Consider the following 53,671-nt stretch of genomic DNA (forward strand, 5'->3'; position numbering starts at 1 on the left):
MTTTTATAGTAAAACATAGGTCATTTGTTTTACTATAAAAGCTATTTAAGGTTGTTGATTGTTGTGGTCTTTAGTATGTTACCAATGCGATACAATTTTATTAATAACTAACGGTGTTATTTTGCCAAAACGACCTTCTTTTTCACTATCTTTTTTAGTGCCATTTTTTTTATGTTCACTCTACTTACTATTAGTGAGTGGAGAGTTTTATTATGAAAAAGAAGAATTACGTTCTGAATTAGCTGAAAATGAGTCTAAACAGATCCAAAAAGATTTATTTAGAATGATTCATGTCGTTGAATCAGCGTTAGCAATTCAAGATATCACCAGAATAGAGCAAGAAGTTTCCCTCATTTCTACAGATAGCAATATGATGGTTTACGTCATATTGGATGCCTCAAGCAGAATAAAGTTTGCAAACCATGTCATTTGGCGTGAGAGTAATGCTAAGAATGTGATTGAAGGCTATTCTGATGAACGTCATCAAGACGTTGTAGCAGAGGAACAAGCCTATTTTAATATCAACTATGATCGACTCTCAATTCAAGCCTATTACCCTGTAAATACCGCTGCCAAATATAGCTATTCCAGTGCTGTAGATGTAATTTACCTCGAGTATGATATTTCTTCTTTAATTGCAGACGCTTCTGACCAACTCCAAAAAAGATTTATTTATATCTGGGGGATTGGAGGTTTGTTAGTTCTCTTCTTTTGCTGGGCTTTATATTGGTTGCTGATTAGGCCGATTAAGCAACTTACTGCTAGAGCGAATAACGTGCTTTTGTCCAAACCTGATAAGACCATCATTAACTGTTTAGTTGAGGAAGTGTATAACTTAGGCGACTCACTGCTAAAAGTGGAAAGGTTACTATTAGAGAATAATCAAAAAGTCACTAACTCAGAGCAACGTTGGCTATATTCTATCAGTGCAAACAACAATGGTATTTGGGATTGGAATACAGAAACCAATGCAGTATTCATGTCTGATAATTGGAAAGAAATCTTAGGTTATAGGCCAGAAGAAATAGAAAACTGTTATGAATCCTGGGAGACACGCTTACACCCAGATGAGAAAAACACGATTCTTCGAACGATTGATGATTGTTTAGACGGTAAAACGGGTCACTACGAAAGTGTGCATCAATTGATGAATAAAGCTGGCGATTTTATTTGGGTGTTGGATAGAGGGCAAGTGATTCAATGGGACGAGAATGGTAAACCCATTAGAATGATAGGCTCCATTACTGATGTTACTTTAGAACTCAAAAATCAAAAAATCACTGTCGAACGTCAAAGTCATGTGGGTGTTTCTGACATTGTGGACAGAGAAGCGCTAGCCAATGAACTGTTTGACTTGCAAGCGTATGCGCGTAAATCCAATCAGTATTGTACTATGTTGCTGATTAATCTAAGTAACATAAAATTAGTAAACGAAGCCGTTGGAGAGCAATTAGGTGATCGGCTGTTAATGCAAATATCAGCTAGGTTAGCCGGTACTTTTTCAGGCAGTTGTTTACTGAGCCGTTTAGGAGATGACGAATTCGTTATCTCGGCTAAGAACCTAGGTTGTAGTCTTGAACACGCTAATAAGCGAGCTTTATCACTAGCAAGTGAAGTACGGCAAGTTATAGGCAGAAGTTTTACATTGTCAGGACAAAGTGTTTCGGTATTCACTAAAGTGGGAATGGTGGTATTTGATGGTAAAGAATCATTAGAGCCAAGCCAGTTACTTTCTCGAGCGGATACTGCCCTAGGTAAGGCAATAGAAAGTCAAACGAATACGTGTGTATTACATAGCTTGCAGTTAGATGGCAGTCATCATGAGCCGCAAAAGCTGCAACAAGAATTAAAAAAAGCTATCAAGCTGCAACAAATGTCTTTGGTATACCAACCGGTAGTCGATATCGATGGTAATACAGAGAGCGTAGAAGTTTTGATGCGTTGGTACCATCCTGAGTTTGGCTTTATTAGCCCTAAACAGTTTATACCTGTTGCGGAGCTCTCTAATTCTATTTTTGAATTAGAGCTCTGGATGCTTGATGAAGTGTGCTTATTCATTGAGAGCTTACAAAAAACTGAAATAACATGCCCTTGTTTCTCTATTAATATTTCTTCAAGACACTTTCATCAAGATATGTTTGTACAAGTGATTCAAGAGAGAATTAAACAACATAAGATCAGCCCAGAACTGTTACAGTTAGAGTTATCTGAAGATATATTCTCAATTAATGCAGCCACGGCTAAAGATAAGATTTTATGCTTGCAACGCTCAGGGATCCGAATAGCTTTAGATGATTTTGGCTCTGGCTTATGTCCTTTACACCGACTTCATGGAATTCACTTTTCACAAGTTAAGTTTGCGGCAAACTACATACAGGACATTGCCATATCTGAAGAGTCACGAAATATTTTCACTTCGCTAATTCAGCTGACCAATCAGCTGAAATATCCTGCTGTGGTAAAGCAGGTTGAAGATCGTCAGCAGCTAACCACATTAACTCAATTAAAAAGTAATTTATTCCAAGGTTATGTAATTAGCCGGCCGTTAACGCAGCAGGATATCAAGCACCTGTTAGAGTCAGAGTTGACTCTAAGCGTGGTATGGAAGGTGCCTTTTAGTTAAAGCTGAATAGTTACTAAAACTTTATTGCTTAATGTTGCTCTAGAAACGTTATTAGCGTGCGTAAGGCATGATTACGGGCTTCATCTGCTTCAATAAACACTTCATGCTGACAGTTGTTAATTCTACGGATTTGACAACGTTCATTCTCAGCTCTGTTTTGCGCTGCATTATCAACAATAGCATCATCCATAGCCTGTAAAACCATGATGGGTTTGATACTTAAAGCTGCAGCCTTTATTGCTCTGTCTGCTGCATCCATGGCTTCAATTAACCAATGATTGGTCGGTGAGCCTAATTGAATATGTGGGTTCTGTTGAAATACATCTAATATTTGTTGGTATCTTGCCTTACTACTCGTCAGGTGATTTTTGGTGAACTCGACTGGCTCATAATCAGTGCCGCCCAATACGTAGTTAGGCTGTTTATTCGGTTGTTTGTCAGTACAAGTATCAAGCAGCGAGGCAAGAGATCGAATAAAGGTTTTTTTGAATGGCAGTTTTATACCGTACATAGGTGCTGAGAAGACTGCAGCATTGAAGGTGGCAGGGAATTGCTCCATGTAAAGCGTGCCGATCGTTCCCCCCATTGAATGCCCTACTAGGTATAAATCCTTATGTGATTTTGGCTTAACAACTTTCTCGATGAAGTCATTTAAATCATCAATGTAGGTTTGAAAATTATCAATATGCCCTTGATGAGGGTTGTCAGTCATTCTAGAAGATAAGCCTTGTCCGCGATGGTCAATAATATAGAGGCTATATCCATGCTGATATAGATCAAACATCAATTCTTTATATTTAAGATAACTTTCGACCCGTCCGCTACTAATGACAATTGCTTTGCTATTGTCGGCGTGCTTTATGTAAGCGTAGGCAAGAGAAACATTATCTTTTTCTAGTGTTGATTGAGTGACTGATTGCCAGAATCCTTGCTGTTCATCGTTGTTCAATTGATCTTCTGACGAAAAAAGCACAATGCTCACCTTTAGTTAGTAATGGTTTATATGAAATTATTAATTCAGAGTGGAGCAGTGTAGCAAACAAATTTATCTTGTTTTAGATAAAGTACTGGATGGGGTGGTTTGATTGAGGAATGTTGGCTGAAAATATTTTCAGCCAACATTGTTAATCCTAAAATTTAAGATTGAGCAGCTTTTTGCTCTTCAATAAACTCATCAACTTTTTGCTCTAGAATTTCCATAGTCACTGAACCATTTTGCAGTAAAGCATCATGGAACAGTCTAATATCGAAATCTTCACCTAGTTCTGTTTCTGCTTTATCACGTAGTCGTTTGATGGTGAGCTCGCCTATCTTGTATGACAGTGCTTGCCCTGGCCAGGAAATATAACGATCGATTTCGGTGGTCACGTTATGCATTGATAAGGCGGTATTACTTGCCATAAAGTCGATTGCTTCATCACGACTCCAACCCTTAGTGTGCATGCCTGTATCGACCACGAGTCTTGCCGCTCGCCACATTTCATAGGTCAAACGGCCAAAGTTGCTATAAGGATCTTGATAAAAGCCAGCTTCAAGTCCTAAGTACTCTGAATATAAACCCCAACCTTCGCCGAAAGCTGAGATATAGCTATAACGTCTAAAGTTAGGTAAGTCAGTTAGCTCTTTGTTGAGTGATATTTGTAAATGATGACCAGGGACTGCCTCATGTAAAGTCAGCGCTTCCATTTCATAAAGTGGGCGCTTATCTAATGCATAAGTGTTCACCCAGTAATAACCCGCTTCATCATCACGGTTTGAGCCTGAATAACGACCCGTGGTGTACTTTGGTGCGATTTCAGCTGGTACAGGTTTAATCCCATAAGGGGTTCGCGGTAATGTTGCAAAGTATTTAGGCAATATAGCATCTGCTTTTTTGGCTATATATGCCGCTTCTTTTAGTAGTTCCTCTGCTGTTTTTGGATAAAATTGAGGATCAGTTCTTAAAAAATGTAGGAATTCAGCAAATGAGCCTTCAAATTTAACGTCTGCAATCACTTGCTCCATTTCGGCTCTAATTCTGTCGACTTCTTTTAATCCCAGTTGATGAACTTCGTCAGCCGTCATGTTTACAGTGGTGTAATACTCAACTCTATTTTGATAGAAAGCTCCACCATTAGGCATATCTTTAGCAGCGATAGAAGTGCGGGCGCTAGGAATATAGTCTTGAGTCATAAAGTCATAGAACTGCTGATAAAGCGGTAGCACTTTTTCAGTGACAACCTTTTTACCTTCAGCAGTTAATTTAGTTTTTTGTTGCTCTGAAAAGTGATCAGGAAAATCAGTGAAAGGTTTGTAATAGCCGCTGTCTTCTACTTCAACAATATAGGCACTAATACTATCCTCAAAACCAGCTAAAGTGATTTTAGCTGGGGTTATGCCATTAATAGAGCCCTGTTTTAGCCAAAAAGTTTGCTGTGCAAAATATGCCGGTAATGCATTTAGCTTATCTAAGTAATGTTGATAGTCTTCTGCTGTGTTGAGTGGGGTATTGGCTATAGACGCGATGTAAGCATGAAAGCCACTTTCTGCAGTTATGGGTAAATAATGATCTTTGTAGGTGTACAAATCAACGCTATTTTGCAATTGATATTGCAGTAGTTGGGCGTTGATTTTGTCGGTTTTTGATAGCTTACTTTTATCTAATTGCTTTAATGATGACAATAATGTTTTTTGGCGTAAGTTCTTTTCGGCTAAAGTTTCAGGTGATAAGTCAGCTAATAATGATGCTTTTGACTCATCTCCGAGTGAATAAGCCATTTGGGGTGAATAATCTAAGTTGATTTGCCATGCGCTATCTATAATTGTTTTTAGGCTCAGATCTTCAACAGCTGCATTTTGAGTTTCTTGTGGTTTATTCGATGTCGCTTCAGTTTTTTGAGTATCACCGAGATAATATTGAGCTTTTGAGCCTGTGGTCATTTTACAGCCAGTCACAGCCAACATGATAATCGCTGGCAAGATGAGCTTACGCATGATGAATTCCTTTATCGACAGTAAATTACGAATTAATTATGAGTAACAAGATACCAATTCAGCCAGAAGCACGCTAGCAGTATCAATCGAAATAATTGTTACCGATTATGCTATTCAGGCGATAAAAACGTCACCTTTTTGTAGATGCATGTTAAACTTCGACCTGCTAGGTGTTCATTATATAAGAAACACATTTAGCTCAGAAAATTAATAGGGGTTAATAATGATCAATACATCCATTCCATTAGTTGATTTACACCGTCATTTAGATGGCAATGTTAGAGTCAATACCATCTGGGAACTCGGACATCAGCATGGAATTAAGCTACCAGCAGATACATTAGAGGCACTTGCACCTTTTGTTCAAATTCAGGGTAAAGAAAACAGCTTAGTCGCTTTTTTAAAAAAGCTTGATTGGATGGTCGCAGTATTAGCCGATTTAGATGCTGTAAAACGTGTGGCCTATGAAAATGTAGCAGATGCTGCAATTTCAGGATTAGATTATGCAGAGCTTCGTTTTAGCCCATATTACATGGCGATGAACCACAACTTGCCGATTGAAGGTGTAGTTGAAGCTGTTATCGATGGTGTCAAAGCTGGCATGAAAGAGCACGCTGTGAAGATTAACCTTATTGGTATTATGTCTCGCTCATTTGGCCAAGATAAGTGTCGATTAGAACTTGAAGGGCTACTTGCACATCGCTATGATTTGGTAGGAATGGATTTAGCTGGCGATGAGTTAGGTTTCCCTGGCGACTTGTTTAATGACCACTTTAAGCAAGTACGCGACGCTGGATTACAAATTACTGCTCATGCTGGTGAAGCTGCTGGCGCAGAAAGTATGTGGCAAGCCATTCAGGAATTAGGTGCAACACGTATTGGTCATGGTGTTAATGCTATTCACGACCCTAAAATGATGGAATATCTGGTTAAGCATTCAATTGGTATTGAGTCTTGTCCAACAAGTAACTTACACACATCAACGGTTGCTGATTATGCTTCGCATCCGTTTAATCAATTCCTCGATGCTGGCGTGTTAATCGGTTTAAACACTGATGATCCAGGTGTCAGTAATATTGATATTCAACATGAATATCGCATCGCAAAATCTGAGCTTAAATTATCGGATGATCAAATTAGCCAAGTGCAGCGTAACGGTGTTGAAATGGCATTTTTATCAGATAGTGAGCGCAAAGCTCTATACGCCTCAAAGCTTTAAATAATTAGGGCCTGTTGATCTTTCTAGGTTGTTTTTGCAGCGAATTGTTGGTCAGTTGTACAAGGCAGAGACTTTGTGGTGTAGTTATTCTACATAAAAAGTCGATAACGCAGTAAAAATGACCAACAAACGCTGCCCGAAGGGTTCGACTAAAAGCGTTTTACTCTTTGTTGAATGAACTTTGCTTAGATGACTAGGCATCAATTCATCCGCCTCGATTAAAACGCTTTTATTTCGAACAAAACTTAACCAGCAAAGATCAACAGGCCCTAATAACGTAATTTATAAGCATAAAAAAACCGCTGAATTTCAGCGGTTTTTTGTTGGAGCGAATCATTTATTAAATGATTCGTTCTGGCAATTAGATCACACGAGAGAACTGCTGTTGACGTGCTTTTTGACGGTAATAAACATCAAAACACATACAAATATTACGAATTAACAAACGGCCTGTTGGGCTAATAGTCAGTTTACGGTCTGTAATATCAACTAGTTTGTCGTCAATGAATGTTTGCAGCAGTTTTAAATCTTCAGCAAAGTATTCTTCAAAGTTAAGATCAAACTGTTGCTCAATCTTAGTGAGATCTAAATCAAAATGACAAATCATCTGCTTGATAACAACGCGACGAATTTCATCATCACGATTTAAGCTACAACCTTTCCATAAGGCATGACCTGTTTCATCAATTGACTCATAGTAAGGACGGATGTCTTTTTGGTTTTGCGCGTAACAATCACCAATTTGGCTAATTGAAGATACGCCTAAACCAAGTAAATCACACTCTTCTTGGGTCGTGTAACCTTGGAAATTACGATGTAGTTTACCTGCATTTTGTAACTTCGACAGTTCATCATCTGGCTTAGCAAAGTGATCCATACCAATGAATTGGTAACCTGCACCAGTAAGAGACTCGATGGTTTGATGCAGCATGTCTAATTTTTGCTGCGGTGAAGCCATATCTTCATCTTTAATTTTACGCTGAGCGGCAAAGCGCGATGGTAAATGAGCGTAGTTAAAGATTGATAAACGGTCTGGAGATAACTCAATAACGCGTTTAATCGTTTCAGCAAACGTTTCAGGTGTTTGATGCGGTAGACCGTAGATTAAATCAGCATTGGTTGAAACAAAGCCCATTTCTTTTGCTTTCGCCATTAAGTCGAAAATGAACTGTTCGTCTTGTTCGCGGTTAACAGCAACTTGAACTTTTTTGTTAAAGTCCTGAACACCAATAGAAATACGGTTAAATCCGGCTTCTTTTAGGGTATCAAGCATTGTTAGCTCGATTTCACGAGGGTCAACCTCAATCGAAAACTCACCTTCGTCAGCAAAGTTAAAGTGGCTTTTGATTAACTTAGATAAAGTTAAAATTTGCTCTGGGTTTAAGAAGGTTGGTGTACCGCCGCCCCAATGCATTTGTGTCACAGTGTAGTTTTTGAATAACGGAGCACGTTTTACAATTTCACTGGCAAGGTATTCAATGTACTGATCTGCTTTATGTGCATGACGAGTAATGACTTTATTACAGCCACAGTAATAACAAAGCTTGGCACAGAAAGGAATGTGAATATATAAAGACAGTTTGTCACTTTTACTGGTTTCAATCGCAGAAAGTAGGTTTTGCTCAGTGAAACTATCGTCAAACTCTAGCGCCGTTGGGTACGACGTATAGCGTGGACCACTGTAGTTATATTTTTCGATCATTGACTGATCCCAACTTATTTGTGTGGGCTGCTTCAAGGCACGTTCTCCGAGTAAATTAGCAATAGACGAAGTATGCAGTCATATTAGATAAAAAACCTTGAACTACGTTGTAAATTTGAAATTTGATGTTGCTAGAAAGGCGGTATTTAGTCTGAAAGCTGTGAAGTTTTGTGAAATTGTGGGATGGCTCACAGCCTAAGCTGAAAGCTTAAGGCAGCAACAGACCTTTATTAAGGTGTTAATAATAAAGGTCGTATCTAACGTAACCTGCTAAAACTTAATGAATGAAATGAAATTGCGTTATCTTTTGGGCGTCATCAATAAGGCCCTGTTCTAGCCTTGCTTCGGACTTCATTCGCGCTAAATCTAGCTTCATTCTCTGTTGTTTCTCAAGCGACTTACGCGCTTCTTTGATCGGATGAGCCTTGATGCAATCATAATGTTCGAAGATATGTGGGAACTCAGCAGTCATTTGTTCTGACATTGATAGCGCTTCAAAGAGCTTTGCTATGCGCATGACACCTTCAGAGGGCTCGCATCGTTCCTCAAGCATTGCTGCTGCAATATATTTTATATCATCTAGAATTTGCTGCTTTTTGGCTTTCCCTTCATCTAGACGCTGCTGATTGGCTTCAATAGCTTCTTGTTGCTGTTTCTTGACCTTTAATAAAAGGTAACCAGCATAACAAGCTAAAAGCACAATAACGATAACGGCGAGGGCAATAACAAGGCTAGACACAAATTATCCTTAATCAGAAGTTGGAACGTTGTAGATAGAAAAATGGCACGCCATCAGGCATGCCATTTATAAATGATTTAAGACTGGTAGTCTTTTAATACATCAGCGCCGGATTCAAAGCGTTCGTATAAATCATCATCTGAAGCAGGTTTTTTACTAGTACTTGCTGTTTGAGCAGGAAGATCTTCAGCATCAGAGATACCTAGCTTTTCCATTAATGCTTCCATCTTGGCCAGTTGACCATTCAACCATTTTTGGTCATCAGCAGACAGATCTTTACCTTCTTCTAATAAGTCTAATAAATTATTGAATCTAGGATCATCTTCTAGTTTTAATAATTTTTGCTCATCAGTCAGTTTAGGTTGCTTAACTTTAGCAACTGGTGCTGCAGTTTCTGCTGGTTTGATCATTAACGGCACAGGCTTTTTACTGCCATGACGAGGATCATTACTTTTGGTCGTTTTAACATGCGGTGATTGTTGTTCAATCAAGGCTTCGTTGTGACGACTGCCAGACTTATGACCGTTATCTTTCTTTCTGCTGCCAGTGACTTTACGATCAGCCTTTTTGACTCTTGGTGCTTGTGTAGGGCCGTTTTCGCCGCCCTTGCGCGATTTTTTACTACGAGCCATCAGTGATCTCATGTGGTTGTAAAAAGTTGGCTAGATAGATAATTATCCACCTTGCACTAAATCAGGATGCGCTTTATATCAGACTTTGATGTTTTTTGCATCAATACGAGCTCTTTTGCTGCAAATAATAGCTTAAATTCGCTGTTTTGTGCCAAATACTCAAAAGTTTGTTGCTGGTAAAAACTCACGTGAGTTGGGTTGTTCTTAAAATGCCATTTAGAAAAGTGAGTTAAGTCAGTGAGTAGTGAAGTGCTAATAGCCAGCCAGCCGCTATCTTTTAATAAACTGGATATAAGTGACCACTCTTTAAAAGGCTGTTGAAAATGCTCTAAGACACGGTAACAACAAATGAAGTCGTATTTTTGGTTAAAGACTTGCTGCTCTGTTTTGATAAAGGGGTCGTATTGATAAAGGCGGTGTCCTGCTGATTCAATTTTTTCCAAACTGGTTTGATCCAAAACTCTGCCAAAATTGAGACCGACTAATGGCCCATCTTGTTGAGAAGTGATTTGACTGAGTAAAGGTTGGATAAATTGGACTAGTTGTTTTTGTTTGGCTGCTTTATTCGCTCGACCATATCGCTGTCGTTGAGCCGCAGGCATCATGTGTGATTGAGGGTTTGCGAATACCAGTTGGCATTGAGGACAGCTGTAAAAGGCTCTTTTCTTATCTTGGATAAAAAACTCAGCAGCATGGCTGCACAAGGGGCATTTAATCATTGAGGTTAGATGTGATCCAAACAAAGATGAAGTTAATCAATCAATAACAGATTTTTTGAAAAGAAGAAATAAAAAAAGGTGGCAGTAAACTGCCACCTTACAAAATAGTGTTTATCACACCAAATTTTTATTCCAAGTATCCATACTTGCTATGTGACTATCCCGGTCAATATCCATCTTATTTTTAGAGCTTTCCATGCATTTTTATTGTTATTGGTCATCTATGACCTTTTTTTTAAATCCTGTTGCCGTCCTGACCACAGCTTCCGTAGATGGTCTTCAATGACTCATCAATATCCTAGTTGTCTTCAATGACATTAGTAAACAATCCATGTTTAAAAGTACCTTCCAGTGATAACAAGCCTCCGCAAGTGCATCCTAAGCAATTAGCTTCCTATGCCGCTACTTTAATCCTTAAAGTAGTTTCCTTATGGGGTTTTATCTCTGTTGCGTAAGGGAGTGCTATATCAGCGTGTCGACCAATCGGTCTGTTCCTTACAAATTCTATATGACCTGGATTTCAAGCTGAAATCACGACTCTTATTATTATTAGCGAGTGGTCTTATTTATATTATTGTTATTTATTAATTTTATTCTTATATCTTAAATGTAAACGTATCCGAAACCTGTAAGATGGAATTAATATTTTTGTTCTTACAGCTGGGTTCATCTCGGTACGGGGCTATTTAACCCTAAATCCGTGATCTCTGTCAAGCATGAATGTTATAAAGTTTACGTAAACGTCAACTTGTGGTTGTAAAAAAGGGTGAATAATCACCCTTTTAGCTTCATTTAAATATGAAGAAAAAATTACTTAAGACTTGAAATGTATTGAGATAATACTTCAATATCACTGTCAGATAACTTTTTAGAAACATCTTGCATCATGCCATTCAGGTCATTGTTACGATTTGTATCACGGAACTTAGTTAACTGAATTTTGATGTAATCAGCATGCTGGCCACCAATTGCTGGGAAGCCGGCAAGTTCGCCGCCTTTACCATCTGGTCCATGACATGCCATACATGATGTAATACCGCGAGCCATGTCGCCACCTTTATAAAGGGCTTCACCTTCAGCAGGTACATTGGCTACATCTGCAACGGTTTGTGTTTGACTTGCATAATATGCAGAAACATCTTTAATATCTTGTTCAGATAACGCTATTGCCATACCAGTCATGGTAGGATCATTACGACCTTCTTTGCCGCCGCTTTTAGCTGCCGCTTGGAAATCATGTAATTGTTTTTCTAGATAAGATGCGTGCTGTCCGGCCAATTTAGGCCAAATTGGAGCAATGCTGTTACCGTCAACACCGTGACAGGCAGAACACATAACTGATTTAGTTTTACCCGCTTCCACATCACCTTCAGCGATTGCAGGCGTTGATATAGCGGCAAATACAGACAGCGCAAGAGCTAACTTTTTCATGGCGTTCCAACTTCTTGTTTAATTTATTGTCCTGAGCTTACTAGGAAGACCCGCAAGCGTGGTAAAATCTACAAACTGTGATCAGGCTAATATTTTACACGAAAATGTGGAAAAGTAAGCAAATCTTACATAATTAAGGTATTACCCCAAATTTATTGGAGCAAATCGTGTCAGAAACGCGTATAGATTTTCGAAAAACCAAGTTTTTAATTAGTGCACCGGATATTGCACATCTTGATGAGTATTTACCTGGTGATACCGGAGTAGAAATTGCGTTTGCTGGCCGCTCTAATGCAGGTAAGTCAAGCGCACTAAACGCTTTGACTGAGCAAAAGGGCTTGGCAAGAACCAGTAAAACACCTGGGCGCACCCAGTTAATCAATGTGTTTGAGTTAGATGAAAACCGTCGATTAGTGGATTTACCTGGCTATGGTTTCGCCAAAGTGCCATTAGCATTAAAAAATAAATGGCAGAAAGCTTTAGGTGAATATTTGCAAGAACGAGCCTGTTTAAGCGGTGTTGTGGTATTGATGGATATTCGTCACCCATTAAAAGATTTAGACATGCAGATGATTGAATGGGCTGTATTGAGTGAGATTCCAGTATTAGCCTTGCTAACTAAATCAGATAAGCTGGCACAAAATGTCAAAATGAAAACGGTTAATGCTGTGCGTAAAGAGTTAGCCGAATTTGGCGATTGGGTTAAGGTTGAGCCTTTTTCTTCATTAAAGGGGACAGGTAAACCGAAAGTATTGGGTATTTTAAACGAGTGGTGTAACCCGAGTTGGTTAACTGAAGCAGAGCAAGAAGCTGAGCAGAATCCTGAATAAGACGATTATATAAAGGTCATTTTCAAATAGGCCTTTGTAATTAAAGCCGTTAAGTTTAAGTAATAAACTTAGCGGCTTTTTTATAAGTCACTTTCAATATCTAAGAGCTATGTAGCTCGAATCGTTGAATTTAAGCAAAAAAAAACCGACGACATATTGTCACCGGTTAAAAAAATTAGCTCTTTTGGGGAGAAGCTAAATTCAACAAGACTCAAGTGCCATCTACTCATCGACGACGCTCAATAAAACTATAATAATCGTTTTTTGAACAGATTTAAAGTATTTACTCTAAAATAAATTTTGGGCAAAAAAAAGCTCCAGCATATTAAGATGCTGGAGCGCCATAATTCGGCTTGTCACTATTTCTAGTGAAATAAAAAAGGTCTGAAAGATGGAACATCTTAACCTCTGTACCCTACGCAGATAATAATACGCCATTAGCCTTAAAATAAAAAACTGTTTTTTATAAAAATGAACAATAATGTGAAGTTTGCCACATTTGACGCTGCTTTTTTCACCTTGTTGCTATGTTTTAAGGCTAAAAACAACAATCCCGTAGTGGTAAAACTACGGGATTGTTTGTCAAAGTAGCTAAGCTTATCCAACTTAGCTGATTTGTAGCAGGTTCAAATAGAGGCTAATGGGCTTCATCCCAGTTGTCGCCAATACCAGCCTCTGCTAATAATGTGACATCTAAACTCGCGGCTTGCGCCATAAGTTCACATACTTTGGCTTTAAGTGTCTCAGCTTGGCTTTCCTCAACTTCAAAGACTAATTCATCGTGAACTTGCATCATCATCGTAATTTCGCCATTGGTGTCATGCTTAATCCATTGGTCAATACTGATCATTGCCTTCTTGATGATATCTGCCGCAGTTCCTTGCATTGGCGCATTAATCGCTGCGCGCTCAGCAGCTTGGCGGCGCATAGCATTTCTATCTTTAATGTCAGGAAGATATAAGCGTCTGCCATAAATTGTTTCAACATACCCGACTTCAGCTGCTAATGCTCGAGTGTCTTCCATATATTTAAGGACACCTGGATATCGAGCAAAATAAGTATCGATATAGGTTTGTGCTTCTTTACGAGGAATATCGAGTTGTTTAGCTAAGCCAAATGCAGACATACCGTAAATTAAGCCGAAGTTTACCGCTTTTGCACGACGACGTTGTTCTGTTGTGACTTCTTCAAAATGAACCCCAAAGACTTCTGCAGCAGTGGCTTTATGAATATCTTTATTCTCAGCAAAGGCGGTTAACAAGCCTTTGTCTTGAGATAAGTGCGCCATAATGCGCAGCTCGATTTGAGAGTAATCGGCTGCGAGCACTTTGCGACCTTCAGGTGCAATAAAGGCTTGCCTAATGCGGCGGCCTTCTTCTGTACGAATTGGTATATTCTGTAAGTTTGGCTCGCTTGATGATAAACGACCTGTTGCAGCATTAGCTTGATGATAACTAGTATGAACTCGCCCCGTTTCTGGATTTACCATTAACGGTAGCTTGTCAGTATAGGTACTCTTAAGCTTAGATAGACTTCTGTGCTGCAAAATGAGTTTAGGTAGTGGGTAGTCTAATGCAAGCTCGATGAGCACATCTTCAGCAGTTGAAGGGGCACCTTTTGGGGTTTTTTTGATGATCGGGTATCCGAGTTTTTCAAAAAACAGCGCTTGTAATTGCTTAGGAGAGCTTAAGTTAAACTTCTCGCCCGCTATGTCGTAGGCTTTGGTTTCAAGCTCATCAATTTTTTGCGCCAATTCATCGCTTTGCTGGCTTAGCAACATGCTATCAATTAACACACCTTGACGTTCAATGTCGGATAATACTTGAATAAGCGGTAGTTCAAGCTCATTGAATACCGACGCTAAAGAAGATTCTTTTTCGACTCTCGGCCATAGGTGTTCATGTAGCCGCAGCGTGATATCAGCATCTTCAGCCGCATAAGGACTTGCCGTGGCTAAATCGATTTGGTTAAAGGTGAGTTGTTTAGCACCTTTACCGGCAATTTCTTCAAAACTGATATTTTTATGCCCTAAATACTTAAGTGCTAAGCCGTCCATATCATGACGGGAAGCGACTGAATTAAAGACATAAGATTCAAGCATTGTATCAAAACGGACACCTTTTAGTGTAATACCTGCATTAGCAAAGATGCTGATGTCATACTTAAGGTTTTGACCAACCTTTTTAATGCTGTCACTTTCAAGAATAGGTCTTAGTTGCTCTAGCGCGTATTCAACAGGGAGTTGTTCTGGTGCATCAAGATAATCATGAGTTAATGGCAGGTAGGCCGCTTTACCTGCCTCTACTGCGAACGAAATGCCAACAAGCTTAGCTTCCATATAGTTAAGGCTGGTGGTCTCTGTATCTACTGCAATCAGCTCAGCTTTTGATAGTGTCGCAATCCATTTAGCTAAATCGGCTTCAGTCAGTATGGTCTCATATTCTGCTTCAATTGCAGGTGCTGGTGGCGTAATTTCTTCAGTATTTGAGTTTGCAGACGCAGCTGAAAAGTTGGATTTGTTATCTAATACTTCAGCTAACCAACGCTTAAATTCCATTTCTCCAAACAGTTTTATAAGCTCATCGCGGTCTTGAGGCTTAATTTCTAACGGCGTCCAATCATCGTCCCATTCAACATCCGTTTTGATGGTGGCGAGATCGTAAGATAACTGCAGCATCTCTTTATTATCTTCAATCTTCTTAGGCATGGTTTTTGAGCCGCGGAAGGTGACGTCAAGTACGCTTTCTGGGTTAGCGATGAGTTTATCAACTCCACCGACACCGGTAAGCATAGCTAAAGCTGTTTTTTCACCAACACCTGGTAAGCCAGGAATGTTATCGGCTTTATCACCCATCATCGCAAGTAGATCAATAATAAGCTCTGGGCCGACACCAAATTTTTCTGTGACCTCATCTGGCCCCATAATAGTGTCGGTCATAGTGTTAATTAAGGTGACATGTTCATCAACGAGCTGCGCCATATCTTTATCGCCAGTACTGATCAGCGTTGCTCGACCTTCTTTACTGGCTTTTAAAGCAATAGTACCAATGACATCGTCAGCCTCGACACCAGGAATGCAAATCAATGGTAAACCTAAAGCGTGAATGATGGCATGTAGTGGTGCGATTTGAGATCGCAAGTCATCTGGCATCGGCGGACGCTGAGCTTTATATTCGCTGTACATATCATTACGAAATGTCTTGCCCTTAGCATCAAATACCACCGCAATATGACTTGGATTGTATCGGCTCATAAGGCTACGAAGCATATTGACTACACCGTATACAGCACCGGTTGCTTCGCCTTTTGAATTAGTCAAATGTGGTGGTGCATAAAATGCTCGATAAAGATAAGAAGAACCATCCACAAGGACGAGTGGGTTATTGGGGATTGTTGGCATAGTCTGTTTTCATATTCAGTATTCTGAGATGGCCTTAGAATGCCACATACAAGGATTTTCAGCCACGGAAAATTATCCCTCAGCCTGTGGATAAGTCTGTGAGTGAATTAATATATCATCTAAGGGTGTTTTAATTACGACTGGGAATAAAACGTTTAAGCTTTTGAATTTACTTATTTTATAATAATTTTGTGAGTTAAATAGTAGTTTTAAAAAATAATCCGATTATGTGGACTTTTTTAATATTCTTATTGATTTACTCGATTATTTGGTACAGTTTTTAAACCATGAAATAAATTCGAGAAACTAAGTTAGCATGTTTTTTAATCAGATCAATAGATTTGTTTAAAAAAAGTTAAAATAATCTGTTTTTAAAGGAACTGAAATGAAAAATATTGCAGTGCTACTCAGTGGATGTGGCGTTTATGACGGAGCTGAAATCCATGAATCGGTGTTAACATTACTGGCATTATCAAAAGCTGGGGCCGATTATCAGTGTTTTGCTCCTGATATTGAGCAAATGCATGTGGTGAATCATCTCAACGGTGAAGTTAGTGCTGAGCAGACGCGCAATGTACTGCAAGAGTCGGCTCGTATTGCTCGTGGAGAAGTGCTTAATACAACTGAGCTAGATATCAGCCTGTTTGATGCCTTGATAGTACCTGGCGGTTTTGGTGCGGCTAAGAATTTATGTGATTTTGCAGTGGCTGGAAGTGGCTGCAAGCTGCATCCAGAAGTCGAACGCTTCATTCAAGAGTTTGTGTTAGCGAAAAAACCAATCGGTTTTATGTGTATCGCACCTGTAATGATGCCCGCACTTTATCCAAATGGAATTAAAGGGACAATCGGTAATGATAGCGGCACTGCGCAAGCTTATACAGAAATGGGCGGCGAGCATTGTGATGCAAGCGTTGAAGACATTGTGGTCGATATAGACAATCTTGTGGTATCCACACCTGCTTATATGTTGGCGAATTCGATTACTGAGGCGCAAGTCGGCATTGAAAAGCTGGTCAACCAAGTATTAAAAATGATCCGCTAGCTTTTTATATTCGCTTATCATTTAGTTTGGAGTCTGGATAAGGCTTTCTGATAGAAAGCCTTTTGAAAATAACTTAATAACTACTCTTCCGTTTACTATCAAATGCCCCTTGGGCTAACCCAACGAGTAATCCACCAATATGAGCACCGTTAGCTATCGGCATGCCAAGTAAATCGGTAAAGCCGAGTACTAACCAAATTAACATGAATGTCATGTAGCTATTAGGAATACCTATGCCAGACTCTGGAGCCCGTTGACCCATTATCCATGTGTAACCAACAACGGCATAAACCACTCCAGATAAGCCGCCAAAGTTAGGTCCTGTCATCATGTATTGCACTAGGCTGGGTAAACTACCTGCCACAAGTAATAGAATAATTAGTGGGCGGGTGCCAAGTTTGGTTTCAATTTTACCGCCTAGATACCACCACCAAAGTAGGTTAAACAGCAGATGCATTGCAGAGAAATGCATTAAACTGGGGGTGAATATTCGCCATATCTGGCTAAAGTCGCTGTTTGGTATAGCTCCAAAAAATGATAATTGGCTGAAAACTTGATTGGAAAAACCAAGGTTCATTGCAGCAAAAACGGCTACACACACAAAAAAGGTAACTAAAGTGAGTGGTCCTGCTCCAGTAATGAATTGTTGAATGAGCCCTAAGGAAGATGAACCATAATCTAGCTTAGTTTGAGTGGAGCCATTATCCCACGAGGCTTCTAAATACTTTTTCTGATATGGATTTTGTTTGAACTGTTCGAACTCGTATCTAGCTTGTTCTGCTTTAGCTTCATCATTTACGACCAATGACACACCATGCTCAGTTACCACAGGAACACACTCTATATCTAACCCTTTAAGGTAATCAATAAAGGCTTGTGCTGCGCGAGCATGAGGAAGTTGGCCGATTTCAATCATGAGTTTGCAGCGCTCCAAGCAGTAAAGCCACCATCAAGGCTATAAACGTCATCAAAACCCTGCTCAATCAAATATCCTGCAGCGCCTTGGCTGCTAATACCGTGGTAACAGACCACCACAAGTGGGTTATCCATGTCTGCTTCAGCTATTACATGAGCAATATTTTCATTAGTGAGATGAATAGCGCCTTCAATATGGCCTGCAGCATAACTTGCTGCATCACGAATATCGACGATTTGAACATCATCAGAATCTGCTGTCATATGGATAAGTTCATTGATCGAAAGGTGTTTGAAAGTGCTCATGCTGTACCGCTGCTAATTGAAATGAGAAAGAGTGATTAACTGAAGTATCTTATAAGGGGCTGCATAGATACAACCCCTTTATTTTTGCGGTAATTGATAAAAGGGATTAATCCCAGTTTAAAATTACCTTGCCAGATTGACCTGAACGCATTGCATCAAAGCCCTGCTGAAAGTCATCAATAGAGAAGTGGTGAGTGATAATCGGTGACAAATCTAGTCCAGACTGGATAAGACTGGCCATTTTGTACCAGGTTTCAAACATCTCGCGACCATAAATGCCTTTTAAGATAAGGCCTTTAAAGATCACTTTGCTCCAATCAATGGCCATATCACCGCCAGGAATACCTAACATAGCAATTTTACCGCCATGGTTCATGGTATCGAGCATTGAGTGAAATGCTGAAGGCACGCCTGACATTTCTAAACCGACATCAAAGCCTTCCGTCATACCAAGCTCATTCATGACATCTTTTAAGTCTTCTTTAGCAACATTTACTGCGCGAGTTGCGCCCATTTTACGCGCTAAATCGAGGCGGTACTCATTCACATCAGTAATGACCACGTGGCGTGCGCCAACATGTTTACAAACGGCAGCAGCCATGATGCCGATAGGACCAGCACCTGTGATTAATACATCTTCGCCTACCACATCAAATGACAATGCCGTATGAACGGCATTACCAAAGGGATCAAATACAGAGGCTAAGTCATCTGAGATATCATCTGGAATTTTAAAGGCGTTGAAAGCTGGAATAACTAGGTATTCTGCAAATGCGCCATCTCGGTTAACACCAACACCAGAGGTATTACGACATAAGTGAGTACGGCCGCCGCGACAGTTTCGGCAGTGACCACAAGTAATGTGGCCTTCGCCTGAAACACGGTCACCGACAGTAAAACCACGAACCTCTTGGCCCATATCAACCACTTCACCGACATACTCGTGACCTACAACCATAGGGACAGGAATCGTGTTTTGTGACCATTCATCCCAGTTGTAAATATGAACATCAGTGCCACAAATAGCGGTTTTGCGAATTTTAATCAGTAGATCGTTATGACCCATTTCTGGCTTGGGTGCATCAACCATCCAGATGCCTTCTTCAGGCTTTAACTTGCTTAATGCTTTCATTGTCCTGACCTTAAATTATGCCCATTTCTTTACCAATACGGGTAAAGGCTTCAATGGCTTTATCGATTTGTGGGCGAGTATGTGCAGCTGACATTTGGGTGCGAATTCGTGCTTGGCCTTTAGGGACGACAGGGAAAGAGAAGCCAACAACATAGATGTTTTCAGCTAATAAGCGATTTGAAAAGTCACCTGCTAATTTGGCATCACCAATCATCACTGGAATAATGGCATGATCAGCACCCGCTAACGTAAAGCCTGCTTTGGTCATTTCTTCACGGAAATAACGACTGTTTTCCCATACAGCTTCTCGCAAAGCGTGACCTGACTTAAGCATTTCCAGTACATGGATTGATGCACTTACAATTGAAGGTGCTAATGAATTCGAGAATAAATAAGGGCGAGATCGCTGACGTAACCAGTCGATGACTTCTTTTTTACCAGAAGTGAATCCGCCAGATGCACCGCCAAGTGCTTTGCCTAATGTACCGGTAATGATGTCTACACGATCCATCACTTGGCAAAACTCGTGTGTGCCACGGCCGTTTTCACCCACAAAACCAACAGCGTGCGAGTCATCAACCATGACTAATGCGCCGTATTTATCGGCTAAATCACAAACGCCTTGTAAGTTAGCAATGACGCCATCCATTGAGAATACGCCGTCGGTTGCGATTAAAATATCGCGTGCGCCAGCTTCTTTGGCGGCTTTTAGCTGTGTTTCAAGATCTGCCATATCATTATTGGCATAACGGAAACGTTTAGCTTTACATAAACGGACACCATCAATGATTGACGCATGGTTTAATGCATCAGATACGATAGCATCTTCAGGACCCAATAAGGTTTCAAAAAGACCTGCGTTGGCATCAAAACAAGAAGAATACAAAATCGTATCTTCCATGCCTAAAAATTCGCTCAGGCTATTTTCTAATTGCTTGTGAATATTTTGGGTACCACAGATAAAACGTACAGAAGCCATACCAAAACCGTGGCTGCTTAATCCGTTTTGAGCTGCATTAATTAATTCCGGGTGATTTGCTAGACCTAAATAGTTGTTAGCACAGAAGTTAATCACTTCTTCGCTATTAACGTTAATCGCAGTCTGTTGAGCAGAAGTGATGACGCGTTCACTCTTGTATAAGCCTTCAGCTTTAACATCGACAAGTTGTTGATTTATGCGGTCGTAAAATGAGGTAGTGGCCACCTGATTTCTCCTAAATATAGTTTTAATATGGAAATCGCTTGGCGGCATTCTAACCTTAATTTTACTGGCTCTACAGTGTTTTTTTTAACCTGAATAGCGACATAAAAATGATTAGGGCTAGGGATGTTTTCACATTAGATATACTAATCAATAACAAGCGAGAGTGAATTGCTGATTAATGAAAGGCTTACTATGTTAATAAAACCGTGGGCCGCCTTTTTATTGCTTTATTTTAGTCATAAAAAGGCGGTTTGTAAGTGTGGCGAGAGAACAAGTTTATGCCGCTGCATCGCGCTCTTGTGAAGCAACATCAAGGTAATGCTGTTCAAGACGGGTGAAAGTCGCTTCTGAACCAGGGGTTGAATAAGCTTTAAATATCATCAACACACGTAGTAAACCTTCATAAAGCGTAGCTTTGGTGATGGTTGAGGTGCTTGATTGGGTTAATTGGTAGCTTATCCAAAAACTCACCATCATTTTTATGGTGTCAGCTAAAGCGGTGACCTTACTATCTTCTATTTCAAGGAATCCATCACTAATAAGCTTACGTAATACATGACTCGAGCGGCTTAATACTTGTTCTTGCGCTGTAAGGTAGCGCGCTTTAAGCGCTTCATCACGGCTAAGGATATCGGCAAGGTTGGCATACATAAAACGGAACTGCCATAGGGTGTAAAACATGGCATCGAAATAGCCCATTAACAGTTCAATATCAACGGTTGTGTCTTCATACGGTTTGAAACCTGACTCTAGGTGACTTTCATATAAGGCAAAGATGGAATTGATAATGTCTTCTTTATTACGGAAGTGGTAATAAAGATTACCTGGGCTGATACCAAGGTGAGCTGCAATATGATTGGTGGTGATGTTACGTTCACCATGTTCGTTAAAGAGTTCAAGACTGGCAAAAACAATTTTATCGCGGGTTTTCATATCGGTTCCAATTATCAATTGCTAAATATAGGAGTCTTGAAGACTCAATATGCCGCTCAGCGCATATCCTTATGAATGTTATATCAAATGACGCCAATATCTGGTCAGTTCAGCCAGCACGTGATGATCGCACTGGTTAGTTCACATCTTGCTGACAAAAGAAAAGATATCTATGCAAGATGTTTATGGTGAATGATCACACATTTATGTCATTTAGGTTTATGTTAGCATTGTGTTTATCTGACAAGCAAAATTGATTAAGACTCTTTTAATGACTCGTGGCCTATATTCTTTATTACTATATGTTCTTTCGCCTTTAGTGGTGATGTATTTTGCTTTTCGTGGCATTAAAAGTCCTGCATATCGTCAGCGTTGGGGCGAGCGGTTTGGGTTAACCTCGTTATCGAGCTCTGATGTGTTAATCCATAGCGTATCAATGGGAGAAACCTTAGCTGCAATACCATTGATAAAGACATTAATGGCGCAGCATCCTCAGCTGACTTTCACCATTACAACCACTAGCCCTACTGGCTCTGATGAAGTGCTTAAAGCATTTAAAGCCGATCTCGGCGGTCGAGTTCAGCATTGTTATCTTCCGCTGGATTTTAGTCTTTGCGTTAAACGTTTTTTAGCGCAAGTTAACCCTAAGATATGCATCATGATGGAAACTGAACTTTGGCCAAATCTGATTCACTTTGCTAAAGCGCAGCAATGTAAGTTGATATTAGCCAATGCACGCTTATCTGAAAAGTCTGCTGCAAAATACCAAAAGCAAGCCAAGCTGAGTCAACCTATGCTGACTAAGTTAGATGCTATTGCGGTGCAAACCCAAGCAGAAGCACTAAGGTTTGAAGTGTTGGGAGTGAGCTCAGATACTTTAAAGGTTTGTGGCAGCCTGAAATTTGATTTAAATATTGATGAAAGCAAACAACTTCAAGCGCAAGCTCTGCGGCAACAGTGGGGGCGTGTTTCATCCCCTGTGTGGGTTGCTGGAAGTGTTCACCCTGGTGAGTTTGAAATCATGCTTCAAGTGCATCAGCAGCTTTTACAAGATTATCCAAACGCGCTGTTAATTATGGCACCAAGACATCCAGAGCAGTTTAATGTAGCGGCAGTAGCCACGACTCAGCAGGGGCTAACTTTAGCAAGACGCAGCATGAATGAAGCGGTTAACTCAAGTGTGAATGTTTTACTGGGCGACACTATGGGAGAGTTGTTAATGCTGTATGGCGCCGCGGATTTTGCATTTATTGGTGGCACCTTGATAGAAAATGGCGGCCATAACCCACTAGAGCCCGCCGCAATGGGTTTACCTGTTAGCGTTGGGCCAAATCATTGGGACTTTGCTGAAATCACCGCTTTATTACAACAAGCTGGTGGACTAGAAGTGGTGGAAGATAAAAATGAGCTAGTTGAGCATCTATTGGACTTATTTGCCGATAAAGTACAACACGACAATGCAGCTAAGGCTTGTTTAACAGTAGTTAGCCAAAACCGTGGGGCATTGGCCAAACAGCTACAGGTTATTGAGTCCTATTTACCGCCAGCACATAAATAAAACTCGATACAGTTATGAATTTGTAGAGTTAGAGGGTTGCAGAGTTAGGAGTGTTTGCTCATAAACTGGTTGTAACCTATTAAAAGTTGCTGCCAGTTCTCTTGCTCAAATTGTAATGCGGGTAGTTTGGCTTTTTCTTTATTAAACGAGCGTAACAAGCGGCTTAAGTTGGCTTGTTGCCATGTTGAGTTCGGCGTTTTAAGTTCACCCCGATCAAAATCAATTAGATAAAACTGCTCATCAGCGAATAAGATATTTTTGGCATTCAAATCTGCATGGTAAACGCCGCGAAGGTGAAATTGAGCAATGGTTTTCCCCAGTTGTTGCCATTGCTGCGCAGTTAATTCTGATTTTGTCAGCAATGCGACTAAATCATTCGCACCGTTAACTAATTCAATTAATAAATCTGCACGATACCAAATACCAAAGCGCTCAACATTAGCGGCAATAGGCCTTGGTACTGGGAAACCTTCTTGGTGAAGGGTGTTTAAAATCGTAAGTTCACCCATGGCGCGGGTGCGGTTAAAACCAGTAAACACATAGGCATCTTTACTGAGTTTTTCCATTAAGCCACCACGCCAATAATGCCTTAATACCCATTGCTGGGTTTTATGCTCAACAAACCACGTTGTATAGCGGCCTTTAGACTGGCCAATAACGGCGTTATTTTTATGCCAATACTCAGGAGTGAAGTTTGTTGGCGTAAGGTCTTTAGCGAGATCATCGCACCAAGCGATAACACCTTTGTTTGTTGTTTTTATTTGCATAAGTGAATTACAAAGCTTTGATTTGTCTGTGGCTATATCGCTTATTCTACATTAAGATCGAACTCTTGTACTTATCTGGTTAATGGCCCATGAAAGCTGACTTTGCATCAATGACATCCCTATGTTTACTTCGATTATCCGCAATTGGCGATGTTTGTCATGCTGTTGCAATGGTGCAGGCGATTCAGAAGCAATATCCACAGTTAAAGATCACCTGGGTGATTGGTAAAGTCGAATATCAACTACTCAAGCACCTTCCAGGGGTTGAGTTTGTTATTTTTGATAAGTCGCAAGGCTGGCGCAGTTATGCCAAATTACGTAAAGACTTAGCAGCTCAGAAATTTGATGTGTTATTGCATATGCAGGTCGCACTAAGAGCCACGATTGCTTCATTGATGATTAAAGCCAAAATTCGAATTGGTTTTGACAAAGCCCGCGCTAAAGAAGGTCAATGGTTAGTGACCAATCACGCAGTTGAACCATTAGCTACTCCTCATGTTTTAGAAGGCTTTATGGGCTTTGCAAAAGCCATTGGCGTTGAGGATCTCACTCCTCGTTGGTGTATCCCTGTTCCTGCTGCTGATACTCAATTTGCGAATGACTTGATTGGCAAGGATGAAAAAGTATTAGTGATTTGCCCAGCAGCCAGTAAAGCTGAGCGCAACTGGTTACCAGAAAGATATGCTGCAGTGGCAGATTACGCTGTATCACAAGGGTATCGTGTACTTATTTGTGGTGGGCCGAGTCAACTTGAAGTCGAACTAGCAAGTGCAATTACTGGTTTTGCTACTCAGCCAATTGAGAATATGGTGACTAAAACCTCTTTAACACAGCTATTATCAGTATTGAAAAATGCAGCAGTAGTCATTGCGCCCGATACAGGCCCTGCGCACATGGCTGTTACACAAGGGACGCCAGTCATTGGCTTATATGCGCATTCAAACCCAGGTAGAACCGGCCCTTACCTGTCACAGGAACATGTGGTTAGTGTTTATGACTCTGTGATTGTGCAGCAGTTTCCCAATCAAGATATTCCATGGGGAAAGCGAGCTAAAGGGAAGGAGTTAATGGCCTTGATTGAGGTTGAAGATGTTATCGCTGCATTTGATGACGTGATAAAAAAATAGCCCGCTATTGCGGGCTATTATTAATATTTGTGCTGTGGATGGAAGAGGCCAAATACGGCACTTAACAATGGAATAGGTAACTTAGTTTTACGTTGTTGCTTCAACATATACCAATGCCATGCTTGCTTTTTGTAGTCTAATATTTGAGCTTCCGACAGTTGGTCTTTAAAAATTTCACAATAATCAATAATGAACTTTAAATCGCGCATAGGGACTTTTTCTCTGTACCCTCGACCTGCATAATGAATAAAGCTTGCTGATTGATAATCTTCTAGTCCTAAAAGAGGCATGCGATTAAAGCGTTTATCTACGCTAACGCAATTAATTTTGTCTCTGCGAATAAGATAATTAATATAAGTTTGATCATAAAACTTCACTTCATTGCAAATTTTTTGCATCTCATCAGCGCTAGCATTATCGAACAGCCCTGTTTCTTTGGATAATAAAATCATCCCTGAATTGAAGTACACCATTTTGCCATTTTCTTCTGGCCAATGCGCTTCTCCGAGTACTTCATTAATGCGTTGAGCGTGAGGGGAGCGATCTTTGTATTTCCCCTCATTGAACATGTAAACAGTGTCTAGCTCAGGGCATTCTTCAAAAATATTTTCCGCAAATGGACTGACTAATATGTCTGCGTCTAAATAAAGAACACGGTCATAAGTTTTTAACAGTTCTGCTATATATAATTTTTCAGACCAAGCAGGGCTAGCGTCATACTTCTTGTTATTTACATGCAGATGATAATGAAGTTCTTTAGATACAATTACATCAGCACCAACTTTCTTACCATATTCTTCAAAGCTAGTAATCGCTGCCTTATACATTGGATTATCACCAATGGCTAAAGTAAATATTGCCCTTTTCATTTTTATAAAGCCTTTATTCTTGAATTAATTTTATGCATGCGAACTCATGTTCAAATACTTATTAAATACAGTGTCTACACTAATATCTGAAACATGCCCTTTGCCTTCGGTGGCGTACATAACATGAGATGTCGCGCTTTCAGGTGGTGCCCAATAAGGTTTTTTCTGACGCATCATGGCTAAAAGTGGGCGCTTAGCTGCAAATGCAAAGTGCAGTATTGCGGTATCGACTGTTATCACAAAATCAGATAATGCAATCAATGAAGGTAATTCAAAGAAATGCTTATCAACAGTAAACACTACCAGCTGGATATTATTCTCTTGGGAGAATATGTGAGCTGCAGTTTTCACTTCTTCGAAATTTTCTGGCGTCACATTGATGATATATCGATGACCATTGTCAGTTTGCTCGAGCGAACTTATCAAAGAGAATAGCTGAGTTAATTGCCAGTCTTTTTTAGTATTTGTTGATAGGTGGTTCAAAAAGAAAAGTTTACCATTTGTCGTTGGAAACTTGCCAGCTAGCCACTCTTTTGAGTCTGTTGTCGTTTGGTCAGGGACAACTAAATTTGGCATCATTTGCTCTTTTGAAAGTTGCAAATCAAAAATACTATTCATGACCTTCATAAAGCGATCTGTAATGTGGTGATTCGTCGGCAATGAGTCCGTATCGAGCTGATACACCTTATCGCTATTTCGAAATAGCACGAAGTTAAGTAATCCTCTATACGGAGCTTTGGAAACACTGGATACAATAAAGGCTTTAGGCGATATTTTTCTGGCAATATCAGAGAATTGATTTGCTTTACTGCCTGGAGAATGACAAACAATGATGTCGTAGTTTCTTTGATTGGCTTGTTCTATTTGGCTATCTCTTGCACTTGTAGAGTCTGTGCAACCGTAGCTTTGATTAAACGTACCTTCTGCTTGCATCCACTGCTGTAAAATCTTACTTCTAGATAGCCGCCATGCATCGGTATTGCAGCGATTGTCATCTAACCAGATATCAATTTCGATATGCGGGTGTTGATGCTTAAGAGCAATAAGAAAAGTTTTAAAATAGAGAAAATCACCTAATGCAAAAGGTGATATAAATAGCAAGCGTTTGCTATTTGATAACTGTTCAGAAGAGATGATGGGCATAAGTAGGTTTAATGCTTTAAAAGTCATAATAAAGCATAACCTGAAAGTAAAATGAATAAAATCGTATAATCGAAATAGTGATAAATTGAAGCTAAATTTATTGTCACTTCAATTTATTATTACTCAATATAAATAATTTAGGCGTTAAGCTCTAAATAATCGACAATTCTACTTGATGCTAAGCCGTCGGTCGGGCCTACATGGTCTGTAGTGTATTTTAGACGGTTTTCTTTAAACTCTTCTGGTTGACTCAATTGCTGAGGGATTGCAGCAAGTAATGAAGCGTAATCATTTACGTGAAAGCCGATTTCTGAATATAAAACATTATCCTTACCAAAACGGTTATTGAATCGGAATTTGAAAACCCCGCGATATGACCATTTCAACTTGAAGAAGTTACAAACGATCACTGGTTTATTTAATGCGGCGAACTCAAACAAGGTGCTTGATGCTTCGCTTAACAAAATGTCGGCATTTTTCATGAAAGGCAGCAAAGAAATATCTTGCTCCTTGGCGACATAGACATTGCTGTATTTTGACCATTTCGCCAATTTATCTCTTTGTTTTTTGTATTGCTCTCTGACCTGGGTTAAAGAGTGTGGCTTAATGAGAATATTGTATTCCTTGAAATCAGTTGGCCAGTTATCAGGAAAGCATTCTAACGAACTTGGATTAAAGGTAGGCGCATACAAAATGGTTTTTTTATTAGGATCCAAACCTAGTTTGGCTAAATCAAACCCTGGTTCTGTTTGATTGAACATAGGGTCTAACTTTGAAAAACCGACTTGGACAAATTCGTCTTTTGGGTAATATTCTTTAATCTTAGATAATCTTAGTGCACCTTCAATAAAACGCACTGTCATTGGGGTTTTTGACTTATGGTAATAGCTGGGTTTAGGGCCAACGCCATGGCCTAATTGTGCTGTTTTAGAATGCTGATGAACTTCATCTAGAAAGTCAGATTCATTTCCAAAAAAGATCCACTCAGGCTTGAGAGATAAGTAAGTCTGCTTTGCTTCATGCTTATCTTTAACCCAGATACATTCTACATGTAGATTTTCTATGGTGTTTGAGAACGCTTGTTGATCGTTTTTATTGCTATAGCAAACTAGCTTAACCTGATGGTTTCGTTTCTTAAGTTGTTCGATGATTGGAACGTATTGAGGTAAATAATATACATTCAATGTGTCAAACACGATTAACATAGCATTCTCTTTAAAATTATTATTTTAATAATGGACGGCTCTGTGGCCATTTAAGTTAGATGTTGTTCTGTTATTTTGTTTTAAAACAGAAATAATTAATGAGGATGTGATCACAATGACGCCTTAGCATCTGTAGTGTTATCTCTTTAACAAAGACTCATTATGTAACAATATTTGTGAAAGTGAAAGAATAGGCATAGCGACTGAAACCATATAATCAGAAAATTATCTGTAAATTAATCTTATCTACTCGAAGTCTAGTTTGGGCGCTAAACATGGGAGAAAGTAAACTTAAACACTAGGCATTTACCATTTAAGCTTGATTGAAATAATTAAATGACAAAAGCTAGATGAATGCGTGAGTTAATGGGGCCTTTATAGACGGTTTACTGTATTTCAATTAAAATAACCTTCTCATTTTTACAAGATACGTTAACTATGCCTCAATCTACCCTGAGAACTTTCGATTACCCTGCAAGTTTAATAAAAAGCTATCAGCATTGGCACTTGTTACTCAGACCAGATCAACCGACATTAGGTTCAATGGTATTGGTGTGCAAAGAAAGTGTTCATCATTACTCTGGTATTTCAAATGCGGCTGCTGAAGAGCAAAAGCAAATTATTTCAGACATTGAAAGGGTGTTAAAGTATCGTTTTGACTGCAATAAAGTTAACTATTTAATGTTGATGATGGTGGATCCTGCAGTTCATTTTCACATTATTCCTCGCTATGAATTTCCTGTCGATTTTTGTGGTCAAGACTACGTTGATTCAAATTGGCCTAAACCACCAAGTCTAGTTGATGAATTAAAGTTAGAAGCCATTTATCGAGATGAATTGCTTAAGACTTTGAAGAGCGATTTTTGTAATGTAGCTGAAACAGTGGTTGCAGACTCTAAAAAGCCTTTTAGAAGAATGTATACTTCTGGCTGCTTTGATATTTTTCATCAAGGGCATCTAAATATCTTGAAGAAAACCAAAGAGCTGTGTGACTATTTAATTGTTGGTGTTTCTACCGATGAGTTGATTATTAAGTCAAAAGGCCGCCCGCCAATTATCCCTTTTGAAGAAAGAATTTCGATTCTAGAATCAAATAGATTTGTTGATGAGGTTATACCCCAAGTTGACAAAAATAAACAAGATATTGTTGACCAGTATAATATTGATGCGATTTCAGTTGGTTCTGATTGGAAAGGGAAATATCCAGCTGTGACCTGTGAGATGGTGTATTTCGATTATACCCCGAATGTTAGCTCTACCGTGTTAAAGCAAAAGTTAAATATTACACCTGACTCAAAGGCATAATGCTTTTAGGTTAGTTAAGGGTTGTGATTTGTTCAATCCTTTACATACAGAGCCACACTTACAAGGTGAGTTATTGACGCAACAAGCAATTTGCGTGTTGAATTTAAAGTAACAATGACTCTTAAGTGGCTAAAACCTATATCGAATATTTATGCAGATTATGCATACCAATCACAACATTAAGCCATGGATGGAAAATCGAGACATTATGCAGTTTAAAGTGTTTGTCATAAATTTAGATAAAAGCACAGACAGAATGGCTTTTATGCAACAGCAGTTAAATCAGTTAAATATTGAGTATGAACGAGTGCCTGCTGTTTATGGTAAAGAGTTATCTGAAGCTGAAATAAGTAACATATTTGATAAAAAAACCAACCTTGAAAAGTACGACAAGGTGCTGAATGTGGGTGAGATTGGTTGCTATTTAAGTCATGTGAATTGTTGGAATGACATGATAGATAATCAAATTAACTATGCTTTGATTTTAGAAGACGATTCAATATTGGATAAAGGGCTTGTTGACTTAATTGAAAGCGTTGGCAAGCTTGCCGAACAATGGGACTATATTAAGTTATGCCATGGTCGGAAGAAAAAAGATATTATTGATTTTATTACATTAAATGACCAGTTTTCCTTAGGAACCTGCCTGAAATTGCCTTCGTCAACAAGAGGTCAGTTTGTATCTTTATCGGGGGCGAAAAAGCTTTTAGCCACTGCAATGCCAATTTCTAGACCTGTGGATATTGATATTCAGCATTGGTTTGAGAAAGAGTTAGCTTGTTTTGTGGTAAGGCCTTTTCCAGTTTTAGAGGCTGATTTTGATAGTGAAATTTGTCACCTTGAAAACAGGCATTTTGCCAAGAAGCATCCTTTGAAACGTATTTGGCAGAAAGCCGCGTTTGAAGTTAACGTTCGCTTGAATAGCCGAAATCTCCCAAAAGTGTCAAACTTGAAAAACTAATTAATAGCGCATATCTAGGTATGCGCTTTTTATTTATCGGGTTAAACCCCTTTAATCAGTTGTACCCACTGATGTTGCCAGTGTTCAAATGAGCACACATCTTTAATCGATAAATACCCTTGTCGAGCAAATCTGCTACTCGTTTCAATATCCGATATGGCTTTTGATATCACGGCTTCAAACTCATTTACATCAGGCATAATTAAATGACCATTGTGGCCATTTATAACCAGGTTAGATAAGCCGCCAACATTACTGCTTATCACTAAACATCCTGCAGCCATTGCCTCTATCATTGAAAGTGAAGTGCCTTCAGAACCCAGTGTTGGGATCACTGCGATATGTTGATCTTGGTGTACTTGAAAGCTGTCTTCCGGCTTGTATTGAGTAATTTGTACTTGGTTATTATCATTAAATAGAGCGGACAACTCAGACTCTAACGGACCTTCCCCAGCAAAAGTAACTTTTACATTAGGGTAACGCTGAGTTAAACGGGCAATCACTGGGGCTATCATGCCTACACCACGGTAATCGACAAAACGTCTGGCAATGATAATGTTTATCGACTTTTCTAGCTGAATTGGTTGCCATTTGTTCGATAGTGCTTCTTCTAAGATTTTTTGATGGAAGAAGTTATAAATCACTTTTACTTTAGTGTTGTCAGTATTAAGCCAGGTGCGGTACCAATTAACATAATTATGGTCCACACACACTAATGCATCGCTTTTGTCGGTATAACTTAAATACTTCATCTGATTCGCAAAAGAAGAAACTATTTGAGTAAACCTTGAAGATGAGCCGCGAGGCTTATCCCAAGACACGCCATGCTGAATAGCAATAGTTTTTATATTGGGGATGTTAACGGCATAAGAGTCAGTGGCAAATATAGCAATATCGTCATCTTGTGCCTGTGTTTTCACCCAATTAGCTAGAGCGTACTTTTTAGCGTTTCCTCGTTTCCAGCCAGTATTAATACCATGAATGGTATGAGTCTCTGATGCAGTTGTAAAAGCGGTTTTAGCTGGCTGTACTATGTGAGTTTTCCAGCCTTGGGCATGAAATGTCTCAATCAAACTCAGAATATAGTTTTCAATTCCACCAATAACCGTGACAGAACCCTGTTCATCAAACATGGCTCTGTAAATGATATAAATTGATTTCATTATGATGACAGCCCATAAGTGGTTGCGATGATGTGTTTAATACGTTGGCAAGCTAGTCCGTCGCCATAAGGATTAGTGATGTGTGAGAAACAAGATGGATCCTCCAAAAGTGCTTCAACAGCGGAAACTATTTTACGCTCATCGGTGCCGACTAGCTTGACGGTTCCAGCCTCAACAGCTTCTGGGCGCTCAGTTTTTTCTCGTAATACTAAAACTGGTTTATTAAGAGAAGGTGCTTCTTCTTGAATGCCACCAGAGTCTGTTAAAATAATATCTGCCCTATCCATTAGCAATACAAAGTCTTGGTATTGCAGAGGATCAATTAAATGGAAATTGTCTATATTGCCTAAATGTCTGTTAACGGGTTCTTGCACTTGAGGGTTCAAATGAACTGGATAGATCAAAGCAATTTCGGGGTGGTTTGATGCTATTTCTTTTAAGGCTTTACAGATATTTTCAAACCCTTGGCCGAAGTTCTCTCTCCTATGCCCTGTAATTAGTATGACTTTTTTGTTGGTTACTTTCGTGATTAAGCTTGCGAGGTTAGTACTTTGGTAGCTCGCTTTACGAGTTTGTTCCACTGTGGCTAATAATGCATCAATCACAGTGTTGCCTGTCACGAATATATGTTCTTTTAAGACGTTCTCTTGCAATAAATTATCAGCAGCACTTTGTGTTGGTGTAAAATGAAGTCGAGTTAATGTCGATGTTAATTTGCGATTTGCTTCTTCTGGCCAAGGTGAGTGAATATCTCCAGTCCTTAAGCCAGCCTCTACATGCCCAACATCAATCTGTTGATAAAACGCCGCTAAAGCAGAGGCAAATGAAGTCGTTGTGTCACCATGTACTAACACTAATTGAGGTTGGAAATCTTTAATCACCACACTTACTTGCTCAATTATCGCACTAGTTAACCAGTCTAAAGTTTGGTCTGACTTCATTAAATTCAAGTCATAATCTGGCTTTACATTAAAAGTACTTAATACCTGATCTAGCATTTCTCTATGCTGAGCAGTAACGCACACCTTGGCTTCAAATCGCGGATCGTCTTTGAGTGCTTGAACAAGCGGGCACATTTTAATCGCTTCGGGGCGCGTGCCAAAAACGAGGAGAACTTTTAAAGGAGAGCTTTTCAAAACAACTGAGCCAGAAATTAGATAGTTAACTAATTTTACCTCGTTACGATGTTATTAGCTATTCGGTGGCATAACTGAACGCGAAACATAACATTATTCAGTGGCTTATTTAATTTTGCTGTAACAAGCTCCCGTGTAGTATTATTCTACCTATTTATGACTTATGAGAAATAGGTTTAATTAAGCAAATGGCTCTTAATAAGTCTCTTTTTTGATAATCAATTCAGACATTGAAAGTGAATTAAACACATGCATAGACGCGCGATATATCCTGGAACCTTTGACCCTGTCACCAATGGACATGCTGATTTGATTGAGCGAGCGGCAAAACTATTTGGCCATGTGATTATCGGTATTGCTTCAAACCCTTCTAAAAAACCACTTTTTACTCTTGAGGAGCGGGTTGCTCAAGTTAATTTAGTGACTGCTCATCTTGATAATGTCGAGGTTGTTGGGTTTACTGGCTTATTAGTGGATTTTGCTAAAGAGCAAAATGCGAGTGTGCTTGTAAGAGGTTTACGTGCCGTATCTGATTTTGAATATGAATTTCAGTTAGCCAATATGAATCGCCGTTTGAACCCGGACTTAGAAAGTGTTTTTCTGACACCAGCAGAAGAAAACTCATTTATTTCTTCAACCTTAGTGAAAGAAGTTGCTTTGCATGGTGGCGATGTAAGTCAGTTTGTTCATGCAGATATTGTTTCATCACTTGAACAGAAAATAGCACAGAAAAAACAGAATAAATAATTAAAAAAGCCTCAGGTATCTTGAGGCTTTTTTATTGGTTCAATGGTTCTGTATGATTAACACTATTAGTTAGTTTGGCAAAGCCCACAAAATACAGTGGTGCGTTGACCTAACTTAATTTCACTGAGTAAGTTGCCACACGCTGTGCAGCTTTCCCCACCTCGACCATATACGTGTAACTTTTGCGCAAAATAGCCTGGTTTACCGTCTGCGTTGGTGAAGTCCTTAAGTGTCGTTCCACCTTGTTTAATTGCTTGAGCGAGGATTTGTTTCACTTCAGCAACCAGTATGGTCAGCCTTTCTAAATCAATATTGCCAGCCGCCGCTTTAGGGTGAATACCTGCCGCAAATAATGCCTCATTAGCATAGATATTACCTACACCGACAACAATATGATTATCCATCAAACACAGTTTGATGGCTTTTTTCTTGTTGGCCAAAGCGGCTTGTAATTGCAGTGGGTTAAAGGCATCACTTAATGGCTCAGGGCCTAATTTTACCAGTAAGGGATGAGCTTCTTCAGGCAGTTCATACCAAAGCCAAGCGCCAAAACGACGAGGGTCGTTATACCTAAGTACACGTCCATTCTCTAATACCAAATCAATATGGTCGTGTTTTTCTACTGGGGTATTGGCTGGCAGAATTCTTAAGCTACCAGACATACCTAAATGTACGATAGTGACACCTGCATCAGTATCAATGAGTAGATATTTAGCACGGCGCCTGACTTGCTTAATGGTTTGACCGATAATGTTTTTACAAATATCAGGTACCGGCCAACGCAAAGAGGCATTTCTAATGACCAAGTCTCGAACGGTCTGATCGACAAGGTGTGGTGATATTCCTTGTTTGGTTACTTCAACTTCTGGTAATTCAGGCATAGAAATCCATTTTATATTTGTTATTTATTTGGCAGAGATAACAGGCACTAGTTTGCTTCGCAGACTGGGGGGGATCTGGTACCAGTTTTCAGCAGCGGATTGCAGTAGCCCTTGCTCGGGATAGTATTGCCAATGTTGTGCTTGTGATTGATGATTGATGGCAATGCTCAACGCTAATGGTGAGGGCAAAGTGTTTAGTTCTTCAGTTGAAATATCGACAACAGAAATAACAAGTTCAGACCAAGCTGTGGCCAATGATTGGCAGTTCAATACCGATGTTTCACATACCCAGCCAGAGTCTGATTGATTAAGCCAAATACCGTTAAATTGTAATTGAGTTAATTGGTTTTGCTCATCAAATAATGCATGGGCATCTTCTGGCATTTTATTGGTTTTAGAGTCAATAAACGTCAGCACCGCGACCATAAAGACGCAAGCAATGATGAGAATGTTATTCCACTTCTTTCGAGATAAAGCCATAAGCTAAATGCATTATTGATAGTAAGTTCGATTGATACTCATAGTGTATAGCAAAACTGTCTAGAGAAAAAAGTGAATAGCTTTAGCGTGTGGAAAACAGATTTTCATGAGGAAATTTTGGCAATAAAAAAGGTGATGCAGTGCTGGCATCACCTTTAGCTATAAGTTACTGGCGTTATAAACGACTAATGAGTCACTATCCGCCGGTAGAGTTCATGAAACGCAAAATTTGTACGTCATCATCAGTGCCAAAATAGTGCTCTTTAGGCTTGTGTTGAATCCCCTCTAAAATGGCATCTTTTAGTTTGCCAATATCTCCAGGAAATTCACGCACAATTGACTTTAGATCGACAGAGTTCTCGTTACCTAAACAAAGCAATAAACGACCTTCAACAGTGACACGCACCCGATTACACTCATGACAGAAGTTATTACTATGAGGTGAGATAAAGCCAATGTGAATATCGCTATCAGCCATTTTGTAATAGCGAGCAGGTCCGCCAGTACGCTTACTTGATGGCAGCAAAGGGTAAGTCTCTGAGATTATGCCTCTGACTTCTTCACTGGAGCAATGACGGCTACGTTTACGCTCATCCATTACGCCAAGTGGCATTTCTTCAATAAATGAAATGTCTAGCCCTCTTTCACGACAGAAGTTAATCAAATCAATCACTTCATGATCATTTTTACCGCGTAAAATTACTGCGTTTATTTTGATATGCTTAAAACCGGCAGCTTTGGCAGCATCAATACCAGCAATGACGCGATCGACTTTGCCGTTACGGGTCATTTCGGTAAATAGCTCAGGGTTTAAGGTATCTAAACTGATGTTAAGACGCTTTAGACCTGCATCATGCATCGGCTGAGCAAGCTTACTTAAACGCGAGCCATTGGTGGTCATAGATAAATCATCTAAACCAGGCAGTTTGCCCAGTAATTCAATTAATTTATCGCAGTCAGTTCTGACTAACGGTTCACCACCAGTTAGGCGGATTTTCTTCACGCCTAACTCTGTAAAAGCTTGTGCAATCCATGCAAGTTCTTCAAGGCTTAATACGTGTTCTCTTGGTAAAAAGCTTGGATCTTCACTCATGCAATATACACAGCGAAAATCACAACGGTCGGTGACCGATAAACGTAAGTATTCTACTTTTCGGTTAAAATTGTCGACTATTAAACTCATGAATTAGCACATCTTTTGGTTAGTTATAACAGTTCAGCGAAAGGCTGAATGTAGACTTGTTGGCCTGGCATGACTGAATCGTCGGCTTCACCGATCACAATCAGACAATTTGCTTTGACCATTGAGTTCAACATCCCTGAACCTTGTGCCCCTGTAGAGGTCACATGTAAACGTCCATCATTGCTTAAATGATACTGACCACGAACAAACTCTGTTCGTCCTGTTCTGCTGCGCAAAATACTATCGGTAATGGCAGGTAAATACTGTGGCGTATAGTTGATTTCACCAGCAAGTTTACGAATGGCTGGTTGAACGAATTGTAAAAACGACACCATCACAGCAACTGGGTTGCCTGGTAAACCGAAAAATAGGCTGTTATTAACCTTACCAAACGCCAGTGGTCGACCTGGACGCATGTTTATACGCCAGAAGTTAATTTCACCAATTTTGGCTAATACCGTTTTAATATAATCTGCATTACCCACAGAAACGCCACCTGAGCTAATAACGATATCAGCATCAACAGACGCATTTGAAAGTGCAGTGGTTAACGCCGCTTCACTGTCTTCAATAATGCCTAGGTCAATCACCTTACAACCTAACTTCTGCGCCATTGATTTAATGGTGTAGCGATTAGAATCGTAAATGCAGTTAGCTTTTAGCGGTTCACCAGGTTGACTGACTTCATCGCCTGTCGAGAAAACAGCTATGGTAGGTTGCTTAACCACATCAGCCGTTGGCAGGCCTAAAGAAGCTAATAAGCCCTGTTCAGCAGCATGTAAGCGATGGCCTTTAGCTAATGCGAGCGCATCTTTGGCGATGTCTTCACCTGACAAACGCACATGTTGGCCTTCTATTACTTTACCTTGTAGCTGAACTTGGCCATCTTGTTCGATTACCAACTCACGCGCTTCAACGGTATCTGCGCCTTGTGGCACAGTTGCACCAGTCATAATACGTACGGCTTCGCCAGCGGCTAGCACGCCTGGATACCCATGACCTGCTAAAACTTCACCCATCAGTTTAAGCGGGGCAACAGGATTTGTTGGACTATTGTCCTGGCTGTAAGCAAAGGCGTAACCGTCCATAGCTGAGTTAGTTTGTTGCGGCACATTCACAGGAGAAATAGCATCTGATGCTAAAACGCGATTAGCGGCTTTATCAATCGCCACTTGCTCACTATCTGTTAATGGCTTAACCATTGCCATAAGTTGCTCTAACCCTTGGGCGACAGATAAAAATTTCTGCTCATCTGATACTGGTGTCGCTTGAGTTGGAATTGGCAACTCAATGCCTGGGGCTTGCCAGTTTGTTTGATACTCAATGACAAAATCCGCAATTTGGCCGACATTGTTTAAATCTAAACGGGTAAGCTCTGCCGGCGTTTCAGTATCATCACAACAAGCGATAGCCACAATATTGTCATCATGGGTGTGAATGAGTGGCTTACCATGCGCAGCGCGGTGCAGTTCAATTTTAGGTAGTTCAAGTTTTTTAAAGCCTTCAACTAAAACGATATCCACTTTATCCGCTTCAACTTGCGCTAAAAGATGCGGTAATTGAGGATCTCCCTCAACGGCATCTTCAGTCATTAAAGCCCAACGAACATGGGAGGCAACCAGCATTTGCTTAGCACCCGCTTTACGCATTTCGTAGCTGTCTTTGCCAGGAATATCGACATCGAAATTATGATGAGCATGCTTGATAACAGCTAAACGAACTCCGCGGCGATTAAGCTCTGGGATCAATTGTTTTAATAAGGTGGTTTTACCGGTGCCACTATAGGCGCAAAATCCGAGTACTGGAATATTAAGCGGATTGGAAAACGGTATACTCATAAAGACCTCATTGTTGACTAATCATGGCGTATAGCCACAAATTATTTGGCATTCTCGATGACAAGTTTTTGTTCAAGTGTATTCACATTCACAAATGCATTAGGTTGATCAGCAAAGCTTGTGACCACATATTTGTGTTGTTCATACCAAAGGAAAATTTTTCGGTCGCCAGCATCAAGAAATGCCTGCATTGACGCTTTTAAATGTGGCTTAAGTAATAAAACCACTGGCTGGTGGTGCTCGCCATCGCTAGCAACCACGATATCGGCGTCAGCTTCTTTAAGTGAGGCATACATGCGCTCACATAAGTCCGTGGGTAACATTGGGCTGTCACATGGCACGACTAACAATAAGTCGGCCTGAGTTTGTCCCATTGCGGTTACCATCCCCGCCAAAGGGCCTAAATAACCAGACTCTAAGTCGCTGAGCACTGGGTAACCGAATTCTGCATATTCTGCTTGGCTGCGGTTGGCGTTAATCATAATAGAATTAACTTGAGGCTTAACGCGTTCGATAGTGTGGACAATCATCGGCTTACCGCTTAATTCAACTAAGCCTTTGTCGATTCCGCCCATTCTTCTGGCCATACCGCCAGCTAAAATCACCGCATCAATTTGCACTGACATAGTGAAACTCCTGAGACTGCTCAAAGCGAGGTATATGGTTACTTTCAACAACTTTTTGCTCTGAAATATGCCAGTGTTTCTGACATAAAGCTGTTAACCCACAGGTTTGGTGACTACTGATCAGCAGCCCAGTACCTTCTTGTTTCAAAATATTAATCATGGCTAAGACCAGTTTTTGTGACTGCTTATCCATGTTAGAAATTGGTTCATCAAGCATCAGCAATTTAGGCTGAGTAATCCAAGCTCTGGCGACGGCTAAGCGTTGTCGCTCTCCGCCTGAAAGATCGGTTGCATCACTTTCAAGTAATGAGCCTAGTTGCGCCATTTCAATGGCTTGGGTAATTCTGTCTTGTTGCTCTTGAGCGCTAAACTTGCCCTTGGGAAGAGCGTATCGCAAATTATATTCAACAGAGCCATCAAACAGGTAAGCATGTTGATGTAAATACACCGCTTTGCCAAGTAATGAATTTGTTTGCCACCATTTGGGGACTGCAAAGCCAGAGGCTGTCACTGTACCTGCATTGGGTTTAATGATGCCGGCAATAAGCTTCATTAACGTTGATTTTCCTGAGCCATTATCGCCTTGAAGATAAATCACATCGCCTTCACAAAACGATAAATCATCGAAGGTGAATAACTCGCGCTCTTTAAAATTAATGCGCACATTGTTTGCAGTAAGTTTAGCTGTCATTACTGACTCCTTGGCATGGCTTTACCACGCAAAGAACCAATCGCAAAGTTAATCACGATAGCTAAAATAAGTAACACTAAGCCCAGTGCGATGGCTTGGGCAAAATCGCCTTTACTGGTCTCGAGTGCGATGGCCGTGGGAATATTTCGAGTGTGGTGCAATATGTTTCCGCCCACCATCATAGAACAACCAACTTCTGTGAGAATACGGCTAAATGCGGCGATGATGGCCAGTAACAGTGGCACGCGTAATTCACGGCACACAGTCCAAATAGCACGTTGCCATGATGCACCTAGTGTACGAGACGTTTCGTAAGCTCGTTTATCAATACTGCTAAAAGCGGCTTGTGACAGGGCGATTAATACCGGAGCACAAATCATCATTTGCCCTAAAATCATCCCTTCTTGAGTAAACAACCAGCGCAAGTCACCTAATGGCCCGTTCCGGGTTAGTAGAAGGTATGCTAAAAGGCCTATGACCACAGTAGGAATAGATTGCAAAGTTTGGACTATGTTAGTGACAAACCAACGTCCTGGAAATTGATATGAGGCCAGTAAAAAGCCCAGCATGATCGACGGTATTAATGTGATGATTAATGCCGCAAAAGAAACTGAAAAAGATACGCTTATGATAGACCATACGTCTGGGTCTAAAGAAAGCAGCAAGCTAAAAGCTTGCTGCATTAGGGCTAACCAGCCTTCATTCATTACTTATATGTTGCCTTAAACAATTGTTCTCCCTGAACTTTAAAGTCATTAATCATCTGCTGAGCTTTAGGGCTAATAAACCAATCGCTCAATGCTTTCGCTCCTTGATGATTTAAATCAGGATATTTTTCTGCATTAATTAGCATGATTTGATAAGGGTTGGCTAATGCAGCGCCACCTTCAAAAGTAATTGCTAAATCTAATTTAGATTTGTAAGCAACAAACGTACCACGATCAGTTAATGTGTATGCTTGTTTCTCATCAGCCATCAGTAAAGTCTTACCCATACCTTGACCAATTGAAGTATAGCCTGAAAAATCTGGTGTTACAGAAGCTTCTTTCCAAATTGCGAGCTCTTTCATGTTGGTGCCAGAATTGTCACCGCGAGAGATGAAAGTACTCTTAGTTGAAGCTACTTTTTTAAAGGCTTCAACCACGTCTTTACTGCCTGACATTTTTGCAGGGTCGTTTTTAGGACCTAAAACAACAAAGTCATTTTCCATGATCCCACGAGGTGTTGTGCCATATCCTTCATTAACAAATTTGGCTTCAGCAGCGGGGGCGTGAGTCATCACAACGTCTACATCTCCTTGACGTGCAAGCTTTAATGCCTTGCCTGTACCTGTTGCAATCACTTGCACCTTGTAACCAGACTCTGCTTCAAACGTTGGCAAAATAGCGCGTAATAGACCAGAGTTATCTGTACTAGTGGTCGTAGCTAATTTGATGACTTCAGTTGCTTCAACAGTATCACTGACCATTGTGCTACCAAGTAATGCCATACCAATAAAAGCGGTTAAACCTGATTTAAAATTAAACATTCTAGCTCCTTGAAAATACTAAAACTGCATAGGCACCAAGCCGTGCCAATTAATGTATTTCGTAAATGAGGGCAAAGGTTGCCCGTAACAATTTAGTACATCGCAATTATTATGCCAATGCGTGCCTGAAAAGGTTGATCACGACAAAATTTAAAACTGTGATCTAAGTCTCGTACTAAGCTTATGGTTTACAGACAAATTGTCCCATAGGTCTAATTCTGTAGGGCAAACTGACCCATAGTCGGATTTTTAGTGGTACGATAATGTTAAATCTAGTCAAAATGTCCAAAGCAGAAGCCATATGAACAATAATGAATCAAATTCAAAGCCGTTACCCACAGCTGTTTCGGTGTTGATTGTTGATGATGAACCAGGAATGCGTAGCTTCCTGAAAAAGGCATTATCAAAGAAATTTGCGTTAGTTGAAACGGCATCCACTATTGAAGAAGCTGAAAAACTTCGTAGTCGCGGCCATTTTGACTTATTAATTGTCGATATTCGTTTACCTGATCGCTCTGGTATTGAATGGCATGAAGCATTAAATGAAAAAGAGCGTCGTTCAGACATCATTTTCATGACTGGCTATGCAGATATGGATGTTGCCATTAAGGCGCTGCGAGCTGGTGCATCTGATTTCATTATGAAGCCATTCCATTTAGAACAAATGATGACATCGGTCGATCGCTGTATTGAACGTCGCCTACTGAAGCGCGAAAACTTTATGCTGCGCCGTGAGTTATCAAGCGGCCATTCAACCACAATGATTGGTAACAGTGATGCAATGATAGAGGTAAAACAAGTCATTGAACGCGTAGCACCAACTAATGCAGTGGTTTTAATTGAAGGCGAGTCAGGAACGGGTAAAGAACTCGTTGCGAGACAATTGCATCAATTAAGCGGACGCACGGGGCCATTTGTACCAGTTAACTGCGGCGCAATCGCTCCAGAGTTATTAGGCAGCGAACTGTTTGGTCATACTGCTGGTGCATTCACAGGCGCCAAAGGAAATCGTGAAGGGTTATTTAACTTTGCGACAGGTGGCACCATCTTTTTGGATGAAATTGGCGAAATGCCAATGAAAATGCAAACAGCCTTATTGCGTGTGCTTGAGCAAAAAGCGATAAGACCTGTAGGTAGCGAAAAAGAGGTCGCTATTGATGTCAGGGTTGTGGCTGCAACTAACCGCACCCTGTCAGAGGAAGTTGCCGAAGGTAATTTCCGTAGTGACTTATACTATCGCTTGAATGTATTAAATATCTTGATCCCACCGCTGCGCACCCGTCCAGAAGATGTGATTGAGCTGACGCATCATTTCACTTGGCAACTTGCACGTGAATTAGGTGTCAAAGAAGTTGTGTGGAGTCATGAAGACTTACAAGTGCTACAACAGCATGAGTGGCCAGGTAATATCCGTGAACTGCGTAACATGATTGAACGATGTATTCTGCTGGGCAAGCCTCCTGCAGAGTATTGGAAGAAAAATGAACAAACAGAAGCAGTGACTCAAGCCGGTTATCCATTGACCTGGCCGTTAAAAGAAGTTGAAAAGCAGCATGTGATGAGTGTGGTTGATTCTCATAGTGGTAATAAGTCTGCGGCAGCAAGGGATTTAGGTGTGTCTCGTAAGACACTGGATCGTAAATACAAAGAATGGTTTGAAGTTGAATCGGATAAGGAAGACTAAATAGTGTCTGTTTTTAGTCAATTTTTTGGAGTCAGTTGGCAGCAAATGCAGGCCAAGGTGCGTTATCGCATTTTAATTTTAACTTTATTACCGATTTTACTTACGTTAATTAGTTTAGTGTTCATCACGATTTACTGGAATATCAGTTATACAGGTAAGCAGCTGTTTATGAAGGTTAAAGCTGACTTAACAGTGGCGACTAACACTCTAGAACAGGTTCAGAAACAGCAAGAAGTTCAACTTTATAATGTCAGCGAGTCTTGGGATTTTCAAAATTCATTTTCGCAGGTTGATAAAGGTAATCAAGCTGAATTAGTTAAGCTTAACCGTTACTTGATGCAGCAAAAAGAAATTCTTCAGCTTGATGTTTTACGGTTAATTAGGCTTGAAGAAGCTAATGCAGATCCTGACTTACGTCAGATGTTACCTAGAGTTGAAAACCAAGCTTTTTCAGGCTTAATGGTGCTTTCTGCTAAACGGTTAGATCGATTAGCTCCTAATTTGGCCGAGCTTGCCAAAGTACCTTTATCAGTCACTATGCGCGCTCAAGAGCCTGAAAAAATGGCTGAAACTCGCGGAATGTTGAGTAGAACTTTATTACCCATACCCGATGAAACGGGTCAGGTAAGCTGGTATCTCGACGGGGCGACGCTATTTAACAGAGATACCGTTATTGTCGACCATATTCGTGACCTTGTTTACGATAAAGGAACGCTGCCTGAACGCTCAATAGGTACCGTCACCATCTTTTTAGATAATGCTCGAATAAGCACTAATGTCCCCATGGACATGTTTTCTCCAAATGAAGAGCTTCAATCAAGAGCATTAGGCACGCTAGTGTCAGAAGAAGTGCGTCAAAAAGTCTTAGTGGAAGGCACTCCATGGGTTGATCGTGCTTTTGTTCTTAATGATTGGTTTATATCAGGTTACTCGCCACTTAAAGATATACGTGGGAAGCGAATTGGGATGATCTACACAGGTTTTTCTGAAGCGCCATTTATTCATACTTATATTCTTAATATCATCGAGCTAGGCACGATATTAATGTTGGTGCTACTCGTGTCAGGCTTTTTAGTATATCGAGGCGCAAACAGCTTATTAGAACCTATTGAGCGTATTCATCATGTGGTGAAAGCTGTGCAATCCGGTCGTGATTTACGTATTGGTGAGCTAGGTTTAGATAGAGACAACGAGCTTTCAAACCTCGCAGAGCAGTTTGATCATATGCTCGACCTATTACAGCGACGAAACTTACAAATTCAATCAGCTGCAGAGCAACTTGAAGTTAAAGTTGAAGAGCGAACCCGCAGTTTGCAAGACAAAACCGAAGAGTTACAACGTAACGTTGCCTTATTGAACGAAACTCGTCAGCAGTTGGTGACGAATGAAAAGCTAACCGCATTAGGTGAGCTAACAGCTGGTATTGCCCATGAGATTAACAATCCTACTGCAGTTATCTTGGGCAACATGGAGCTAATGAAATATGAGCTTGGTTCAAACGCCAACGTGGTTGAGGAAGAGATTGAGTTAGTGATTCAACAAGTGGGCAGGATCAGCACTATTATCCGCAGTTTATTGCAATATAGTCGCCCCGGTGAATTTAATGCACCTTTAGAAATGCACCAAGTGCAATCAATGATTGAAGAAGTATTAGTGCTTGTGCGCCATTCAATTGAAAAGCAAAAGGTAGAACTTATCCAGCAAATCAATACCACTGCAGAAGTTGAAGTTAATCGGCCGCAAGTGATTCAAGTATTGATTAACTTAGTCGTCAACGCCGCTCACGCAATTGAGAGCAAAGGTAAAATTTGGATTCGAGCTGATGATTGGGTAGAACATGGAAAAGTTGTTGGTGTAAAAGTTGAAGTGGAAGATGAAGGTGTGGGTATTGCGCCTGAACGTCTAAGTCGAATCTTTGACCCATTTTATACCACCCGAAAAGATGGCACAGGTTTAGGCTTATCACTTAGTTACGGCATTATTAAACGTATTGGTGGTACGATTGAGGTTAAGTCGACTCTTGGCAAAGGCACTGTATTTTCAATTGGTATTTATCATAAAGCCAAAGAAGAGCATGCAGATAACCCATATGCTGGCTTACATTTTGGTGCGGTAGACGACACAATCGTTTAGCTCAGATTAAATTTTAGGCAAAAAAAAGCCGGGTGATGAACCCGGCCACAAAGAGTGTGTGAGCAATGTCGTGCTTGCATACTCAGAAGGGTTAATAGGAGATGAAGCTATTAACTAAACTGAGTTTTGGAACGCACATAAATAATAATCATTCTCATTATCGTTTGCAAACATTAATTCAATAAAATTAACAAGTTTACATTCTCTTTACACCTCCAGTTAAACTACAAGTGCTACCTCCTCCCGGAAATAAATAAAATATTCAATAAAAACAATTTCTTGAATCCATTGCGAAACCAGTGATGGCTAAAGCTTGATTTTATGATTGGTTGCTAAGGTATGAGTTTTTAAAACGGTGAATCAATTTAAGTCGAGGAGGGATTGGTTTAGATTAATTTAAGGCGAAAAAAAGCCAGGTGATGAGCCTGGCGTTTAAAGAGTGTATGAGCAATGATGTGCTAATTCTCAGTGAAGTTAATAGGAGATGAAGCTATTAATGAAACTGAGTTTTGGAACGCACATAAATAGTAATCATTATCATTTGCGTTTGCAAGTTAATTGCTCAATTTTTTTAAACATTGTTATAAAAAAATCAACAAATTAAAAACACTCTTCCTGAATTATATTTAACTCATTACTTTTAAAGCACTTTCTGTAAATGCAATTTGTTTTGAGCAATATTACTATGATTCTCAACTTGAGTAATGTGATAGTGATTAGCCACCAACATGTTCAACATTGCTTTGAATTGGTTGCGGGTTTTCACTTCGAGGCGCGTAAACCCTTGTGAAGCAGCCCATTTTTCTTGGTACTCCAGCATTGATTTCGCTAAGCCGATATTTCTAAAATCTGCATTAACACCGCCTAACCAGCTGTAAAAGCATTGCTCGCCGGTTTGGTAACCTAATTTAAAACCCGCTAGTTCACCTTCAACGTAAGCCAGCAAGATTAAACATGTTTTGTTATTTAATCTTTCTTCAATTGATTCAATCGATTGAGCATTATCTAATTCACTTATTTCCGCAGTAAGGCTAGACACTTTGTCAGCGAGTTCTGCAGTTAACTCGGTATGAGCTTCGATTTGGATATTTAACATTTGATCTTCCGCAAGGCCGACTTATCAATCATTGTTGCTATGACTTCATTATGAAGCGCAAAGCTGAATAAGTTATTCGGCAAAAAACACCATGACATTATAACTCATCGTACCAGTACTGTGATGACCTTGAATAAAGAAATGCAGGATCGATCAAATTTTCGGCAGTAGTTTTGAAGCTAGGCTTTAATTCAAATTTTACTCTGGTTCAGTGCTACAACTATGGTTCGGCCCTGCAACTGTAGTGATTGCGCGCGATAACTACCGTGGTTAATTTCGATAATTCATAGTAGTTTAGTGAGCTAGTGATTTAGTAGCATAGTGAGCTAGGGACTTCACTGACAAGCCATTCAGTGAAATCCCTGTGAGAGGTCTTAGCTATTTGCTTACATTGAAGCAGGCTTTTTGTCTGCACTTGCTGCAGTGAGAGTGTCACTGTCGGTCGAAATGAGCTTTTCGCTAAGTACTTTAAGCAGTACTCCGTAAGCAGGTAAAAATAAACCTAAGCTGACGATTAGCTTGAATGCGTAATCGACCATGGCAATTTCTGGCCAATGCTGCGCCATAAACGTATCTGTTGAAGCGTAGAAGGCTACACTGAAAAAGACGATAGTATCGACAAGATTACCAAACAGGGTTGATGCTGCAGGGGCAATCCACCAAGCTTTGGCTTTGCGCATCCTGGCAAATACAGTGATATCCATTAACTGGCCAACGAGATAAGCAACAAAGCTGGCAAAAGCGATTCGAAATACAAATTGGTTCCATTGGGCTAAAGATTCTGCACCTTGAAAAGCCCCTTGATGGAAAATAACACCCATCACATAGGAAATAACCAGTGCAGGTAACATTGCTTTGAAGATGATGCTACGAGCCGCTTTTTGGCCAAATATGCGTACGGTGAGATCGGTAGCTAAATACACAAATGGAAAGCTGAATGCACCCCAAGTGGTATGGTAACCAAATATCTGAAATGGAAGCTGCACCAAGTAGTTACTGGCGCAAATAATAATGATATGAAAGCTGACTAAAAACATCAGCGCTCGGCGACATTGCGCCTGAGTTAGTTTTAACATCTTGTAGCCTTTTTATTGGGTTAGACGGGGTGAGGGAACCCGTATTGGAATATGGTTGGCAGTGTTATTGTTAGAGTGCATTAAAGATGTTTTGGATAACATATTTTTGGATGAAATATATTGAAAACGAATCAGTATGCATTTGCCAAGGAGGACGCATTATAGTGAGCAAAAAATAAGATGCAACTCTGATATGGATAAACTAAGCGTTATTTACCATAGTCAAAAAGGCTTAAGTGTTTATAGCTCGACTAAAATGGACAAAATTGTGGTGAGTTTATTTTCAAGTTCTTGCCACTCAGCCAATGGATCAGAGCCTGCAACAATACCAGCACCTGCAAAGAGGTTAATTCTACCTGGCTCAATCAGAGCACTGCGAATTGCTACTGAAAACTCGCTTTCATACTTATTGAGATAACCGCAAGCCCCAGCATACCAGCCACGATTATAACCTTCACGCTGGCGTATAAAGCTTAATGCAGACTCTTTGGGAAGCCCACCAACAGCTGGAGTCGGATGCAAACCTTGAAGTAATTGAAAGTCATTTACTCCCGCTTTTAACTCTGCACGAATTGAGCGATGTAAATGCTGAATATGCGTCAACTTGAAAATTTTGGCTAACTCATCGGCACCAACATAGTTACTAAGCGGAGTGAGCACGTTGACAATTTGCTGTCTGACTAGCTGATTTTCATGGCTGTTTTTAGAGTCTTCCAGTAATTGATTCGCTAAAAAATCGTCTTCTTCTTGATTTAATCCACGCACTGTCGTGCCAGCCAATGCTTCGGTAAACAATTCTTTCTGTCTGCGCAAATACAGGCGTTCTGGAGAACATGAAATAAAGGTTCTATCTGGGCTAAATTGAAAACCGAACTGGAAACTATTAGGGTTTCGCCCTTGCCAGCAAGCCAGCACCATCCATGGGTCAACCACATCGTTAATTTCTAACTGAGTTTGACGAGATAGCACCACTTTCGGGGTGGTTTGATTAAATTTAGGTTGAGTGACCTGTTCAACCAGTTCCTTCCAGCGTTGATAGTTGGGTAAATCACTACGACCCATTAACGGCAGTTTGTTAGGTGGTGATAGAGGTTTAGCTGGTTTTAACTGCTTAATTGCTTCAATGGCGGCTTCACATTCCGCTTGTGGGTCTGTGTTTTCAAAATTTAGGTTAACCAACAATTTGACAATATTGCCATGACGACGAAGCTCAATACGCGGCAGCACAAAGCGGGTGCGGCCAAAGTCTGGCCAGCATTCAACGGTGCGGTCAAAGGCAACACCGCCATAGTAGCGAATATCTTGATTGCTGCTTTTACCACGCTGAGATTGGTAAATTGATGCTAATAGTTCATCATCAATTTCTTCTTCTTGCTTAAAATCTTTACATGCCCCAATTGCAGCAACCTCTTCTTGTTTCTCACGCCCATGCCAATAAATTCGAGGGTATTGAGTTTGAGCACCTAACCAAGAGAGTAAAGGAATTGACTTTGCTTCCACAGAGATCTGCACCACGGGTTCCTTGGCATGTGCCAACTTCATAGCGTTTAGCTTGTCGATTAACTGGCTAAATTGCTCAGAAAAAATGTGGCTAGGCAACAAAGACTCCAATAGTTGATAACTCAAATAGATGAAATGAGGAAGAGTAGTATGGGTTTATGTAAATTATGCCTTAAGTTAATGAAGGGTTCAAAAACTGTCAATCTTAAGCCGCTCATGCTGTGATCTTAATTGCTAATATAATCGATAAATTGGGTTACGAATGATTATCAATCCCCCTAAATAACTGAATTTGTAAGGTGTTACATCTTGGTACATTTTATTTGGAGTATTTAGTCGAGACGGGATAAAATGCTCATGTGAAATTCACATTTTTTAAATATTAAGCCAGAAGTATTAGCATTTAATGCTAATGTTTAATTAGAGTATTCGGAGAGTTACCCGTTAATGAGCCAAGTTGAACAGTCAAAAGATGTCATTCGCATTCCTGTAAGCCGTTTAGGTTTAGGTATGTTTGTGGTAGCAATTGATCGTAAAGAAAGCAAAGTGGCCATTAGTAATGCTGGGCAAATTAAACACCGAGACTCGATAACTAAATTAAACCAAGCTGGGATTAAAACCGTTTGGGTAGATGTTGAACGTTCATCAGATAACTGTGGTTTAAAGAAAAAAACTGCAGCTTCATTAGCGAGAAAGCCTGTCGCCACTCGCGAAACCAAGCAAATTCAAGCCAAAAAAATTCTCAGCGAAGCTAAAAACTTAGTCCGTAAAGTACTGTCAGAAACCTATGAAGGGAAGGCGGTAGAAGTCGCGCCGTTTGAAGACATTGCCGATAAAATGATTGAGTCAGTAATGGATGATGCCGATGCGCTTAAATGTGTCTCAGCGCTGCGAACTAAAGATGCTTATTTACTTGAGCACTCCGTTAATGTTGCGTTTTTGCTGGTGACATTTGGTAAGCACCTTGAGCTTGATAAGGCTTTATTAAAAGAAATGGCTGTCGGTGGTATTTTGCACGATATTGGTAAAATCCAAGTAGATAACAAGATTTTACACAAGCCAGGCAAGCTTACTGATGAAGAATTTGAAGAAATTAAAAAACATCAGGTATATGCCGTCGATATCATGAAAGAAGCAGAAGGCTTATCGCAAATCAGTAAAGATGTTTGCTTAATGCATCATGAAAAGCTTGATGGAAATGGTTACCCTAGGGGACTTAAGGGTGATGAAATACCCCAGCACGGTCGCATGAGCTGTATCGTTGATATCTTTGATGCCTTAACGGCGACCCGTTGCTACAAAGAGGCCATGAGCCCAGCGGCAGCATTCAAAATTTTAATGAAGTTAACCCCATTTCACCTTGATCAAACCTTGGTATATGAGTTCATTCGTTGTGTGGGTATTTACCCTGTGGGATCACTGGTGCAGCTATCAGATGAAAGGGTCGGTATTGTATGGGAGTCAAAGGGACGCGATGCACTTAACCCTGTGGTTAAGTGTTTTTATTCCTTAAAACATAGACGCTATACCGATGTTACATTTGTGGATTTACGTAAGTCAGATTTGAATATTGAACGAGGTATTTCTCCGCGTTCTTTAGAAGTTGACCCTAGTCCATTTTATTAATTCACAATAAATACAAACGCTCAATGAACACTCATGAGAGCGTTTGAAGTGTGTTTTTGGATTGTTCCCATTCACCAGCGTCACCCTTTTTAGCTTTCTTGTTGTATATTCCCTTTGACTTACTCTCAATCCATTTTCGGAGACAAAATGAAATCCTTAGTTAGCATTAGTGTCATCATTCTTTCTTTAGCTTTACTTTTCCCAGGAGTGACACAGCCAATTTTGACCATACAAGGCAGTATCGAAAAAGCCGAATTGGTGGAAACTGGGGTTAATATGTTTACCGAAAGTTTATCGGAAAGCTCCCGTGACAATGCTCGCAGCATGATGCAAATGGCCATCAATATGTTTGGTTTCGATTCTATTGAAGGTGAAGTAGAGGTTTTTTATAAAACCCGCAGTATCTTGGATACGATCAATGAGCTATATCAGTCGAATAATGTCATTGTTGCCGGATTAGTTGGTTTATTTAGCGTGGTATTTCCTGCGCTGAAGCTTTTACTTATGCTCGTTATCTGCTTGCCTTGGTTTAGCCAGAAAAAACAGGGTGTCATTAAGGTTATCAGTGCGATTGGCAAGTGGTCTATGGCTGATGTATTCGTGGTCGCGCTAATCATAGTGTATATGGCAGGTAATGCTTCAGCGGGTATGGGAGAGCTGCTGAAAACCACCGCCCAATTTGAAAGCGGCTTTTATTTTTTCAGTGCATACTGTGTCTTTTCCATTGCTAGCCATTGGATAGTCTCTCGTTATTTTATCAAGCCTTCTCCAAACTCTACCCTCAATAGCGAGCCAAGCAAATAACATTAGTTTCTAAAACCATAGTTGCTAAAACCATTTAAAAATCAAATGTGATTGAAAGTGTAAATCTGCATAACTTAGATACAATCAGTATTGGCGGGATAAATAGACAATTTAGATAATTAGGTTGAGTATTCTAAATTGAGGCAATGAGGGTTTTATGATCCCATTGTTAAAAGAGATTGTTTAAGAGCCAAGCCCAAATCAAACTATTTAAAGCTATTGCCATTATTAGCTTATGTATTATTGCCGTGGTTGCATCGGTGCAAACCACTGGATTAGTGCGTGCGGTCATTGAACTAATCGCGTTTGGTGGGCTAATTGGACTTGCGCTAGCTAAGCCTTACATTCAGCCCCAAGATGCTCAAGACTCTGAGTAAGTAAATTGCTCCCAATTTCCAACCTTAGTTCTAACAAGTAAACCTAAAACACAGCAAAGCTTGTGTACGGAAGACTATTTGAGCGTTTTCGACTCTTTAATATTTTATCGTTTATTGACCTACCCACAATATATATCCCAGTGAAGAGCTGCCAATGGCTAACCAGAGTAATATTCCCAATAATAAAGGTTTAGGCCCATTAGCACGCATTTTACTTACGGTAATACCAGCACCGATTAAGAATAAACATACAATCAATAATTGCTTCGATACGCTAAATAACACTTCATACACTGGCTGACCTTGGGGGACGAAGTAAGCTGTGAGAATGGCTAAGCAATAGAAACCAATAAAGTAGGGAATCGATATTTTTGATTTATCGCCGCCAAAGATAATTGCGCTGAGTAACGCAATAGGGATAATCCACAATGCGCGGGCTAATTTGATAGTGGTCGCGGTTTTAAGAGCTTCATCACCGTAAGCTGATGCAGCGCCCACTACCGAAGACGTGTCGTGTATGGCAATGGCACTCCAGACTCCAAAATCATATTGACTCAAGGATAGAGCATGTCCAATGGTTGGAAATAAGAATAACGCTGCAGAATTGAGTAAGAAAATACAGGCTAGTGATACAGCTATCTGGTCGTTCTTAGCATTAATTGCTGGCGCGACCGCAGCGATGGCACTGCCGCCACAAATCGCAGTGCCGCAACTGATCAAGTGACCGGTTTTATCATCTAATTTCATTAACTTGGTTAATCCAAATCCCAAAATCAATGTGAAGAAAATCGAGCCAACGATTAAGGCTAAATTATTACTGCTGGCCGCAATCGCCTCAGGTAAATTAATACCAAAGCCAAGGCCTACTATTGAGTAAGCTAAAAGTTTTTTAGTGATTTTATTTAAATCGAGAGACGCTGGCACCATGCCTAAACTGGCAAGGGTAAAGCCCATAAGCAAGGCTATAGGGGAAGAAATGAAGGGAGCCAAACAGATCAAACCTATGGCAATAAATAGCCAAAGTTTGAATTGCGCTGAAAAACCAGTTGTCATGAACAATCACTCAAAATATTGATGAGCCATTGTAACAACTCAGATGGCATTGAACGATAACAGAAGATGAAAAAGCATCTGCTTAAGTGAGTTTTGCGAACTTACATGAGTGAAATATCTAATTAGGTCGCGAAATATCGTGACTTAACTATAATGGTAGGATTATTAGCGTTGACTTGGATGGATTTTCGATGACATCTCCACAAGATTTTGCCACAAGCCACTTTCTGCCAGAAAACACCCTGTTACTCAACGCCATAACTGAGGGTGTTTATGGCTTTGATCTTGATGGTAACGCGGTGTTTATTAACCCAGCTGCAGAGCAAATGACTGGCTGGAAAAGTGCTGAGCTGATTGGCAATAATATTCATGATTGTCATCATCATAGCCATGCCGATGGTAGTCACTACCCTCAACATGATTGCCCTATATATCGGACATTACATGACGGTATTGCTCGCCAAGTCACTGAGGATGTATTTTGGCGCAAAGATGGCAGTTGTTTTCCTGTTTATTACAGCTCTACCCCTGTATACGATAACGGGGTGTTAATCGGTGTTATCGCGATATTTCGAGACGTCAGTATTCAAAAACATACCGAAGACTCATTGCGTGAAGCGTTAGCGCAGGTGCAAGCATTGTCTGAGCGACTGGCTTCCGAAAATCAATATTTACTCACTGAACTACAGGGGAAACAGGGCGCGATGGGCTTGTCTGGAAACAGTGAAGCCATTAATCATTTAACTCAGCAAATTAACTTAGTGGCCAATACCGACAGCACGGTACTTATATGTGGTGAAAATGGTACAGGTAAAGAGCTGGTGGCCAGAAGCTTACACCAATTAAGTCACCGCAAAGATCACCCTTTAGTCAGTGTTAACTGCGCAGCTTTTTCAGCATCCATATTAGAAAGTGAATTATTTGGCCATGAAAAAGGCGCTTTTACCGGTGCTGTGAGTCGGCGTAAAGGTCGTTTTGAGTTGGCGCACAATGGCACCTTATTTCTGGATGAAATTGCTGAGTTAAGTCTGGAGGCACAGTCAAAATTATTGCGGGTTATTCAAGAGCAGTCTTTCGAACGAGTAGGTAGTAGCGAAACCATTAAGGTCAACATTCGACTAATCGCCGCGACTCACCATGACTTGCAAGCGCGGGTGGAGCAAGGCTTGTTTAGAATGGATTTGTATTATCGCCTTAACGTGTTTCCTATTATCGTGCCGCCACTACGCCAGCGACGCGAAGATCTTCCTGCTTTAGTGAGTGATTTAGTGGCGTCTTTAAGTCAGAAGCTAGGTAAAAAAATTACCARAGTGR

The 53,671-nt window shown here is 40.2% G+C and carries 46 protein-coding genes; 15 read left to right on the forward strand and 31 right to left on the reverse strand.

Annotated elements, in window-relative coordinates:
- Positions 1-121: 121 nt before the first annotated feature.
- A complete protein-coding gene (locus FNZ24_RS13305) occupies positions 122-2,623 on the forward strand; it encodes a bifunctional diguanylate cyclase/phosphodiesterase (RefSeq protein WP_153915060.1) in 2,502 nt (833 codons plus the stop codon).
- A 28-nt stretch (positions 2,624-2,651) separates the two neighbouring features.
- Here FNZ24_RS13305 and FNZ24_RS13310 read toward each other — a convergent pair whose 3' ends face one another.
- Together FNZ24_RS13310 and FNZ24_RS13315 are read right to left on the reverse strand one after the other, a co-directional pair.
- Positions 2,652-3,596: an alpha/beta fold hydrolase gene (locus FNZ24_RS13310; RefSeq protein WP_228768483.1), complete on the reverse strand. Its 945-nt coding sequence runs from the start codon at positions 3,594-3,596 to the stop codon at positions 2,652-2,654.
- Positions 3,597-3,760: 164 nt separating this feature from the next.
- Positions 3,761-5,596 carry a DUF885 domain-containing protein gene (locus tag FNZ24_RS13315; protein ID WP_153915063.1) on the reverse strand — a complete coding sequence of 612 codons (1,836 nt, stop codon included), beginning with the start codon at positions 5,594-5,596 and terminating at the stop codon, positions 3,761-3,763.
- Positions 5,597-5,819: 223 nt separating this feature from the next.
- On the opposite strand from FNZ24_RS13315, the gene add reads away from it, so the two are divergent.
- Positions 5,820-6,815, forward strand: coding sequence for an adenosine deaminase (add, locus tag FNZ24_RS13320; RefSeq protein ID WP_153915065.1), 996 nt, complete (start codon positions 5,820-5,822; stop codon positions 6,813-6,815).
- A 361-nt stretch (positions 6,816-7,176) separates the two neighbouring features.
- Here add and hemN read toward each other — a convergent pair whose 3' ends face one another.
- From hemN to FNZ24_RS13345, 5 genes are all read right to left on the reverse strand, one after another.
- Entirely contained in the window at positions 7,177-8,553 is a 1,377-nt protein-coding gene (gene hemN, locus FNZ24_RS13325; RefSeq protein ID WP_153915067.1) for an oxygen-independent coproporphyrinogen III oxidase, read from the reverse strand.
- A gap of 241 nt (positions 8,554-8,794) precedes the next feature.
- Positions 8,795-9,256 carry a DUF2489 domain-containing protein gene (locus FNZ24_RS13330; RefSeq protein WP_153915069.1) on the reverse strand — a complete coding sequence of 154 codons (462 nt, stop codon included), beginning with the start codon at positions 9,254-9,256 and terminating at the stop codon, positions 8,795-8,797.
- 77 nt (positions 9,257-9,333) lie between these two features.
- Complete coding sequence (gene yihI / locus FNZ24_RS13335; RefSeq protein WP_153915071.1) at positions 9,334-9,888, reverse strand: Der GTPase-activating protein YihI; 555 nt, start codon at positions 9,886-9,888, stop codon at positions 9,334-9,336.
- Positions 9,889-9,944: 56 nt separating this feature from the next.
- Entirely contained in the window at positions 9,945-10,607 is a 663-nt protein-coding gene (locus tag FNZ24_RS13340) for a methyltransferase domain-containing protein (protein WP_153915074.1), read from the reverse strand.
- 810 nt (positions 10,608-11,417) lie between these two features.
- On the reverse strand, positions 11,418-12,038 hold the full coding sequence (locus FNZ24_RS13345; protein ID WP_153915076.1) for a c-type cytochrome: 621 nt from the start codon (positions 12,036-12,038) through the stop codon (positions 11,418-11,420).
- Between the two features lie 167 nt (positions 12,039-12,205).
- Here FNZ24_RS13345 and yihA point away from each other — a divergent pair, with 167 nt between their 5' ends.
- Positions 12,206-12,868 (forward strand): ribosome biogenesis GTP-binding protein YihA/YsxC, encoded by a 663-nt coding sequence (gene yihA / locus FNZ24_RS13350; RefSeq protein WP_153915078.1) that lies wholly within the window; start codon positions 12,206-12,208, stop codon positions 12,866-12,868.
- Positions 12,869-13,505: 637 nt separating this feature from the next.
- Here the strand turns inward: yihA and polA are convergent.
- On the reverse strand, positions 13,506-16,268 hold the full coding sequence (gene polA, locus FNZ24_RS13355; RefSeq protein WP_153915081.1) for a DNA polymerase I: 2,763 nt from the start codon (positions 16,266-16,268) through the stop codon (positions 13,506-13,508).
- A 385-nt stretch (positions 16,269-16,653) separates the two neighbouring features.
- Between polA and elbB the strand changes: the two genes are divergently transcribed.
- Positions 16,654-17,310 carry an isoprenoid biosynthesis glyoxalase ElbB gene (gene elbB, locus FNZ24_RS13360; RefSeq protein ID WP_153915083.1) on the forward strand — a complete coding sequence of 219 codons (657 nt, stop codon included), beginning with the start codon at positions 16,654-16,656 and terminating at the stop codon, positions 17,308-17,310.
- Positions 17,311-17,383: 73 nt separating this feature from the next.
- Here elbB and glpG read toward each other — a convergent pair whose 3' ends face one another.
- From glpG to FNZ24_RS13385, 5 genes are all read right to left on the reverse strand, one after another.
- Complete coding sequence (gene glpG / locus FNZ24_RS13365) at positions 17,384-18,226, reverse strand: rhomboid family intramembrane serine protease GlpG (protein WP_153915085.1); 843 nt, start codon at positions 18,224-18,226, stop codon at positions 17,384-17,386.
- Positions 18,223-18,531, reverse strand: coding sequence for a thiosulfate sulfurtransferase GlpE (gene glpE / locus FNZ24_RS13370; RefSeq protein ID WP_153915087.1), 309 nt, complete (start codon positions 18,529-18,531; stop codon positions 18,223-18,225). Before glpE ends, glpG begins: the two co-directional genes overlap by 4 nt.
- A gap of 106 nt (positions 18,532-18,637) precedes the next feature.
- On the reverse strand, positions 18,638-19,663 hold the full coding sequence (tdh, locus tag FNZ24_RS13375; protein WP_153915089.1) for an L-threonine 3-dehydrogenase: 1,026 nt from the start codon (positions 19,661-19,663) through the stop codon (positions 18,638-18,640).
- Positions 19,664-19,673: 10 nt separating this feature from the next.
- The gene (locus FNZ24_RS13380; protein ID WP_153915091.1) at positions 19,674-20,867 is read right to left on the reverse strand and encodes a glycine C-acetyltransferase; all 1,194 of its coding nucleotides are present in this window, start codon (positions 20,865-20,867) and stop codon (positions 19,674-19,676) included.
- A 276-nt stretch (positions 20,868-21,143) separates the two neighbouring features.
- Positions 21,144-21,800 (reverse strand): TetR/AcrR family transcriptional regulator, encoded by a 657-nt coding sequence (locus tag FNZ24_RS13385; protein WP_153915093.1) that lies wholly within the window; start codon positions 21,798-21,800, stop codon positions 21,144-21,146.
- Between the two features lie 271 nt (positions 21,801-22,071).
- Between FNZ24_RS13385 and waaA the strand changes: the two genes are divergently transcribed.
- Complete coding sequence (gene waaA / locus FNZ24_RS13390; RefSeq protein ID WP_153915095.1) at positions 22,072-23,358, forward strand: lipid IV(A) 3-deoxy-D-manno-octulosonic acid transferase; 1,287 nt, start codon at positions 22,072-22,074, stop codon at positions 23,356-23,358.
- A 44-nt stretch (positions 23,359-23,402) separates the two neighbouring features.
- On the opposite strand, the gene FNZ24_RS13395 is transcribed toward waaA, so the two are convergent.
- On the reverse strand, positions 23,403-24,125 hold the full coding sequence (locus tag FNZ24_RS13395) for a 3-deoxy-D-manno-octulosonic acid kinase (protein WP_153915097.1): 723 nt from the start codon (positions 24,123-24,125) through the stop codon (positions 23,403-23,405).
- A gap of 89 nt (positions 24,126-24,214) precedes the next feature.
- Here FNZ24_RS13395 and FNZ24_RS13400 point away from each other — a divergent pair, with 89 nt between their 5' ends.
- On the forward strand, positions 24,215-25,252 hold the full coding sequence (locus tag FNZ24_RS13400; protein WP_228768485.1) for a glycosyltransferase family 9 protein: 1,038 nt from the start codon (positions 24,215-24,217) through the stop codon (positions 25,250-25,252).
- 20 nt (positions 25,253-25,272) lie between these two features.
- Here FNZ24_RS13400 and FNZ24_RS13405 read toward each other — a convergent pair whose 3' ends face one another.
- From FNZ24_RS13405 to FNZ24_RS13415, 3 genes are all read right to left on the reverse strand, one after another.
- A complete protein-coding gene (locus FNZ24_RS13405; protein ID WP_153915098.1) occupies positions 25,273-26,121 on the reverse strand; it encodes a glycosyltransferase in 849 nt (282 codons plus the stop codon).
- 30 nt (positions 26,122-26,151) lie between these two features.
- Positions 26,152-27,291 (reverse strand): glycosyltransferase family 9 protein, encoded by a 1,140-nt coding sequence (locus tag FNZ24_RS13410; RefSeq protein WP_228768486.1) that lies wholly within the window; start codon positions 27,289-27,291, stop codon positions 26,152-26,154.
- A gap of 110 nt (positions 27,292-27,401) precedes the next feature.
- A complete protein-coding gene (locus tag FNZ24_RS13415) occupies positions 27,402-28,469 on the reverse strand; it encodes a CDP-glycerol glycerophosphotransferase family protein (protein ID WP_153915100.1) in 1,068 nt (355 codons plus the stop codon).
- 438 nt (positions 28,470-28,907) lie between these two features.
- On the opposite strand from FNZ24_RS13415, the gene FNZ24_RS21710 reads away from it, so the two are divergent.
- Complete coding sequence (locus FNZ24_RS21710) at positions 28,908-29,774, forward strand: adenylyltransferase/cytidyltransferase family protein (protein ID WP_228768487.1); 867 nt, start codon at positions 28,908-28,910, stop codon at positions 29,772-29,774.
- Between the two features lie 151 nt (positions 29,775-29,925).
- Positions 29,926-30,735 carry a glycosyltransferase family 25 protein gene (locus FNZ24_RS13425; protein ID WP_228768488.1) on the forward strand — a complete coding sequence of 270 codons (810 nt, stop codon included), beginning with the start codon at positions 29,926-29,928 and terminating at the stop codon, positions 30,733-30,735.
- Between the two features lie 41 nt (positions 30,736-30,776).
- Here the strand turns inward: FNZ24_RS13425 and FNZ24_RS13430 are convergent, their stop codons facing one another.
- On the reverse strand, positions 30,777-31,898 hold the full coding sequence (locus tag FNZ24_RS13430) for a glycosyltransferase family 4 protein (RefSeq protein WP_153915102.1): 1,122 nt from the start codon (positions 31,896-31,898) through the stop codon (positions 30,777-30,779).
- Positions 31,898-33,034: a non-hydrolyzing UDP-N-acetylglucosamine 2-epimerase gene (gene wecB / locus FNZ24_RS13435; RefSeq protein ID WP_267463733.1), complete on the reverse strand. Its 1,137-nt coding sequence runs from the start codon at positions 33,032-33,034 to the stop codon at positions 31,898-31,900. Before wecB ends, FNZ24_RS13430 begins: the two co-directional genes overlap by 1 nt.
- Before the next feature lie 249 nt (positions 33,035-33,283).
- Here wecB and coaD point away from each other — a divergent pair, with 249 nt between their 5' ends.
- On the forward strand, positions 33,284-33,781 hold the full coding sequence (gene coaD, locus FNZ24_RS13440) for a pantetheine-phosphate adenylyltransferase (RefSeq protein WP_153915106.1): 498 nt from the start codon (positions 33,284-33,286) through the stop codon (positions 33,779-33,781).
- 65 nt (positions 33,782-33,846) lie between these two features.
- On the opposite strand, the gene mutM is transcribed toward coaD, so the two are convergent.
- The 8 genes from mutM to FNZ24_RS13480 all read right to left on the reverse strand — a co-directional run bounded on the left by mutM (position 33,847) and on the right by FNZ24_RS13480 (position 41,008).
- Entirely contained in the window at positions 33,847-34,662 is an 816-nt protein-coding gene (gene mutM / locus FNZ24_RS13445) for a bifunctional DNA-formamidopyrimidine glycosylase/DNA-(apurinic or apyrimidinic site) lyase (RefSeq protein WP_153915108.1), read from the reverse strand.
- Positions 34,663-34,686: 24 nt separating this feature from the next.
- Positions 34,687-35,142 (reverse strand): hypothetical protein, encoded by a 456-nt coding sequence (locus FNZ24_RS13450; protein WP_153915109.1) that lies wholly within the window; start codon positions 35,140-35,142, stop codon positions 34,687-34,689.
- A gap of 196 nt (positions 35,143-35,338) precedes the next feature.
- A complete protein-coding gene (gene moaA, locus FNZ24_RS13455) occupies positions 35,339-36,325 on the reverse strand; it encodes a GTP 3',8-cyclase MoaA (RefSeq protein ID WP_153915111.1) in 987 nt (328 codons plus the stop codon).
- A gap of 23 nt (positions 36,326-36,348) precedes the next feature.
- Complete coding sequence (locus FNZ24_RS13460; RefSeq protein WP_153915114.1) at positions 36,349-38,163, reverse strand: bifunctional molybdopterin-guanine dinucleotide biosynthesis adaptor protein MobB/molybdopterin molybdotransferase MoeA; 1,815 nt, start codon at positions 38,161-38,163, stop codon at positions 36,349-36,351.
- 41 nt (positions 38,164-38,204) lie between these two features.
- Entirely contained in the window at positions 38,205-38,789 is a 585-nt protein-coding gene (mobA, locus tag FNZ24_RS13465; RefSeq protein ID WP_153915116.1) for a molybdenum cofactor guanylyltransferase MobA, read from the reverse strand.
- Positions 38,773-39,480, reverse strand: a complete 708-nt coding sequence (locus tag FNZ24_RS13470; protein ID WP_153915118.1) for an ABC transporter ATP-binding protein — start codon at positions 39,478-39,480, stop codon at positions 38,773-38,775. Before FNZ24_RS13470 ends, mobA begins: the two co-directional genes overlap by 17 nt.
- Positions 39,480-40,187 (reverse strand): ABC transporter permease, encoded by a 708-nt coding sequence (locus tag FNZ24_RS13475; protein ID WP_153915120.1) that lies wholly within the window; start codon positions 40,185-40,187, stop codon positions 39,480-39,482. The genes FNZ24_RS13470 and FNZ24_RS13475 overlap by 1 nt, the downstream gene beginning before the upstream one ends.
- On the reverse strand, positions 40,187-41,008 hold the full coding sequence (locus tag FNZ24_RS13480; RefSeq protein ID WP_153915122.1) for a substrate-binding domain-containing protein: 822 nt from the start codon (positions 41,006-41,008) through the stop codon (positions 40,187-40,189). The genes FNZ24_RS13475 and FNZ24_RS13480 overlap by 1 nt, the downstream gene beginning before the upstream one ends.
- A 301-nt stretch (positions 41,009-41,309) precedes the next feature.
- Between FNZ24_RS13480 and FNZ24_RS13485 the strand changes: the two genes are divergently transcribed.
- Together FNZ24_RS13485 and FNZ24_RS13490 are read left to right on the forward strand one after the other, a co-directional pair.
- A complete protein-coding gene (locus tag FNZ24_RS13485; RefSeq protein WP_153915124.1) occupies positions 41,310-42,692 on the forward strand; it encodes a sigma-54-dependent transcriptional regulator in 1,383 nt (460 codons plus the stop codon).
- Between the two features lie 3 nt (positions 42,693-42,695).
- Entirely contained in the window at positions 42,696-44,825 is a 2,130-nt protein-coding gene (locus FNZ24_RS13490; RefSeq protein ID WP_153915126.1) for a sensor histidine kinase, read from the forward strand.
- A gap of 640 nt (positions 44,826-45,465) precedes the next feature.
- On the opposite strand, the gene FNZ24_RS13495 is transcribed toward FNZ24_RS13490, so the two are convergent.
- From FNZ24_RS13495 to FNZ24_RS13505, 3 genes are all read right to left on the reverse strand, one after another.
- A complete protein-coding gene (locus FNZ24_RS13495) occupies positions 45,466-45,921 on the reverse strand; it encodes a GNAT family N-acetyltransferase (protein WP_153915128.1) in 456 nt (151 codons plus the stop codon).
- Positions 45,922-46,307: 386 nt separating this feature from the next.
- The gene (locus FNZ24_RS13500) at positions 46,308-46,997 is read right to left on the reverse strand and encodes a 7-cyano-7-deazaguanine/7-aminomethyl-7-deazaguanine transporter (RefSeq protein WP_153915131.1); all 690 of its coding nucleotides are present in this window, start codon (positions 46,995-46,997) and stop codon (positions 46,308-46,310) included.
- A gap of 240 nt (positions 46,998-47,237) precedes the next feature.
- Positions 47,238-48,596: an isochorismate synthase gene (locus FNZ24_RS13505; protein ID WP_416384840.1), complete on the reverse strand. Its 1,359-nt coding sequence runs from the start codon at positions 48,594-48,596 to the stop codon at positions 47,238-47,240.
- 348 nt (positions 48,597-48,944) lie between these two features.
- On the opposite strand from FNZ24_RS13505, the gene FNZ24_RS13510 reads away from it, so the two are divergent.
- The 3 genes from FNZ24_RS13510 to FNZ24_RS13520 all read left to right on the forward strand — a co-directional run bounded on the left by FNZ24_RS13510 (position 48,945) and on the right by FNZ24_RS13520 (position 51,304).
- Positions 48,945-50,123, forward strand: a complete 1,179-nt coding sequence (locus tag FNZ24_RS13510) for an HD-GYP domain-containing protein (RefSeq protein WP_153915133.1) — start codon at positions 48,945-48,947, stop codon at positions 50,121-50,123.
- 147 nt (positions 50,124-50,270) lie between these two features.
- The gene (locus tag FNZ24_RS13515) at positions 50,271-50,927 is read left to right on the forward strand and encodes a paraquat-inducible protein A (protein ID WP_153915135.1); all 657 of its coding nucleotides are present in this window, start codon (positions 50,271-50,273) and stop codon (positions 50,925-50,927) included.
- Positions 50,928-51,106: 179 nt separating this feature from the next.
- On the forward strand, positions 51,107-51,304 hold the full coding sequence (locus FNZ24_RS13520) for a hypothetical protein (protein ID WP_153915137.1): 198 nt from the start codon (positions 51,107-51,109) through the stop codon (positions 51,302-51,304).
- A 111-nt stretch (positions 51,305-51,415) separates the two neighbouring features.
- Here the strand turns inward: FNZ24_RS13520 and FNZ24_RS13525 are convergent, their stop codons facing one another.
- A complete protein-coding gene (locus FNZ24_RS13525) occupies positions 51,416-52,357 on the reverse strand; it encodes a YeiH family protein (protein WP_153915138.1) in 942 nt (313 codons plus the stop codon).
- Between the two features lie 191 nt (positions 52,358-52,548).
- Between FNZ24_RS13525 and FNZ24_RS13530 the strand changes: the two genes are divergently transcribed.
- On the forward strand, positions 52,549-53,671 hold a 1,123-nt coding region (locus tag FNZ24_RS13530), incomplete at its 3' end, for a sigma-54 interaction domain-containing protein (protein WP_153915140.1).

This window comes from Shewanella sp. TC10 (assembly GCF_009663145.1).
GTDB lineage: Bacteria > Pseudomonadota > Gammaproteobacteria > Enterobacterales > Shewanellaceae > Shewanella.

What these genes read in the sequence shown, in the direction of transcription:
- FNZ24_RS13315 (WP_153915063.1), bottom strand. Translation starts at nt 5,596, where the DNA reads ATGCGTAAGCTCATCTTGCCAGCGATTATCATGTTGGCTGTGACTGGC.
- add (WP_153915065.1), top strand. Translation starts at nt 5,820, where the DNA reads ATGATCAATACATCCATTCCATTAGTTGATTTACACCGTCATTTAGAT.
- yihI (WP_153915071.1), bottom strand. Translation starts at nt 9,888, where the DNA reads ATGGCTCGTAGTAAAAAATCGCGCAAGGGCGGCGAAAACGGCCCTACA.
- FNZ24_RS13340 (WP_153915074.1), bottom strand. Translation starts at nt 10,607, where the DNA reads ATGATTAAATGCCCCTTGTGCAGCCATGCTGCTGAGTTTTTTATCCAA.
- FNZ24_RS13345 (WP_153915076.1), bottom strand. Translation starts at nt 12,038, where the DNA reads ATGAAAAAGTTAGCTCTTGCGCTGTCTGTATTTGCCGCTATATCAACG.
- polA (WP_153915081.1), bottom strand. Translation starts at nt 16,268, where the DNA reads ATGCCAACAATCCCCAATAACCCACTCGTCCTTGTGGATGGTTCTTCT.
- elbB (WP_153915083.1), top strand. Translation starts at nt 16,654, where the DNA reads ATGAAAAATATTGCAGTGCTACTCAGTGGATGTGGCGTTTATGACGGA.
- glpG (WP_153915085.1), bottom strand. Translation starts at nt 18,226, where the DNA reads ATGATTGAAATCGGCCAACTTCCTCATGCTCGCGCAGCACAAGCCTTT.
- glpE (WP_153915087.1), bottom strand. Translation starts at nt 18,531, where the DNA reads ATGAGCACTTTCAAACACCTTTCGATCAATGAACTTATCCATATGACA.
- tdh (WP_153915089.1), bottom strand. Translation starts at nt 19,663, where the DNA reads ATGAAAGCATTAAGCAAGTTAAAGCCTGAAGAAGGCATCTGGATGGTT.
- FNZ24_RS13385 (WP_153915093.1), bottom strand. Translation starts at nt 21,800, where the DNA reads ATGAAAACCCGCGATAAAATTGTTTTTGCCAGTCTTGAACTCTTTAAC.
- waaA (WP_153915095.1), top strand. Translation starts at nt 22,072, where the DNA reads ATGACTCGTGGCCTATATTCTTTATTACTATATGTTCTTTCGCCTTTA.
- FNZ24_RS13395 (WP_153915097.1), bottom strand. Translation starts at nt 24,125, where the DNA reads ATGCAAATAAAAACAACAAACAAAGGTGTTATCGCTTGGTGCGATGAT.
- FNZ24_RS13400 (WP_228768485.1), top strand. Translation starts at nt 24,215, where the DNA reads ATGAAAGCTGACTTTGCATCAATGACATCCCTATGTTTACTTCGATTA.
- FNZ24_RS13405 (WP_153915098.1), bottom strand. Translation starts at nt 26,121, where the DNA reads ATGAAAAGGGCAATATTTACTTTAGCCATTGGTGATAATCCAATGTAT.
- FNZ24_RS13410 (WP_228768486.1), bottom strand. Translation starts at nt 27,291, where the DNA reads ATGACTTTTAAAGCATTAAACCTACTTATGCCCATCATCTCTTCTGAA.
- FNZ24_RS13415 (WP_153915100.1), bottom strand. Translation starts at nt 28,469, where the DNA reads ATGTTAATCGTGTTTGACACATTGAATGTATATTATTTACCTCAATAC.
- FNZ24_RS21710 (WP_228768487.1), top strand. Translation starts at nt 28,908, where the DNA reads ATGCCTCAATCTACCCTGAGAACTTTCGATTACCCTGCAAGTTTAATA.
- FNZ24_RS13425 (WP_228768488.1), top strand. Translation starts at nt 29,926, where the DNA reads ATGCAGATTATGCATACCAATCACAACATTAAGCCATGGATGGAAAAT.
- FNZ24_RS13430 (WP_153915102.1), bottom strand. Translation starts at nt 31,898, where the DNA reads ATGAAATCAATTTATATCATTTACAGAGCCATGTTTGATGAACAGGGT.
- coaD (WP_153915106.1), top strand. Translation starts at nt 33,284, where the DNA reads ATGCATAGACGCGCGATATATCCTGGAACCTTTGACCCTGTCACCAAT.
- mutM (WP_153915108.1), bottom strand. Translation starts at nt 34,662, where the DNA reads ATGCCTGAATTACCAGAAGTTGAAGTAACCAAACAAGGAATATCACCA.
- FNZ24_RS13450 (WP_153915109.1), bottom strand. Translation starts at nt 35,142, where the DNA reads ATGGCTTTATCTCGAAAGAAGTGGAATAACATTCTCATCATTGCTTGC.
- moaA (WP_153915111.1), bottom strand. Translation starts at nt 36,325, where the DNA reads ATGAGTTTAATAGTCGACAATTTTAACCGAAAAGTAGAATACTTACGT.
- FNZ24_RS13460 (WP_153915114.1), bottom strand. Translation starts at nt 38,163, where the DNA reads ATGAGTATACCGTTTTCCAATCCGCTTAATATTCCAGTACTCGGATTT.
- mobA (WP_153915116.1), bottom strand. Translation starts at nt 38,789, where the DNA reads ATGTCAGTGCAAATTGATGCGGTGATTTTAGCTGGCGGTATGGCCAGA.
- FNZ24_RS13470 (WP_153915118.1), bottom strand. Translation starts at nt 39,480, where the DNA reads ATGACAGCTAAACTTACTGCAAACAATGTGCGCATTAATTTTAAAGAG.
- FNZ24_RS13475 (WP_153915120.1), bottom strand. Translation starts at nt 40,187, where the DNA reads ATGAATGAAGGCTGGTTAGCCCTAATGCAGCAAGCTTTTAGCTTGCTG.
- FNZ24_RS13480 (WP_153915122.1), bottom strand. Translation starts at nt 41,008, where the DNA reads ATGTTTAATTTTAAATCAGGTTTAACCGCTTTTATTGGTATGGCATTA.
- FNZ24_RS13485 (WP_153915124.1), top strand. Translation starts at nt 41,310, where the DNA reads ATGAACAATAATGAATCAAATTCAAAGCCGTTACCCACAGCTGTTTCG.
- FNZ24_RS13495 (WP_153915128.1), bottom strand. Translation starts at nt 45,921, where the DNA reads ATGTTAAATATCCAAATCGAAGCTCATACCGAGTTAACTGCAGAACTC.
- FNZ24_RS13500 (WP_153915131.1), bottom strand. Translation starts at nt 46,997, where the DNA reads ATGTTAAAACTAACTCAGGCGCAATGTCGCCGAGCGCTGATGTTTTTA.
- FNZ24_RS13510 (WP_153915133.1), top strand. Translation starts at nt 48,945, where the DNA reads ATGAGCCAAGTTGAACAGTCAAAAGATGTCATTCGCATTCCTGTAAGC.
- FNZ24_RS13515 (WP_153915135.1), top strand. Translation starts at nt 50,271, where the DNA reads ATGAAATCCTTAGTTAGCATTAGTGTCATCATTCTTTCTTTAGCTTTA.
- FNZ24_RS13525 (WP_153915138.1), bottom strand. Translation starts at nt 52,357, where the DNA reads ATGACAACTGGTTTTTCAGCGCAATTCAAACTTTGGCTATTTATTGCC.